We start from the raw sequence: 57671 nt of genomic DNA, 5'->3' as shown, positions 1-57671 counted from the left end.
CGCGTGACGAAGCGTCGGAAAGGGGGTTGGTCATTCGACCATCATAGTGGCCCAAGCCTTCCGTTACGCCGTTTGCGGCCACCAGGCATTACCGGCAGTCAGGGTTCCATGCCCTGACTGGGATATATTACAGAGCATGCTTTCCTTCAGCGTCCCCCTCGGCAAGCTGGTCCGCACACTGTCCCGGCTCCGGGGTGGAGGCTCAGCTTTCCCCGGCTTGGTAGTCGAGAAAATCGACCCCGGCTTCATGCAGCGAACGCTGGCGTCGCTCCCCCTTGGCGTAGCCGTGGTCAGCGGCACCAACGGTAAAACCACTACCACCAAGATGGTGGTTGAACTCCTTGAGAGCCAAGGCTTGAAGGTCTTCACCAACCGCAGCGGCAGCAACTTCACCCGGGGCGTAGCCGCCTCACTCTTAGGCGACGTGGATTGGCGTGGACGCCTCGACGCGGACATCGCCATTCTGGAACTTGACGAGGCCCACGCCGTGCACTTCGTCAATAAAGTGGAGCCCCGCTTCAGCCTCCTGTTGAATGTCCTGCGCGACCAATTGGACCGCTTCGGTGAAATCGACAAGACCGCCCGTTTGCTGGAGCACATCGCCTCCAAGACCAATGACACGGTGGTCCTCAACCGGGAGGACCCCCGTGTCGCCCGGATTGCCAACGCCCTCAACACCTTGGACGCCGTACACCACCCCGAGATCAGGTACTTCGGTCTCGACGAATCGTTGCGCAGCACTTTTCCCAACGACGACGAGATGCGCACCACGGCGATCGGCCCTTCCCCGTCAGGAACCTCGGTTGCCGCAGAAACCGGTGACGACGTAGACCTGCCGGCTGCCGACGTCGTACTTCGCCGGGTAGGTGCCCAGGACGCTGACTTTGAGTTCGACGGCGAAACCGTCACCACAACCATGAAACTGCGCGGCGTCTACAACATCTTCAATGCTGCGGCGGCATTGTCGCTGGCGCGGGCCATCCTGGGAACCGGCCCCGTTGACACGCCCAAACTCGTGAAATCTTTGGGAGAAGTTGCTCCCGCGTTCGGCCGCGGTGAAAGCCTCACGGTGGATGGACAGCCCTTGGAGCTGGTTCTCGTGAAGAACCCCAGCGGGTTCCGTCTCGGACTGAAGTCCTTCCCTGCCGGTGGGTACGCCACCATGATTGCCATCAACGACAACTACGCCGACGGCAGGGACATGTCCTGGCTTTGGGACGTTGAGTTCGATTCCCTGCGGGAAGACGGCGTTGAGGTCCTCACCGGTGTCCGCGCCTACGATATGGCGCTGCGCCTCCAGTACGACGACGTGCACTTCGGAGTCGTGGAACCTGACATCACCGCAGCTCTTCGGGCTTTCATAGACGGCTCGCGGGGCAAGCCCAAACGCATCTTCTGCACGTACACCTCCATGCTCGCCATTCGCCGTGAACTGGCCAAAATCACCATAGTTGAGGTGGTCTCATGACCTCGGAAGCACAACCCACGCCTGACTCACAGCCCAGCAAGGGCACCATCCGCGTTCTCCAGCTCTACCCGCGGGAAATGAACATCTACGGTGACTGGGGCAACGCCCTGGTCCTTAAGCAACGGATTAAGTGGCATGGCTACACCCCGGAGTTGCTTGAGTACAACGTGGGCGACGACTTCCCCGACGACGTGGACATCATTGTGGGCGGCGGCGGGCAGGACAGCGGCCAATTGGTCATCCAGGACGACCTCCAGGCGCGCGCCGGACAGCTGAAGCAGCTCGCCGACGAAGGTGCCCCCATGCTGGTGATTTGTGGGCTGTATCAACTTTTCGGCAAGTTCTTCAAGACCAGCACAGGGCCCGTCATTCCCGGTATTGGCATCCTTGACGTCGAAACCCACGGAACCGACGAGCGACTCATCGGCAACGTGACCATGAAGTCTGCCGAATTTGGCGACATCCTGGGCTACGAGAACCACAGCGGGCAAACTACCCTGGGTCCCGGCGTCGAGCCTCTCGGCACTGTCACCAAGGGCGCGGGCAACAACAGCAAAGACGGGCATGAGGGCGCCCGCTACAACAACGTTGTAGCGAGCTACCTTCACGGTTCATTGCTGCCGAAGAACCCGGCCATTGCGGACTTCCTGATCCGCACGGCGGCCGAACGTAAATTCGGTACTTTCGTGCCTGGAAGGCCCGACGACGGTTACGCGCGCCTTGCGCGGGAACACGCCGCCCGCCGGCCGAGGTAGAAGTTACTTTTCCTTGGTGATCAGTAGTTCGTGTGCGCCTGCAGTTGCTGCGCCCATGGACTCAACCACCGCTTTGGTTCGCTGGTAGGTCTCAGCGTCGGCCGCAGGTGTAGCGCAGACTCCCTGGGGTGCGTCGCTGGCTACCGAGCACCAGCGATAGGGATCGCGAACGATGACTGATGGAGCCCAGGCGAGATCCGAAGCAGCCCAAGTACCTGCAGCGTTTTGGCTGAACTGTGCCCTGACGAGCAGCCCTTCGTTATTGGCGACGTACCACGGTGACAATTCAGTGACGCCGTTGCCCAGCCCATACACGATCCACGTGCCTTTGTAATTCTCGATAGGCAGCACCGAGTGGGTGTGGTGTCCGTAGATCATGGTGAACTGTCCGCTGTCCACCAACGCGTGAGCAACCTCCTGCTGCTGGGCATTGGCTTCGCTGGCGTACTCGTCCCCGGCATGCATGACGCCAAGGACAATGTCAGCCCCAAGTGCCTTCGCCTGGGTCGCCTTCGCGATCATGGCCGCCGGGTCCAGCTCGTCCACCAGCCACGGGTATTCCGGGATTTGCCCATTGTGGCCATACGTTCCAATGATGACGGCCACCTTGGCCGCGTCCGTTTGGAGCATCAGTATTTCCTTGGACTCCGCTTCCGTGCGGTAGGACCCCGTGTGCTTCAGGCCCGCTGCATCCAAAGCATCCAGTGTCCGGAGCAAACCTTCGGTCCCGCGGTCAATGGTGTGGTTGCTCGCTGTAGTGCAGGCCTGGTAGCCGACGTCCTTGGAAGCAGTGATGATTTGCGGCGGCACGTTGAAGGACGGGTAGGCAGAGAACGGCCCTTCCGGAGAAGCAACGGGCGTTTCTTGGTGGCAAATGGCGAGGTCGCTGTTGCGAATGTAGCGACGCTGTCCTTCAAGAAGTGGGACGAATGTGTAGCCGGGAAGACCTGCCGCCGCGGCGTCAGCTCTAGCTTGTTGCCAGAGCTGGGTGTGAACCAGCATGTCGCCTGTCACCGTGATGGAGGTGCAGCGTAATTCCGGGCAAGCGGGCCCCTTGCCCGGAGTCGGGTTTGGCGCAGGTGTACGCGTTGGAGCCGGGGTTTCCGTTACCGGGGCCGAAGCGGCGCTGCTGCGGTTCGAGTTTTCAGTTTCGGAAATGACACCGCAGGCGTTCAAGGACAGGGTGAGCGCCATCGCGCCCAGCACGAGTGCCGCCTTCTGAGGACGGTACCAGGCCGCGGAAAATGTGATTTTGCCCATGACTTTCATCCTACGGCGGAAGCCCGGAGGAACAGGGCGTGCCGCTCTTGAGGACACGATTCTTACGTGAAAGAGTCGCTTCATGACCAATCCACTCTTGAGTTCCAGCCCGCTGCCTTACGGGCTTCCGCCCTTCGCCGGCATTTCAGCAGAGCACTACGCCGAGGCCGTAGAGGTGGGCTTGGCTTCGCATCTCCAGGAAATTTCGCGGATCGCGGACAACCCGGAGCCCGCCACCTTGGAGAACACAGCCTTGGCCATGGAGCGGTCCGGACTTCTCCTCAACAGGGCTGCGGCAGCGTTCTTCACTCTCGTTTCCGCGGATGCTTCAGAGGCCATCAAAGCGCTTGAGACAAAGTTGTCACCCAAGTTCTCAGCACATCAGGATGCTGTCTATATGAACCGCGCGCTCTTCGAGCGGTTTGCCGCCATAGAAACCATCGGCCTGGATGCGGAAGCCTCCCGATTGGTGGAGGAGTACCTCAAGGAGTTCCGACAGTCCGGAATTCAGCTCGATGACGCCGGGCAGCACCGCTTGCGTGAAGTCAACGCGGAGCTGTCCCGCTTGGGCACCGAGTTTGGCCAGCGCGTCAAGGAAGGCATGAAGTCCGCCGCCCTGCTCCTTGACGACGCCGAAGATCTGACCGGGCTGCAGCCCGAAATGGTTTCCGCCGCTGCAGAAGCTGCAAAGCTTGCCGGGCATGATGGCAAGTACCTACTGACGCTGATCCTACCCAGCAACCAACCCGCCTTGGCGTCACTGGAGAACCGAACCATCCGCCGTCGCCTGTATGAAGCGTCCCTGGCTCGCGGCGCCGATGGCGGCACCTTGGATGTCCGCGACCTGGTGAAAGCTACTGCACGTTTGCGGGCCGAGAAAGCCACACTTTTGGGGTTTGCCAACTTCGCTGAGCTGGTAGTGGACCAGCAGACTGCGCCAGGTTTCAGCGAAGTACAGGCGATGCTGGGCCGGCTCGCTCCGGCTGCCCTGAGCAACGCTGAGTCGGAAGCACAAGCCTTGGCCGAATCCGCCGGCCACCAACTTGAGCCGTGGGATTGGGCGTACTACTCAGCCCGGGTCCGCCAGGAGAAGTTTGAGGTGGACGAGCAAGCACTCCGGCCTTACTTCAGCCTTGAAACCGTACTCAACGACGGGGTCTTCCATGCGGCGACCAAGCTGTACGGGGTTACCTTCAGTGAGCGGGAAGACCTTGACGGCTATCACCCGGATGTCCGTGTCTGGGAAGTCCGTGATCAAGACGGCAGCGGCCTCGGCCTCTTCTTGGGCGACTACTACACCCGGGAGTCAAAGCGCGGAGGTGCCTGGATGAATTCCCTCGTGGAACAGTCCAGCCTGCTGGGAACCCAGTCCGTGGTCATCAACAACCTCAACATCACCAAGCCGGCTCCCGGCGAGCCTACATTGCTGTCCTTGGACGAGGTCCGTACCGTTTTCCACGAATTCGGCCACGCGTTGCACGGGCTCTTTTCCGATGTCACCTATCCACGGTTCTCCGGAACGTCCGTACCGCGCGACTTCGTGGAATATCCGTCCCAGGTCAACGAAATGTGGATCATGTGGCCCGAGGTCCTGGCCAACTATGCACGCCATTACTCCACGGGGGAGGCACTCCCCCAGGACACCGTGGACAAACTCAATGAGTCATTGTTGTGGGGAGAAGGGTTCGCAACTACCGAATATCTCGGGGCGGCGCTCCTTGACGTGGCGTGGCACGTGCTGTCCGAGTCCGAAGTCCCGGAGGACGTTCTCGCGTTCGAAGCCAAGGCGCTGGCTGATGCGGCAATCACGCACCCGCTGATCCCGCCGAGGTACCGCACGGGGTATTTCCAACACATCTTCGCCGGTTCGGGTTACGCAGCGGGCTACTACTCCTATATCTGGAGCGAGGTGCTGGACGCCGACACTGTGGAATGGTTCAAGCACAACGGTGGCCTCACACGGGCGAACGGCGATCACTTCCGCTCGGAGCTGCTCTCACGAGGTAACAGCCGCGATCCGCTGGAATCCTTCCGCTCATTCCGAGGCCATGACGCCGACCTGGCCCCCCTGCTAAAGCGCCGCGGCCTCAACTAAACACAACGACGCCGGACGCTCACCTCATAAGGCGACCGTCCGGCGTCGTTCATAACCTCAAGCACCTCAAGCTGAGGGCAGGGGCGATCCGGCAGTGTGCGTAAAAGGGGCCCCGCGCCCTGAGCAGCTACTTAGCTGCCAACGGGGCGCGGGGAATAGCACGCAGAGGATTGCCGCTGTCCGAGACTTAAGTGCGGCTTACCAGCCGCGCTCTGCGAGGCGGTGGGGCTGCGGGATGTCGTCGACGTTGATGCCCACCATGGCTTCGCCCAGGCCGCGGGAGACCTTGGCAATGACATCGGGATCGTCGTGGAACGTGGTGGCCTTCACGACGGCGGCGGCGCGCTCTGCCGGGTTACCGGACTTGAAGATACCGGAACCAACGAATACGCCGTCGGCGCCGAGCTGCATCATCATGGCAGCATCAGCCGGGGTAGCGATGCCACCGGCGGTGAACAGGACCACGGGGAGCTTGCCGGTGGCGGCAACTTCCTTGACCAGCTCGTACGGGGCCTGCAGCTCCTTCGCCGCGACGTAGAGCTCGTCCTCGGGCAGGGCGGCGAGCTTGGCGATCTCGGAGCGGATCTTGCGCATGTGACCGGTGGCGTTGGAAACATCGCCGGTACCGGCTTCGCCCTTGGAACGGATCATCGCCGCGCCTTCGTTGATGCGGCGCAAAGCCTCACCGAGGTTGGTGGCACCACAGACGAACGGGACGGTGAAGTTCCACTTGTCGATGTGGTTGATGTAGTCCGCCGGCGTCAGGACCTCGGACTCGTCGATGTAGTCAACACCGAGGGACTGCAGGACCTGGGCTTCGACGAAGTGGCCGATGCGGGCCTTGGCCATGACCGGGATGGACACGGCGGCGATGATCGCATCGATCATGTCGGGATCGGACATGCGGGACACGCCGCCCTGGGCGCGGATATCGGCCGGGACACGCTCGAGTGCCATGACAGCCACGGCACCGGCATCCTCGGCGATGCGGGCCTGCTCGACGTTAACGACGTCCATGATGACGCCGCCCTTGAGCATCTCCGCCATGCCCCGCTTAACGCGGTTGCTGCCCGTGACGCTGTTCGCGGACGAACCGGCTTCGTTGCTTACATCTGGTGTAGACACAAAAACCCCTATGGGTAGATAAACGACCGTTTTGCCGGAGGCGCGCGCAGCCACACGACCGCAATCAGCGCACACCGGGTTTCAGGTCAAGGTGACCAAGTACTAGTAATAGTAGTCGCACCTTGCATGGTGGCAGTACATTCATTACTGCCTCGAAGGGCAATAAAGCGGGCTCTGGTAGGACAGGTGCACAACCGGAGAGGAACGATTTTGGTTTGCCAACCAGTTCCCCCGGCAAGCGTTGACCCACGGCGTTTATGCTGCAGCAGTTCCATCGGCTTCGGCCATGGCCTGTCGGCGAACGGCGGTCATCCGTTGGACGATCGTCACCACACTTGCCAAGGCAAGGAGGATCAGGGTCCCGAACAATACAACCGGCGGCAGACCCAATCCCGTGAGCCCCGTGACGAGCAGCACGGACGCCAAGCGCTCTGCACGCTCTGCGATCCCGACGCTCGCTTGGTAGCCCAAGGACTCCGCTTTGGCCCGGGCGTAGGAAACAACCATTCCAAGAACCAGGCAGATGACTGCTGCAGAACCTATCGCCGGATCCTCACCTCCGGTGAAAAACCAGATAGTCAGGCCGGCAAATATCGCACCATCGGCAAGCCGGTCCAAAGTGGAATCCAGAAAATTGCCCCAGCCGCCGCTCCGCCCCTGAAGCCTCGCCATGATTCCGTCTACGACATCTGAAAATGCGAAGAAGGCGACCACAACCGAACCCCACCACAAAAAGCCCAACGGGTAGAGGACGAGTCCGCCCAATATCACGCCTGCGGTCCCTGCAATGGTCACGGCGTCAGGAGACACACCGATCCTCAGGAGCCATCGCGCTAGAGGAGTAAAGAGTGAAGTGAAAAAGCCGCGCGCATGCCTATTGAGCATTCGACTCCCCCGGCCAGGCTTCGGCCACAAGCTTGCGGACCTCATCGAGTGTCTGCGTGATGGCCTTGGTCTGGGCGATGATCGGGAAGAAGTTTCCATCCCCGCCCCAGCGCGGAACCACGTGCTGATGGAGATGCGCTGCAATACCGGCACCACCGGTCACGCCTTGGTTCATGCCCAGATTAAAGCCGCTCGGATTGGAAACTTTCCGCAGCACCCGCATTGCCGTCTGGGTGAGGTCGGCGAACTCGGCCGTTTCCTCCACTGTGATGTCCGTGTAGTCGGGTACGTGCCGGTAGGGGCAGATCAACAAATGACCGGGGTTGTACGGGAACAGGTTAAGGACCACATAGCAGGTCCGTCCCCGATAGACGATGAGGGATTCCTCATCTGAGCGTGTGGGTCCTACACAGAACGGGCAGTCGTCCTTGTTCTTGAATTGATCCTGCCCGCCCTTGATGTAGGCCATACGGTGCGGAGTCCACAGGCGCTGAAACGCGTCCGGTACGCCTGCCAATCCGAAGTCATCGGTGACGTCGGCATCGCTCGGAAGGTCAGCTGCCGCGCCTGTGTTCTCCTGCACCGTCTCTGTGTCCGTTCCGTCAGCTCTCGCGGTTCTTGACGGCGTCAACGATCCTGCGGACCGCCTCGGCCACGGGCACTCCATTGTCCTGGCTGCCGTCCCGGAAACGGAACGACACCGCACCGGCTTCCGCATCCTCGCCGCCGGCAATCAGGACGAACGGGATCTTGTCCTTGCTGGCTGTGCGGATCTTCTTGGGGAACCTGTCCGAGGAGATATCCACCTCGGCACGGATTCCGGCAGCCTTGAGCTGGCCGACGACGTCGAACATGTAGTCGTTGAACGTCTCGGCGACGGGGATGCCCACTACCTGTACAGGAGCGAGCCATGCAGGGAATGCCCCGGCGTAGTGCTCGGTGAGAACACCCATGAAGCGTTCCACGGAACCGAAAAGGGCCCGGTGGATCATGACGGGGCGTTGGCGCGTGCCGTCGGCAGCCTGGTATTCCAATTCGAAACGCTCGGGCAGGTTGAAGTCCAGCTGAATGGTGGACATTTGCCAGGTCCTGCCCAGAGCATCTTTTGCCTGAACGGAGATCTTGGGGCCGTAAAATGCTGCTCCACCCGGGTCCGGTACCAAGTGCAGACCGGAAGCCTCTGCGACCTCGGACAAAGTGCGTGTAGCTTCCTCCCAGGCGGCATCGTCACCAACGAACTTCTCTTCGTTCTTGGTGGAGAGCTCCAAGTAGAAGTCGTCCAGGCCGTAGTCCTTGAGCAGGCCAAGGACGAAGTTCAGGGTGGTGGTGAGCTCGTCCTTCATCTGCTCGCGGGTGCAGTAGATGTGGGCGTCATCCTGTGTCATGCCACGGACACGGGTCAGCCCGTGCACAACCCCGGACTTCTCGTACCGGTACACCGAACCGAATTCAAAAAGGCGCAGCGGAAGTTCGCGGTAAGATCGGCCCCGGGAGCGGAAGATCAGGTTGTGCATGGGGCAGTTCATCGGCTTCAGGTAGTAATCCTGCGCAGGCTTCCGCACGCTGCCGTCTTCGTTGAATTCGGCGTCCACCTGCATCGCCGGGAACATGCCGTCCTTGTACCAGTCAAGGTGGCCTGAAACCTCGTAGAGGTGTCCCTTGGTGATGTGCGGGGTGTAGACGAACTCATAACCGGCGTCCACATGGCGTTGACGGGAGTAATCTTCCATTGCCTTGCGGATGATGCCGCCCTTGGGGTGGAACACAGGGAGGCCGGAGCCCAGCTCATCCGGGAAGGAGAAGAGGTCCAGTTCGACGCCGAGCTTGCGGTGATCGCGGCGCTCAGCTTCAGCTATGCGTTCCTGATATGCCTTGAGGGCTTCCTTGGTGGGCCACGCGGTGCCGTAAATGCGCTGCAACTGCTGGTTGTTCTGGTTGCCGAGCCAATATGCCGCAGATGAACGGGTCAACGCGAAAGCGTTGGAGATGATTTTGGTGTTCTGCAGGTGCGGTCCGCGGCAAAGATCGCACCAGATGCTCTCGCCGCTCTTGCGATCCACATTGTCGTAGATCGTGATGTCGCCCGCGCCGACCTCGACATTGACGCCTTCGGCCGCGTCGCTTGCGTCGTTCTTCTTGCCCAACAGCTCCAGCTTGTAGGGCTCGTTGGCCATCGCTTCGCGGGCTTCTTCTTCGGTGACTACACGGCGAACGAACTTCTGGTTCTGGTTGATGATCTTTTGCATCATCTTTTCCAGCGTGCGCAGGTCTTCCGGGGTGAACGGATCAGCGACGTCGAAGTCGAAGTAGAAGCCGTCAGTGATGTACGGGCCGATGCCGAGCTTGGCCTCGGGGCGCAACTGCTGGACGGCCTGCGCCATGACGTGCGCTGTGGAGTGGCGGAGAACGTTGAGTCCATCAGGGGAATCGATGGTGACGCCCTCGACGTCTGCACCCTCGGTGAGGACTTGGTCAAGGTCCTTGAGTACACCATTGACACGGGCTACAACGACGTCGCGGCGCTCGAAGAAGAGTTCCGCGCCGGTAGTCCCTTCCGTCACCTTGGTCTCTTCGCCATCGACGATGAGGGTGATCTGTTGGGCATCTGACACGGGTGTCTCCTATTCATAGTTAAGGCTTCATAGCTTGTGGCGTACGGGGACCACAGCCAGCCACCGTCAATCGTATCCGCTTCAGCGAAGGCGGCCAAAGCAGCGCGCCGGCGCCGGATTCGGCTGCCCGAGGAAGGATTCTGCTGCGCGTTCAGCTTCCCAGGCCAGTGATGGCGAGGTTCCTGGAGATGCCATGAAGGGGCCCGTGGTGGGTGTATTCATCCGGTAGACCAACTTCGGCAGGCAAGAGTTCGGAATATGGCAATGCTTCGGGCCGGCTGAGGTCCCATGCCTTGCTGGCACTCAGACTGATTCCCTTGGGACCGGTCCTTCTGGTGGTTCCACGAATCAACAGCATGCGGGTACCAAACAAGAGGGGCCCCGATTCTTCCTGGGCTTCATGGAAGAAGACAGAGTCAACACAACCTGTGCCGTCATCGATGCTGATGAAGACAACGCGCCGCCCGCCCCGCATGGGCGGGGTTTGTGTCGCTATCCGGACCCCCGCCACCAGGACTTCGGTCCCATTGCGCAGGCTGAGGAGTTTGTCAGCCGTAGTGACTCCCAACTTCTCCAACAGTGGCCGGTGGCTTTCCATCAAGTGCTCGCTGACATCCACAGCCATGAGATCGAGTTCCGCCCTGACGTTGTCCACCATTGTGGGCGCAGGCAGTTCCGGAGCCAGGTTCCGCAGTTCCACATCGCCCAAGGCAAACGCCAGTTGTCCCTCAATGACATCGGTGGCTTTTTTGGAAGGGTTGCTTTGGAGTGCTTGCAAGTGTTGTACGAGGTCGGCCCGGTTCGCTTTTCCACCGGAGTCTTTGTGCAAGGCATCAAAGGCGCCAAGTTGGGCCAGTCTTTTAATGTTTGGTTTACTCACCCTCGCCCGCGCCCGGAGGTCTGCCAGGGAATCGTACGGTTGCCCGGCCACGATCCGCTTCAGTTCTGCGCCTGATAGCCCATAGATCCCAGTGAGGCTCAAGCGGATTCCGAGCTTTCCATGATTGGTGCCTTGCTGGATTTTCTCCACCCGGTATTCAGCCTGGCTCCTGTTGATATCCAAAGGCAGGATGGGAATGCCTAGCCGGCGGGCTTCAGCAACGAGCAGTCGCTTGGGATACATCCCGGGATCGTGTTCCCACAGCCCGGCGAGGAAGGCCTCGGGGTGATGGGCCTTGAGCCAGGCAGACTGATATGTGGGCACAGCAAAGGCAGCACCGTGGGCTTTGCAAAAACCAAAACTGCCGAAGGCTTTCAGGGTTCCCCAGACCTTGTCCACCACTTCGGGACTGTATTTCTTGATCGCTTCCTTTCGGAAGTACTTCTCCACTCCCGGTTCCTGCACTTCGTCGCCCAGGGCCCGACGAAACTCGTCGGCCCTGTCCAAACCGCAATCGGTCATGACGTGGAAGGTCTTCAGGATCTGCTCATGGAAAACAGTCACCCCGTGTGTTTCCTGCAGGACTGGCTTGAGGTCCTGGTGGGGATATATCTCAGGAGCAAAGCCGTGCCGGTGTTCCAGGAAGGGTCGCACCATGTCGGATTTCATGGGTCCGGGCCTGAAAAGCGAGATGTCGATGATGAGGTCGTTGAATTCCCGGGGAGCCATCTTTCCAATGAGTTCCCGTTGTCCCGGCGATTCGATCTGGAAGCAACCAAGCGTGTGGGTACTGCGTATCAGCTCATAGGTGGGTTCGTCGTCGAAAGGTACGGCATTGAGGTCGATCCTGCCGTCAGGGGCAATGTAGTCAGGACCATCCCCGCCCGGCTCGATTGGATGCCTGCCTGCTGCCACCACTTCAGCTTTGGAAGGATGCAGCCGAATCACTTCCCGAACCGCAAAGGCCATGGCACTCTGCATGCGCACTCCCAGGACATCGAGTTTGAGCATGCCCATGGGATCCATGTCATGTTTGTCGAATTGACTCATGGGCAGGCCCAAGCCACTGGGCTGGACGGGTGTTCGATCCAGCAGTGTGGCATCTCCCAGAATCACTCCACAAGGATGCATGGAGATGTGCCGGGGAAGGCGATCCAGCCTTTCGGTAAGGTCAACCAACAGGTCCAGCTGTTGGTTCTCCTCCAAGGCTCCCCTTTCCACCCGCCCGGCAAAATCACGCAGCTCGGGCTTCTCAACCAAGGCCTCACGGAATTTGCGTGCAGAGAATCTCCACAGTTGCTTGGCGATCTCACCGACTTCATCGTCCGGCATCCCCAAGGCCATGCCGGCATCACGAACTGCACCACGTGCCCTGTAGCCGTTTTGCATGCTCATCAGGGTGACCCGTTCGGCCCCAAAGCGGTCAAAGATCTTTCGGTAGACGTTGTGCCTTTCAGCACTTTCCACATCAATATCAATGTCTGGAAGGGTGGACCGCCGGCCGGATAGGAAGCGTTCAAAGATGAGGTCATGGCGGATCGGATCAACCTGGCTGATATCGATCAAGTAGTTGACCAGGCTTGAGGCACCGGATCCCCTCGCGGCAACCCGGACCCCCATATCCAGGATCATCCGTGAAACTTCTGCCACGGTAAGGAAGTAGGAGGCAAAGCCAAGCCTGCCGATGATCCCGAGTTCGTGCTCCAACCGCGAGCGCAGGTGTTTTTCAGCATCTCCGTTGATGCCCGGGAACCTTCTGGTGATTCCGGCTTCGCAGCGTTGGGTGAGTTCAAGCATGGGGTCTGCGTCGATGCCGATGATGGAGGCCTCGGGGACTACGGGTTTTTTCCATCCCATATCGAGGACAGGATTGATGCGGCATTTATCTGCGAGCGCTTCGGTGTTTGCGAGGAGTTTGGTGAGGTCGGCTTTTCCTTGGCCTGCGGCGTTCATGATTTCTTTACCGAGTTGGAGCATTTGCTGCGGTGTCTTCAGCCAGCCCTGCCCGGTTGGTTGGAGCATCCCGGTTGGTTGCAGCGGGGGTGCTGTTGAGAGTTCCGGGAGGGATTTGAGGGTGCGTGCGGAGTCGAGGACGTCTGCGGTGGCGGCGCCGTCCTGGGCGCAGTAGCGGACTGCGTTGCTGAGGATTGCGGGGATGTTGTATTCGAGGGCGAGTTTGAGCATGCGCACTGCGTGGGCTGTGCTGAGCGGCTCTCCCGGGGCGCTGAGGTGGGATACAACTTCGGCGACCATGGTGCCGGGGGGCATGGCGTCGATCCACTGTTTGAAGAGGGTTCTGGGCCTGAGGTATTTGCGGCCCCCCATGGCAAGGCCGACGTCGGAGTCGGGTCCTATCAGCACTGTCAGGACTGGTTTGAGGGTTTTGGGGTCAAGGGTTCTTGAGGCGAGTTCTCCCCGTGTGACTGCAGCAGGGACTGCTCCCCCGGCTTTTCCTGAGGTGCGTGCATGGGCGTCGGATATGAGGCGGCAGAGTGCCCTGTACCCGGCGCCGTTGTTGTTGCCGTGGGCGAGTACGACGACGCGGCCCCCGACTTGGGTGCGGTGGTCGCCGTCGTCGTCGAATACTGCCAGGTCCACCCCTACGATGGGGTCAATGCTTGCGTCCATGCATGCTTTGAGGTGTTTGATGGTGCCGTATAGGCCGTCCCTGTCTGTGCAGGCGAGCGCTGTGGCTCCGTTTGCTGCAGCTGTTTGGGCAAGTTCATCGGGCCAGGAGACGCCGTAGTGTGCGCTGAAGGCTGTGGAGACGTGCAGGTGGGTAAAGCTCAAGGTTCACGCTGCTTCTTCGGGTTCTTCGGCGCGTGCTGGTGCGGCGTCGTGGATGCGCAGGAGTCTCCAGCGTCCGCTGCCCACGTGCCGGACGAGGTCAAGGGTGATGGAATGGTTGGTTTCGGCGTCGGCTGCGGTGGGTAGGAGCTGTACACGCCAGATTTCGTGGTCGACCAATCCGGCGCCGGTCCCCAGTGGTGCGCGGTTCTCTTCAAGCCACCATTGGCGCCTTTCGTACCATCGGACCGGTTCATTGGTGACTGTGTACCGGGTGCCTTTCCAGCGGACTTCCTGTGGCTGGCCTGTGTCGGTGCAGATGACTCCGACAGACTCGCTGAACAGCCCCATATCCACACCTCTTTACGCCGGAAACCTTATTCGAAAGTATGTTCGAATAAATCCAGTTTACGCCGACGCCCACACAAAACCTACTTCGAAGTTCCGGTCCTTTCCCGGGTTCGCGCTACGCTCTTGCCCACCTGCTTCAGCAGAGCGTCGCGCCATGGTTGTGCGCCCTGTGCGAGTGCCACGCTCCCCATGAGGGAAGAAGCCAGCCTGAGAAGTTGTGTTCGCATAACCCGCTTCCTGCCAAAGGCGGCGAGCGCTTCCTCCGTGGGCAGTTCATTCAGCAGGCCCCCCAGGGTCACAGCGTCGATGAGCGCTTCGCAGGCGCCCCTGCCCAGGTTGGGGGTCATTGCGTGAGCGGCATCCCCTACCAGCACGACGTTCCTACGTGCGTAGCGGCCGAGGGCCGGGGTGGTCCAGATGCGTTGCGCAAGCGATGTTTCGGGGCTGGCCAGGGCGAGGAGTTCCTTCACTGCGGGTGCGTGGTTGGCATAGCGGTCCCGGGTCACTTCAAGCGCCTCTGCGACGTCCACCTTGTCCGGGCCCAGGTCTGAGCGGAAGGAGGCGTACCAGTTGGTTCCACCTCCGGCAGGTGCCAGGCCGAAAATCTGACCGCGCCCCCAGTATTCACCTACGTCTTGAGGGGATGGGATTCCTGGAACGACGCCCCTGACGGCAAGGAACGGCGTTGGCCTGGCCGTACTTCGCCGGCCCCAAAAGTCCCGCCGAACAATGCTGTTGACTCCGTCGGCACCCACGGTCAACCCGGAATGGCCCGGCAGGCGATCCACTCTCTGCACTACCCGGCGCACGGTAGCTGGTACCGCCGTGTCCAGCAGTCTCAGCAGTTCGGGGCGGGACACTCCTACCAGCCCTTCACCTTCCATGGACAGCAGGGCCTCTCCCGAGGGGCGGCGAAGTGCGCCGGCTTTGATAATGGCTCCGCGACTCCGCACGGCCCCGAGTATCCCCAACTCAGCCAACGCCTGCTGGGCTTCCGGCCACATGGCCAAGGTAGTTCCAACGGACGGGAGTTCGGTCCGCTGCTCATACACGGTGACGTCGAACCGGCCGGGGTCGAGTCGTCCTGCGAGCGCCAACCCGGCGATTCCTCCACCAATGATGTCCACTTTTTCCATGGCCACACTGTACTACTACATTTGTAGTAGTGATAGGGGTTGAAGCTAGACTTTCGCCATGCCGGACCGCCGAACAGAACTTGCCGACGCCGCCCTTGCCGTGGTTGCTGCCAAAGGCCTCAAGGGACTCACCCACCGGGCCGTAGACGCCCACGCGGGCGTCGCCGTCGGAACCACCTCGAACTATTTCCGCAACCGGGCAGCACTGATGGGGGCCGCCGTCGACCGCGTTGAAGAACGGGACCGCCTCCTGCTCCAGCGCGGTGGAACGGAAATCCCGACGTCGGTAGCCGCCTTGGCGGAGCAGATCGCCGGAGCGGTCATGGGACTCGCGCATGAGAACGCCGAACTGACCCGAGCCAGGTTCGCCTTTGCCCTCGACCAGCCCGATGTTGTGGCAGCCGGGCATGAGCGGCTGGTATCGGCGTTGGCGCAACTGCTTGAAGCCATGGGCATAACTGAAGCAAGAGCCCGGGCCGAAGCAGTGTCCGACTACGGCGACGGCCTGGCCATGCACCTGCTGACCGCCCGCAAAGGCCAGGACATTGACGGCGCCACCGTAGCCAGAAGCCTCCGGCGCCTCCTGGAGGGATAAGGGTGAGGATGACACCCAAGGGGTGGACGGCAGCCGGTCCACAGAGCAGGATTGTGGAATGAGCACCAATGACGCACTCCTGAAGCAGGTCAACATCTCCGCCGAAGACGACAACCTCGTGGCACGGTTCGAAATCGATGGCAACATACCAGGCTCCGGCGCTTACGTCGTGGGCCTTGTTGCTGCAAGCGAGGACTATTCCTCACAGCGCAGGCTCGGCATCGAGTTCATGAACGGCGAGGCGATCTCGTTCTATTCCTTCAACCACTCCCTCAGTGCCGAGGAAAACTACGACATCAAGGGCGTGGAGCACTCCGGCAACGTCATCACGGGGAACTTCCCGATGTCTGCCATCCACGGGCTCAGCAAAGGCCACGTCATGACAGGCTTCAGCGAAGCCGACGGCCGGGAATTCCAATCCGGCGTGCCGGTTACCGAAGCCCTCTGACTCCTAGAAGAGACCTTCCACCGGTTCAATAAGTTCCGGCGAGTTGTTACGGACATTTCCGACGGCGGCCCCTACCGCGTCCAGCGTCCAACCGGCCGCCGCGTCGTGTGCCCTGGAACGGACCATGTCCACCAAGCCTTGGGCGTCCTTCTCCCTAGGATCCAACCACGCTTCCATCGTCTCAGTGCTCATGGGCAACGGAACCCGGTCATGGAGTGACGTAAGTTCGTCAAACACTGAGGCACTGCGCCTTGTTCGCGCCTCATCTGCTGTTGGGGTGTCGGCAGTCAGAATGGACATGGACAGCAACCAACGGCCCGGATCATCAGGGGATGCTGACTGGTCCCGCCACCACTCGTACAAGCCCGCGAAGACCAAACCCTGGCCGTCCCCCGGGTGCACATAGTACGGTTGCTTGTTCTTGCCCTCGCCCTTCTTCCATTCGTAGTAGCCATCCGCCGGAACCGCACAACGCCTGGCCACAGCGGCTTTCTTGAAGGACGGCTTCTCCAGCAACGTTTCACTGCGCGCGTTGATGAGCCTGGCACCACCTTTGGGGTCCTTGGCCCATGAGGGCACCAAACCCCACTTGGCTACGTGGAGCTGGCGTTTCACGTCCTCATCGATGAGCCTCTCCAACACGATGGGAACGGCATCCGTCGGGGCCACATTCCACGATTTTTCAAGGGCAATCTCGTTCTCAAGCTCAGCGTCGAAATCGGCGAGCAGGTCTCCCACCGCACGGGCCATCACATAACGTCCACACATGGCAACAGTCTGCCCTCTCCTCCAAGAACGCACCAGCGCACCATGTGACGTAACCCGGGTTCGCGGCCGAACGGGAATTATTCCGACGCGGGTTACCGTTGATAGCAACGAACCATCCCGCGCAAACGACCAACACTGAGGAGAGCTCTGTGGACTTCACTCCCGACTCCGGCACCATCACCATGTTCTCGACCACCTGGTGCGGCTACTGCAACCGCCTTAAGAAGCAGCTGGACGCCAAGGGCATCGGCTACACCGAGATCAACATCGAAGAAGTGGATGGCACCGCCGAACTCGTCGAGCAGCTCAACGGAGGCAACCGCACCGTCCCCACCGTGCTCTTCCCTGACGGAACTGCGGCCACCAACCCCTCAGCCGCCGAGGTCGAGAACCGCTTGGCCGCATAGCCTCCCACACTGCCGCTGTTGGGCCCGCACGGAACAATCCACGCACTGTCTGCCACCTGTGATAGACAGAATGGGAATCCGTAGCGGGCCCTGCTTCATTAAGGGGCCTGCTCTCCTAGAGCCCGAAGGGAACATCTCCATGGTCCACGCAGTCAAAGGTGTCGTCGTCCGCTCCAAAGGCGCACCCGCAACCCTAGAAACCATCCTGGTTCCCGAACCCGGACCCGGCGAAGCCCTGGTGGACATTCTCACCAGCGGCGTATGCCACACCGACCTCCACTACAAACTCGGCGGAATCAGCGACGACTTCCCGTTCCTGCTCGGCCACGAAGCCACCGGCGTCGTCAGCGCAGTCGGCCCTGACGTTACCGACGTCGCCCCCGGCGACCGCGTCGTCCTCAACTGGCGCGCAGTGTGCGGCAACTGTCGCGCCTGCAACCGCGGCCAAGCCCAGTACTGCTTCAACACCCACAACGCCACCCAAAAAATGACGCTCGAAGACGGCACGGAATTGTCACCTGCCCTTGGAATCGGCGCGTTCATCGAAAAGACCCTGGTGGCCGCGGGGCAATGCACCAAGGTAGACCCCGACGCCGATGCCGCCGCCGTCGGACTGCTCGGCTGCGGCGTCATGGCAGGTTTGGGAGCCGCGCTCAACACCGGCGGGGTCAAACGAGGAGACTCTGTTGCCGTCATCGGCTGTGGCGGCGTGGGCGTAGCAGCCATCGCCGGTGCCGCGCTCGCCGGCGCCACCACCATCATCGCCGTCGACATCGACGCAAAGAAGCTCGAGCGCGCCAAAGAACTCGGCGCGACACACACCGTGGATTCATCCGCTGGCGACCCCGTCGAAGAAATCCGGGCCCTGACAGGCGGCTTCGGCGCAGACGTGGTGATTGACGCCGTCGGACGTCCCGAAACATACAAGCAGGCCTTCTACGCCCGCGACCTCGCAGGAACCGTTGTCCTGGTGGGCGTACCCACCCCGGAGATGACCCTGGAACTGCCACTGCTGGACGTCTTCGGCCGCGGGGGTTCCCTCAAGTCCTCCTGGTACGGCGACTGCCTGCCCTCCCGTGACTTCCCCATGCTGGTGGACCTCTACAAACAGGGCAAGCTGGACCTGGACGCGTTCGTGACGGAGCGCATCACCATCAACCAGGTAGAAGAAGCCTTCGACAAAATGCACCAGGGCGCCGTCCTGCGATCGGTGGTAGAGCTGTGAGCACCGGCAACATCACCATCGACCGCGTCGTCACCTCAGGGACATTCTCCCTCGACGGCGGAACCTGGGACGTGGACAACAACGTCTGGATCATCGGCGACGACTCCGAATGCATCGTCATCGACCCCGCCCACGACCCCGAAGCCATTCGCGAGGCAGTTGCCGGCCGTACGGTCAAAGCCATCTTGCTAACCCACGGCCATGACGACCACATCAGTTCCGCGGGCGCGTTTTGCGAGCTCGTCAAAGCTCCCATCCATCTGCACCAGGACGACTGGATGCTGTGGCGGGCAGTGTTCCCCGAAATCGACCCCGATGTGGCAATCGTTGACGGAGACGAGTTCACCGTCGCCGACGCAACACTGAAAGCGATCCACACTCCCGGTCACTCACCAGGGTCCGTCTCATTCCACTTGCCTAGCAAAGAAACACTGTTCAGCGGGGACACGCTCTTCCAGGGCGGACCCGGCGCGACGGGCCGCTCGTACAGCGACTTCCCCACCATCATCGAGTCCATCAGGACCAAGCTCCTCCCACTGCCTGAGGAAACCGTGGTCCTCACCGGACACGGTGATTCAACCACCATCAGCGCAGAGAAGCCGCATCTGGATGAATGGATTGCACGGGGCCACTAAGTACCCATCGCAGCCAGGTCCGCGGCATCACCCGCGATGGCCGGCTGCCGTTTCGTACACCGGGGCGGCAGCCGGCTCAAGCCGGATCATGACAGACTTCGAGGCCGGAGTGTTGCTCTCCTCGGCCGTAGAATCCAACGGCACAAGGACGTTCGCCTCCGGGTAGTACGCAGCGGCGCAGCCCCGTGCACTGGGATAGGAGACCAAACGCAACTGGGGCAAGACACGGTCCACACCGTCGTCGGCCTCGCTGTGAACGTCCACGTAACCGCCGTCCTCGAAACCCAACTCGGCCAGGTCCGATGGATTCACCAGGAGGACCATGCGGCCTTTCTTTATGCCCCGGTAGCGATCATTCAAGGTGTACGTGGTGGTGTTGAACTGATCATGTGACCGGATCGTCTGGAGAAGCAGTCGGCCCCGCGGAATCACAATGGTTTCAAGCTCGTTGACGGAGAACATGGCCTTGCCCGTTGCTGTGGGGAATGTCCTGCTGTCCCTTGGCCCGTGAGGCAAGACGAAGCCATCCTCCTCGCGGATGCGGGCATTGAAATCCTCAAACCCCGGCACGACGCGGGATATGTGATCCCGGATGGCGTCATAGTTGCGTCCCAGCCCGGCCCAGTCAACCGGCACTTTATCGCCCAGGACAGCTTGGGCCATGCGGCTGACGATGGCCACCTCGGACAAGACGTTCGGGGCTATGGGTTCCAGCGGACCCATCGAGCGATGCACCGCACAAACGGTGTCCTCCACGGTGACAAACTGCTTTACGCCGCCCTGTCTGTCGATCTCCGTCCGCCCCAACGTTGGCAGGATCAGGGCCTGCTCACCAACCACCACATGAGACCGGTTCAGTTTCGTTGAGATTTGGACTGATAATCGGGTTTTCCTTAATGCCGCTTCAGCCACCGTGGTGTCTGAAATCGCGTGCACCAAGTTGCCGCCCAACGCGATCAGGACTTTGATCCCGCCATCCCGCATGCCCTTGATGCTGTCCACAGCGTCGACGCCAGGATTCCGTGGCGGATCAAATCCGAACTCCCGCTGGATTGCCTCCAGGAACCGTGGCGGCATCTTCTCCCAAATGCCCATGGTCCGGTCACCTTGAACGTTGCTGTGTCCACGGATGGGGCACGGCCCTGCACCGGGTTTGCCGATGTTGCCGCGCAACAGAAGCAGGTTGATGATCTCCTTGATGGTGGGGACAGCCTTCTTATGCTGCGTGATGCCCATGGCCCACGTGATGATGACTTTTTCAGCGCGGAGGTACCTGGCGGCCAAATCATCGATGTCCGCGCTGGTGAGCCCTGTCGCGGTAAGGACATCGCGTTCGTTCAGCGTGGCCAGATGGGCCGCGAACCCGACGAAGCCTTGGCAATGCTCATCAATGAACGTGCGGTCCAGCACTGTTCCGGGGGCAGCCCTCTCGGCGTCCAGGACACGCTTGGACAGAGCCTGCAACAGTGCCATGTCCCCGGCAAGGCGGATCTGCAGGTACTGGTCCGCCAGGTCGGTGCCTTTGCCCACCAAACCACGGGGACGTTGTGGGTTCCGAAAATTAATCAGCCCGGCTTCAGGCAAGGGATTCACGGCCACGATCCCGGCGCCTGCTTCCTTCGCTTCCTCCAGGGCTGTGAGCATCCGGGGATGGCACGTTCCCGGGTTCTGACCCATGATGATGATCAGGTCAGCCTGGGCAAAGTCCGCATAGGTGATGGCTGACTTTCCGACTCCGACGGTCGCTCCCATGGCGACACCCGTGGATTCGTGGCACATGTTGGAACAGTCGGGAAGGTTATTGGTTCCGTACGCCCGCACGAAAAGTTGATAAAGGAACGCGGCCTCGTTGCTTGTTCTTCCGCTCGTATAGAACGTCGCGTGGTCCGGGTTCTCAAGACCGTTCAGCTCGCGGGCCACTACTTCGAATGCCCGGTCCCAACTGACAGGAACATAATGATCGGACCCTGCAGCCTTAAAGACCGGCTCCACCAGCCTGCCTTGCTGACCAAGCCAATACTCAGACTTGGACTCCAAGGCACTCAAGGTGTTTTCGGCCCAGAACTGCGTGGGAATTTTGAGTGGTTCAGCTTCCCAGCCGATGGCCTTGGCACCGTTCTCGCAAAATTCAGCCGCTTTACGTTCCGGCGGGTCAGGCCAGGCGCAACTCATGCAATCGAAACCGTCTTTTTGATTGACGGCCCGCAGTGTCTTCCATGCCCGGGAGGGGCCCATGTCAGCCATGGCATGCGGGAGTGTTTCGCTCAGACTTGGCAATCCCGCGGCGGATCTCTTGGGCGCGCTGACGCTGATGTCTACGTCAGAGTCCTCAATAGGGCGCTTTCTCCGGCTCATTGTTCTACCGCGATCCGCGTGCTCGGGATACCTGTCTACCTCAGACTAAACCCGGGCACCTACACGCTCAACGGAGCTGTGGCGACTAGCCCAGCAGAGTCCGGAAGTCGCCGTCGACGATGTCTGCGTAGCCACGGTAAGCCTCAATCACGGCATCCTCCACAGTAGTGACATCCAAATGCGGCAGCAGGTCATTCGCGGCACCGGCAGTCGCGGTGTCCCACTCGAGACCGAGCGCGGCATAACTCGCCGTCAGGACGTCGCGGATGGGCTTGGAGTCCTCCACCACGATCACTGAGCTGAAAAGCCACCCTCCGGAGACCACACGCTGGGCCGTGCCGATGAGCTTTATGCTGTGGGCAGGGAAATCGGGGTCTTCGCCGTGGACACTGAACTCCCCCGGGCAGTACTCCCCTGGAATTTCGCCTACTGCGGCGTGGACGCCGACGCTGCGAAGCGCGCCGGCCAGGAGCTCACCAAATTCCGCGAAACGGGCTTTGGCGCGTACTATCGCGTCCGGGTGCGGCTCAATATGATCGATCACCAAGGTTCCTTGGTGATATGCCGCGGCGCGGCCCCCGGCCTTCCGGATGAGTGGCTCGAAACCGAGCTCCCGGCACGCTTCCTCGGCTGCGTGAAAACCAGGCAAATTCGCGTCGCGTTGACCGAAAGCAACCGTAGGCTGGGGACGGTACAGGCGCAGACACGGGCCGAGATTTCCGTTGCGGGCACGCTGGAGAAGCTCCAAAGCGAAATCAAGGTCTCCCGCCGCGCCCATGGTTTCTTTCTGGCGGTAAACCGTTAGCCGGCGCGGCCCTGCTTCCGAGTCGCTCATCAACTCTTCCTCAACGTCAGGATCTGTTCAGCCCGGCCGAAGGGTCCGTGGACATCATGAAGCACGGTGGATGTCAGGCCTATGCCGTCGGCTCCGAAGGAGACCTTATTGTCCAGCCCCAACCATTCACCCGACGGAGCGCGATACATGTGGATCTGAAGATCGACGTTAGGAAAAATGTAGCTGTTTTCACCCGGGGGAACGCGGGCCGCTATGCCGTTCGCGGTATCCACCAAGCCCATCAGGCGGGCAAGCTCAGTGCTGTCGTCCTGGTCGGTCAGCGGGTGGGACGTCCGTATCCACACCTTCCCTGATCCGGGGCGGTGTCCCTCCGCGAGTCGCATCTCCAAGGAGCGAATGTAACCCCCGGGCCACACACTTGCGCCATCCCACGGCTTGCATTCGTCCGGGGCCGGCATGGGCTCGTCTTCCACTGCGGATACGGCGCTGGTGTCACTGGTGACCATGCGCCAGGCGGCAGCACGGATGGCCACACGGCCTCCCGCTGAAAGCTCTGCCTGGATAAGTTCAATGGTTCGTCCCGGCCTGAGTGTCGAGGTGGTGACCTGGAAATCCCCGCCGGGAATCAGCCCGAGGATTTCGTAGCTGATCCGCGCCAGGCGGACATCGTTCCGTGGTTCATGGCGGACCAGGGCATCGGCGATGATGCCCGAGGCTGGAGCCATGTGTTGTTCGTGGGGATTCCACGCGCCTTGGGCGTGGATGGTGGACCGGTAGCGGCCCTCGCCCAGGGATTCGTAGTAAAAATCGCCGTCTGCCAGTTCCGGTAATGCAGTAGTCAACCCAGGCCTTTCGCCGATCCAGCTGTAGAACTCAGACCACTGTATCCGCTGATTTGGCCTTCGCCCGACGCCGTTGGAACACGACAACCCAGACAACGACGGCCACCAGGGCCGCGACTCCCACCGCAGCCCCGATCGGTGATGCCGCTGCTACCGCCAACCACGCCTCCAGAGCAGCCAGACCAATGGTGGCGTAGAGCAATGCCCAGATGACAGAACCCGCCACCGCCGCGGGCAAGTAACGTCGGAGCGGCATGCGGGCAGCGCCGGCCGCAAGGTTGATGGCCGTTTGGAGGCCAATGGTCAGGAAGGCGAGAACGACGGCGTACGGTCCCCAGCGCTGAATCAAGGCCTGGGCCCGGGCTGCTTTGGGTCGTTCCAAAGAACCACCGAAGCGGGTGTGCGCGAATCCGGCAACGGCTCCCCGCCCGATCCAGTAGGTGACATTGACGCGGATCATGACAATCGCGAAGAGCGCCGCGAGTGCGACGCCGAAAGGCAAACTCATGATCTGATCCACTCGACTTAGGCTACCCTAAGCATCACGCCGGTGAAGACTCGGTCTCCTCGACGGCCATGGCGAACCCCGAGCCAGTGGAAACCCTAGGATAAGTCCATGGACCTCCGCGACGCCGCCCAGGAGCTGTACGCCGTAACACCTCGTGATTTCACGGCAGAACGAGCCGCGCAGGTCCGCAAAGCGAAGGATGCCGGCCACAAAGACCTGGCCAAAGAGATCGGCAGCCTGCCCAAGCCGGCCGCCGGTGCATGGGCCATCAACATGCTGGCCGTTCACAAGCCCGAGGTGATTGACGGCGTCGTACGCTTTGGCGTTTCGCTTCGGACCGCCCAAGAGCAGGGCGACGCGGCGGCGTTCCGTGAACTCGGGCAGCAACGCCAAGGCCAACTGACAACCGCCGTGAATGCAGCCAAGGACCTCGCTTCCGAAATGGGAGCTCCAATCAGTGCAGCCGCGGCGGCCGACGTTGAGCAGACACTCAGGGCAGCCATGGCCGACGCCGGGGCCGCTGCCGCCGTAGGAACGGGCAGGCTGGTGCGGGGGCTCAGTGGCAGCGGCTTCGAGGCAGTGGACCTTACAGCTGCCATCGCTGCGGCAGGTCCTGACGACGAGGCGGGCCCCGAAGAAACGGCGAACTCAAGCGAAAAGGCCGCCCAACCAACGCCTGGGAGGACCACAAAGAAGGCGACCTCTGCAACGGCCCGGGAATCGTCCCCGCCGAAAACGAAGACACCCAAGGATGAAGCCACGTCCCTGGCGGACCGACGCGCAGCCAAGCAACAGGCCGCACTGAAAGAGGCCCGCAGCGAATTCGAGTCAGCCGAGCAAGCGGCCAAGGAAGCAGACGAAGCAGCGTCCAAAGCGTGGGGCGCCGTCAAAGAACTGGCCGAACGCCGAACAAACCTCACATCAGAGATCGAGGAAGCAAAGAAGCATCTGGCCGCCCTTGAAGCCGAACTCATCGGTATTACCCGTGACGTGGAGTCCGCCGAATCGGCCAAGAAGCTCGCGGTCAGGGCAGCCACACAGGAGCGCCGCGCCGCGGACCAAGCCCAAAGGCGCGTCGATCGGCTCAGCTAATCCTTCTTCTTGACCGGCGACTTTTGCAGGTGATGCGTCGCGGGTCCCTCAAGGTACTTTCCCTCCGGCGTGAAACGCGAACCGTGCAAGGGACAGTCCCACGACTTTTCGGCGTCGTTCCAGCTCACAATTCCACCCAGGTGCGCGCAGCTCGCCGAAACCATGCAGACGTTGCCGTCCACAGTGGACACTGCCGCTGGTTCACCCTTATACAGCCCCACCACGCCGGCTCCTTCTGCGGGACGGGTCTGATCTGTGATTTCAGGGTTTGCCTTGATTCTCGCCCTGTCCTCGACCATCCGTTTGGTGGCACCCGCGTTGAGGCGAACAGCCTGGAGCGCGCCCAAGGGAGAAGTAACCCGGTGATGAATGACGCTCGCCCAGTCGGACTGGCCGCCCAGGATATCCGAGGTGACGGACAGGGCGGCCGCCACGCCGTTGCTCATCCCCCACTTGTTGTAGCCCGTGCCGAAGAAGATCCGTCCGTGGCCGCGGGGAAGCTTGCCGAAGAACGGCATCAGGTTGGTGGCCTGGTAGTCCTGCGCTGACCACGTGTGGGTGACCTCTGCTCCGGGGTAATGCTGGGTTGCCCATCCGAGCAGGTCATCGAGGTGCGACTTCGGCGAGGTTGCGCGGCCGGCCGTATGCCCGTAACCGCCCACCAAGAGCAGCTCGCCGTCCGTGGTGGGATGGGTCCGCTGGGAGCGGGTAGGCGCGTCAATGGACAGGTACATGCCTTGCGGAATGCTGCCCGGAACGCGCAGGGCCGCCGCATACGAACGGTTGGGTTCCAACTTGGCGAAGTACAGCCCACGGTCCAAAATCGGTGTTCCCGTGGCAAGCACTACGGTGTCTGCCGTGAACGTGCCTTTGCGGGTGGAGACCTCCAAGGGCTGCTCCGAGCCCACATTCTGAACCTGCACCCCCTCCACAATCAGCCCGCCGTGTTCCCGGATATCGCTGGCCAGGGTCTCAAGGACATCCATGGGGTGGATCTGCGCTTGGTCTTCCAGCTCCAGCGCCTCCACTACCGGGAACGGCAATCCGGGATCACGGCTGAAATGGACATCCAAACCCGCGTCCCGCGAAACTGCGGCCTCTTTCCGGAGCCGCTGGCCGCCGTCGTCGGTGGTTGCGAAGGTGACCGCGGTCCTGCGCTGAAAGGGGACGCCTTGCTGCTCCATATACTGCGTGAGCCAGGCTTGTCCCGTCTTGTTGGCTTCCACGTAGGCCTGCACCACCTTAAGGGGATACTGGCCGCGCAAGGCCGAAAGCGCTCCACCTTGGAGGAGGCTGAGCTTCCCGGTGGTGTTGCCGGTGGTCACCGCACCGAGAGTCCGTGCTTCAAAGACCACCACGCGCTGCCCGGACCGGGACAAGAGCAACGCTGCCACCATTCCGGTGAGGCCGGCGCCCACCACAATCGTGTCAAAGTGCTTCTCATCGGGGATTGCGTCGGGCGTGAAATGAGATGTGCGGTCCAACCATAGCGACTTCATCGAACAATCTGCCTCTCAATTCACTGGCATGTGTTGAGGGAAACGCTAGGCGGGTCGCTGGTGCTTATCAAGGGGTGTCGGTGCTTGTCGCCAGCGCCGCTGCATACCGAAGTTCGGGGTCAGGATCGTCAGCCCAGCGCTCCAGGACGCGTTCAGCGCGTTCCTTCGCGAGCCCCGCCAGTTGCGCCATGAGCGGGCGAACGACATCTTTGGCGAGCGGGTCTACCAGCTCCCGGGTGCCGGCCTGCCTCATGAAGCCTTCAATACGGGTGAGGTCAGTGTTAAGCAGGACGCTTACTTTGCTCTGCAGCAGAACCACCGCCGCAAGCCGCCGTTCAAAGATCGGCTCGGCCCACAGCTCCGAGCTCAAGGCAGTAACGTCGTCGTGGTCCAGATTCTTGTACCGCTTCAGTGCGTCCCGCACCGTTCCCCGCACGGCCCCCACCGATGCCCCATACACCTTCAGGCCCCCGCCCAGGCGCTCACTGGCCTCCGCAGCTTTCTCCCACGTGGATTCCATCTGCAAGGTGTGGTCCACGAATTCACCGGCTTCACTCACCCGTCTATTTTGTCAGTGACTCCCCCTAGCGTGATGACAACAGCAACCGACAGGAGCAACATGCCGTCCCAAGAGCTCGCCACCGAGGCCTCATTTCCTGGCGTCCCCGCTGCTTCGTCCATGCCCGACTGGTATCCCACCTTGCTCAACACGGTGGCTCAGGAGGTCCGCGTCGGCAGGACCCGGGCGCTGGCAGCCGCAAACAGCGAGCTGTTGAATTCCTACTGGAGCATCGGCCGGCAGCTCGCCGACCGTGAATCCGAGCAAGGTTGGGGCGCCAAAGTAGTCACCCGATTGTCCGCCGACATCCGGACACGGTTCCCGGAAGCGAAGGGTTTCTCCCCCAGAAACCTGAGGTACATGAAGAGCTTCGCCCAAGCATGGCCGGACTTCCCCATGTTGCAAGCGCCGCTTGCAACATTGCCTTGGTACCACCAGATCGCACTGCTGGAAAAGCTCGACGACGCCGCCACGCGACTTTGGTACGCCGCGGCGGCTGCCCAGCACGGATGGTCGCGCAACGTGCTGACGCACCAGATTTCAACGCGCTTGCACGAGCGATCAGGGCAGGCCATCACCAACTTTGCCTCCACAATGGTCGCTGCGGATTCGGACCTCGCGCAGCAGGCAACCAAGGACCCCTACGTCTTTGACTTTCTGTCCATGAGTGATCGGCACACAGAACGGGACCTGGAGTTGCAGCTGGTGAAGCATGTGGAGAAATTCCTGTTGGAGCTGGGCCAAGGTTTCGCCTTTGTTGGTGAGCAAGTGCGGTTGGAGATTGCGGGGGACGAGTTCTTCGCGGACCTGCTCTTCTACCACCTGAAATTGCGCTGCTACATGGTGATTGAGCTCAAGGCCGTCAAGTTCGAGCCTGGATTCCTCGGGCAACTTGGCATGTACATGGCCGCCGTGGACGACCTCATGGCCCACCCTGACGACAAACCCACCATCGGCCTGCTGTTGTGCAAGGAGAAGAACAGCGTGGTAGCGGAGTATGCACTGCGCGGGTTTAACGCTCCCGTGGGCATCGCGGAGTGGAAAACTTCCCTTGCCGACTCCTTGCCCGATGAGCTGGTGGCGAGCCTGCCGAGTATCGAGACCTTGGAAGCGGAGTTGGCAACTGAGGCTGCGCGGCTACAGGGCTAGGGGAGTTTAGACGTTGTCCTTGAACCACGTCAGGGTGTCGTTCCACGCTGCTGTTGCCTGGGCCTCCACGTAGCGCTCACCTGTGTCGTTGTGGAACGCGTGGTCCACGCCCGGGTACACCTTGAGCTGGTGCTTGACCGTTGAAGCGTCCAATGCTTCCTGAAGTTGGGGCATCGCTCCGGTGATGCGTGCGTCGTTTTCGGCGTACACACCAAATACTGCCGGCTTGATTCCGGACACCTTGGCCAAGTCCGGTGCGGGACCGTAAAAGGCCGAGGTTGCTTTGAGTCCCGGGATTTCCGTGGAAGCCTGCCATGTGATCCCACCGCCGAAGCAGAAGCCAACCATCGCGATCCGGCCTTCTTCGACGAATTCCTGGCCGTTGAGGTACTCGAAGGCGGCTTTGAAATCGTCCACGTGCCTTTGGGCGCCTGCCTGCGTAAGAGCGCCGGGGACAGCGTCCGGATCCATATTCGTTGTGCCGCCTTCCCTGCTCAGCAGATCCAGTGCCAGCGCCACGTACCCTTCCTTGGCGAAGCGCCGGGCGACGTCCTGGATGTGCGGTGTGAGCCCTCGGTTTTCGTGGCAGACCAGGGCTCCGGGGCCCCTCTGGCTTTCCTCAGGCCGGGCAAGGTAACCGCTGATTTCCGTCCCCCCGGAGTCGAACTTCACTGTGGCAGTAACCAGACCCGCCGCGCCTTCTGGAACGGACAAAGGACTCTTGGCATTGGGAACCGCCGTGGTGGCCGTCCCCGGAGATGCTGCAGCAGAAGTGGTCGAGGGTATGGGCATCGGATCGGTGGTCCGTGGTACTTCGTCAGGAGTACAGCCCACCAAAGTCATGGCTGCCGCAGCCGCGGTCATACTGCCCATGATGAACGCCACCCGTCTGGTGAATGTCTTGTGCGACATATCCCCCGACCGGTAGTCATCGTAGAACTCTTCGATCAAGTACTTTTCGAACTTACCCAGCTGAGTCACGGTCAACCTCCCGAAGATGGCACTTATGCTCCCCTCAAATGAAGACGCGGACAAGGGTGAGACGGTTCAGAGCCACGAGCCCCCCGGTTGAAACCGCCTAACGAAGAGTTGGCGCTTGTCACGGAGATGCCCCGTCACGAAAATCCCCTATATGAGCTGTGTTTACCCTCCCCACGTCCCGGCATCTGCTGTTCATGCAGCGGTCACCATTTGGTCGCCCGAAAGTATCGAAACAAATCACGCCAGGAACGGAATAGGGCTTGATGAGACGTCCTGTTGACAGAGGATCATGCAGCTGATCGATTGCGGAACCGTTCCTGGAGCCGGTTTTCACCTCATAAGGCGCATCTTAAGGCTGCGATTATGACGTCTTCGGTCCCGTCCATTGCACCGCATGACCGAGCACTTTCAGAGCCCTTCCAACCCGCGCCCGATCGGCCTTAGTCGTGGACGCATATTCTCAGCAGCTAACCGTATGAAATGGTGAATCCTAATTGCAAAGTCCTGCTTCTAAATATTTTCACTGATTGTCATGCAATTGACTGATCGGAGCCTACGCTTCTCAGTAGTTTGATTGAGATCTCGCCTCACACCGCAACCAGAAATTAATTGGATGGCACCACTGCATGGCATCCGTAAGCGCTGAGCCAATGATGACCCGCGCAGGCACGGTGACCATCTCCCTGCATAGGCCGCTTGATGCGCGCCTGGAACCTGCCATACGGAGGGTTTCCCCAACCGAATACAGCAGCAGATGACATCCGCTAATGCACAAACATGTCGATAACACAGAATTGGTCTTTTCCGTGTCATTTTCTGGAAATCCGTAGTTGGAAGATGCAACGCGAGCGGAGTGCCTGTGGAACTACGCGCCCTTAGCTCATTTGCACTAAACAACTAGTTCCGGCTCTATGACCCGCGCGCAGGGCAGCGGACTGGAGGCGCTCACGAACCGCGGATGACTCGATCCGATAGCCACAATGCTCCGGTTTGCAGGGTGCGAATCCATCGGGTACGTTGTGGTTACTTTGTCGAATGGGGACGACATTTGTTGCCCCGCAGACCTGTTTCAAGGCACACAGTGGGGGCTATGCGTGACCAGTAACGTCATTAAAATCAGAGACCTTAACAAGAGATACGGCTCCTTACATGCCGTTCAGGATTTGTCGCTGGAAGTAGAGCGCGCATCAATTTTCGCTTTCCTGGGAACCAACGGTGCCGGCAAATCCACAACCATCGGTTGCATCACCACCACTCTCGGATTCGACAGCGGAAGCATTCAGGTCGCTGGTCTCACGGTCGGTAAGAACGACGACGAGATCCGACGGAAAATTGGCGTCGTTTTCCAGCAGTCGCTGCTCGATCCGACACTCTCGGTCCGGCAAAACCTCGACATCCGAGCAGGTTTCTATGGGCTCTCGAGGTCCGAACGAACTCAGCGCATCGGTGAACTCGCCAGCCTCATCGGCCTCGAATCATTCCTTGAGAAGCCCTACTACGGGCGCCTATCCGGCGGCCAGAAGCGCCGGGCTGACATCGCCCGGGCTCTCATCCACCGGCCTGAGATCCTTTTCCTTGACGAGCCGACAGCCGGCTTGGACCCGCAGAGCCGGGAGCAAGTCTGGCAGACCATTCACAAGCTTCGCGACGACGACGGTCTGACCGTTTTCCTCACGACCCACTACATGGAAGAAACCGAGGTGGCGGACCAGGTCTCCATCATCGACTCCGGAAAGCTGGTCGCCCAGGGCACACCGTCGCAGTTGCGTGAACAACACAGCAACAGCATCCTGACCGTCACCACGGATGACCACGCATTCCTCACGGAGTACTGCAAGACCGCCGATCTGAACTGGACACTCGATAACGATGTCTATCGAGTTGAAGTAGACAACTCGAAGCAGGCCCGGCACCTGCTCAATGTGGGCGCAGAACGAGTCCACGACTTCGAGTTCCGCCACGGACGCATGGATGACGTATTCCTTGCCCTGACATCCAAGAGGAGCGAACCGTGAACAGCGTCATGATTCTCAGTGGCCGTAACCTGATGATCTTCTTCCGCGACAGAGCCGGCGTATTCTTCTCCCTGCTCTCCGCGCTGATTCTCATCGCCCTTTACGCCCTGTTCCTCGGCAACCTGCAAGTAGACAACCTGCAGGCAAAATTCCCTGATGCAAGCAGCGCGGAAATCAACGCATTCGTCAATGCGTGGGTCTTTGCGGGCATCACTATGATTACCACGCTCACCACCGGGCTGGCCGCCCTCAACGTCTTCGTTGACGATGCGTCAACGGGCCGTTTCCGAGACTTCCTCGTCTCCCCCATCAGGCGGACGAACATGATCCTCGGATACTTGATCGCCAGCTTCGTCATCTCCGTGATCATGACGGCGATAGTGATCCTCGTGGGTCAGCTGTACATCCTCTTCCGCGGTGAACCGTTGATGACCTGGGCCCAGCTCGGACAGTGCGCCGCCGTGGTCCTGGTGTCGTCTGCTGCGTTTGCGGCGCTGTCCAGCTTCGTGGTCACCTTCATCAAGTCCAGCACCGCCTTCTCAGCTTTGAGCACGATCGTGGGAACCATTATCGGATTCCTTGCCGGCGCTTACATCCCGGCCGGAACCCTGCCTTCCGGGGTGGTTAATGTTCTGAACTCACTCCCCTTCGCGCAATCAGCCATGTTGATCAGGCAGCCGTACACATCGCAGGCACTTGAAGCGCTGACAGACAACCAGGACCAGGCCGTTGACGCAGTCCAGACTTTTTACGGCATCACAGCTTCGGTCGGGGATCTCGCCGTGACGAACACGCTGGCGATCTCTGTTCTGCTTGGAATGGTTGCCGTCTTCATCGCTCTGGGTTCCTGGCGAATCGGTCGGCGCATACGGTGACCGGCAACGAGGACCCGTGGGGAGGCCTCGAGTCCACCGTCGCAATGTTTCCGGGCCAAGGCAGCCAGCGCCCGGGAATGGGCAGGACCCTGACAAGGAACTACGCGGAGGCCGACGAAGTCTTTGATGAATGCTCCGATGCGCTCGGTCTGGATGTCCGGGAGCTCGCCTGGGATTCGTCACCGGAGCAACTGGGGAAGACCGAGAACACCCAAGTGGCGCTCGTCGCAGCCAGCATCGCCGCTTGGAGGGTGTGGACCCAAGTGGGCGGCAACCTGGCCCACGCCGTAGCCGGACACAGCATCGGGGCGCTCTCAGCGGCCATTGCCGGTGGATACATACCATTGGCGGACGGCATCAAACTGGCCAGGCGGCGTGGTCATTTGATGGCTTCGGCACCGGGGCACGGTTCGATGTTGGCAGTCGCTGTCCGTGGAGAAGACCAACGACATGGGCTCATCACCTCCGCGGCTACGTTCGGTCTGGACGTAGCCGCAGTCAACGGCGAACGTCAGGTAGTTCTCTCCGGTCCCGTCGATGACATTGAGGACGCCCGGAAACACTTCGGCGGCAAATCAACCCAGCTCAACGTCAGCCACGCTTTCCACTCCCGCCTGATGGAACCGGTGATGGCCGAATGGCAGGAACTATTGAGCCGCGCGCCCTTCCGTGCTGGAGACATACCCATGCTGGGCTGCACCTCACCCGGCCGGCTGGACACCGCCATGGAAGTCTCCAACGAACTCTACTTCGGCATCAGGCAAACGGTCCGGTGGGACCAGGTCCTTGAAGCTGCGGACAGCTTCGGGACCTGGGTTTACCTGGGCACAGCCAAATCACTTTCCCGTCTCAGACGGAACCAAACTCAAACAGTTCAGATCGTGGAGGACACGTATGTTGGACGTCGAACATAGCCCCATCACATTGGTGGTGGGCGCATCCCGAGGCATCGGCAAAGCCTGTGCCCTGGAACTTGCCGCATCCGGTCACGACATCGTGATCTTTTACCGGCAAGACGACGAGGGCGCTGCAAGAACAGTTGAAGCCATACAGGAATTGGGACGTAAGGCCCTGGCCGTCCGTGTCGACGTTTCGGTCGAAGCCGACGTCCGGGCGGCCTTCCGTGCGGTTCTCAAGGACTTCGGACGCATCCGCTCCGTTGTTTACAGTTCCGGGATCACCGCCGACGGTCTCCTGGCAACGATGTCATTGAACAACTGGGACCGCGTCATCAGCACAAACCTGACCGGCGCATTCCTTGTCTGCCGTGAGAGCGTCAAGGCGTTGAGGAAAACAGGCGGCTCAATCGTGCTGATCAGCTCCACGTCGGGTATCAGCGGACAGCCCGGTCAAGCCAACTACAGCGCCACCAAAGGCGGAATCAACGCCCTGACCCAATCCATGGCCAAGGAAATGGCTTCCTTCGGCATCAGGGTCAACGCTGTGGCACCCGGATTCACGAATACCGACATGCTCAAACAGATGGATGCCAAAGCACGCCGCGAATACACGCAGCACATCCCGCTGCAACGAATCGGCGAACCCCACGAGATCGCTGCGGCAGTGGCATTTCTCATAGGACACCAAAGCTCGTACATCACCGGCCAGGTCCTCGCAGTCGACGGCGGCCTGACCTCCTGAAGGAGAACTCCCAATGAACGACATTCACGAAGCCACTCTGTCCTCCGCGCGGAAGAGGACCGAACTCAACGCCCGCCTGAAAAACCTCCTGTCCGAAGGTTTGGAACTACCCATTACTGGTGACCAGATCGAAGACGACCAACCGCTCTTTGGGCGAGGACTCGAACTCGACAGTCTGGACACCCTCGAAATCGTGAGCTTGGTTGAAGAAGAGTTTGGTGTCTACATCACCGACGAAGACCGGACAGTTTTCGGGTCAATCAACAAGATTGCCGATTTCATCGCTGCCAACAGCGACGACGACTAGGGGCGGGGCAATGTCCACCACCCTGCAGGCCGGTGACATCCTGTCCCGGCTCCCGCACCGCCACCCCATGGTTCTCTTGGACAGGGTTGAAGATCTCAACTACGGCAAGTCCGCCACCGGAATCAAGAACATCACGATCTCGGACCCGGTCTTCCAAGGCCACTTCCCCAACAACCCCGTCTACCCTGGCGTCTACATGATTGAAGCGTCGGCGCAACTTTGCGGGCTCCTGCTGGGCTCCCCCGCAGGGGAAGACGGCCCCGTCCTTGGCTACCTGGCGTCCGTACGCAAATTCAAGTTCGTCACCCCGGTCCATCCAGGTGACGTGCTGAACATCCAAGCCCGGGCCGGCGTAAGCCACGCCAATCTTGCGGATTTCAGCGTCGACATTAAAGTCAGTGGCAAGATCGTGGCCTCCGGGTCGCTGGCGCTGGCCCGGATAGACCCGGACCCATCAACGTGAAACCGATAGTAAGGCTCTACGACCCGGAACGGGACGCGGCACGAGTCGCGGAGCTATACAACCGAAACAACTACGGAACCATCCGTAGCGGCTCGCCACTTACCGGCGACGACGTCAATGCGGTGCTGCAGGAACGCTGCGCAGCATTATTCATGGTGGGGGAAGACCGCGGAAACATCGTGGGCACCATTGGCTATCTGAAGGTATCGGGCAGGCGGGTCGCCGGCGACGACGAACTCTTTTCCGGAATGTTCCTCATCGACCCGGGCTACCGGATGGGTTTCCTGGCCGGCGAGCTGTTCATGCAGTCTTTTATCAAGCTGGTCGAACGCGGTGTCCGGACCCTCCGCCTTGAAGTGGATCCAGCCAACCAAAAAGCTTTCCCGCTCTACGGACGGGTCGGCTTCAGGACAGCAGGCATCGTCAGTCCTGACGAGGACGGCTACATAGAACTCATCAGCTTCCTTCCCGGCGTCGTGTCAGATCTGCTTCGAACATCATTTGCCGACGCCTCCCCGCAGGACATGTTTTCGAAGTACTCCTGGCGCAGCATGGGCTCAGCCCGCGGCAAAGACCTCATGGACGGCGTCTCTGTCCAGGACGGCGCCCCACTGCTGACGTACACCTTCCCCGTGAAGAAGGACATCATTGACGTCCAGGTCGATATGTCGTCGGGAGCCATCGTCCACGCGCGACACAACGGCCACCTCTTCGACTGGCCGGAAACCCCCCAACGTTCCGCTCCAAACCGCCCCGAGAGGCCTTCGCTCGGCTCCCGGCGGCTGGGCGAGTTCACTATCTCACTCGACTCGGGAGGGACGTTGACAATTGACCACCCACGGCATCCGGGTCCGGTTCTGACGGATCACTTCCCCGTCGGAGAGGATGGGGCACCTTACTGGCGCCGGCCCGCCGCCCTGAACGTCACCTGCCAAGAACTCCCCGACGGCTGGAGGACCTGGCTGGGGCCGATCACCCGTGAGATCCGCCTGCTCGGCGACAAGGTCAGCGTCGTAGTGAACCATCAAAGTGAGCAGAGGGTAACGGCCTTTCCATGGGTGAACCTGCGCTCGGGCGAGTTCCACCTCACCACGGAAGGCCGCCAACGCACTTTAGGTGGACCGATCGTCCGAGGACTCTGGCCGCCTGACCGGACAGACTTCGAAGCCGCCGAAAGCGTCTTCGACGATCAAAGCTACGGCGCATCAGCCCTCTGGACAGACACGGCCTCCGGGATTGCTTTGGCCGCCACCTGGCACTCGGAAGGGAAGTTGCGCGTCGAAGGTGCGCACCTTCCCGCGGCTTCCTCCGAGGCCGGTTCCATCCTGTACGACGTGGACTTGTTCGACGGTGCGGAGGCCTTACCGGTGCCTGACAATGTGGAACTTCCCCCGTCATTAACGCCTGTATTTCACGCCGTCCCCTCCGGACCCCACCAGGGCTGGAACCCAATCACCTGGGCTGCTGCGGAAACGTCGCGTACCGACGTGCTCGAGGCCGTGGGGAGCAACGGGTCGTTGCTCGTCTCGCCCGACCAAGGGATCGTTTCGTGGACTGCCGGCCAAACGAAGGTCCTTGCGGCGCCGTTTCCGAAACTAAGAGCCCTTGGGCCCTTGACGGCGTGGAACTCCGGTCTGTGGGTGACGGGCCAAGGAGCGCGCGAAGATCCGGAGCAAGGCATCGAATGGGGAAGCGGGGGCCGAGCGCCACACCTCATCGGCAGCCCAGCAGATTGTTCCGGATGGGAAATCCAGCAGCGAGGAAACGATCTGACAGCGCTGCGCATCGTCGTTGACGGCGTCAAAGGTGCTGAACAGGTCACGCACGTCACACCGAACGCCCAAATACAGGCCAAGAACCGGGCGCCCATACTTTTTCAAACCGATACCAACACCGACCTCTGGTGGGCGGCGGCCCGGGACCGTTTTCCGTTGCGGGCGTCAGTGCGGAGAGCGGCTATCGGCCTGGGTGGAACCACGTGGCTTGTCGTCGAAAACGATCAAGGCACCCATCCCGAAATTCTGATCAGGTCCACAGGCGAATACCTTCTGCTGTCCCTCCTCGCCAGGGCCGGGGACACCACCACCACATCATGGCTTCTTTCCGTTCAGGAAATGGGAAGCCCCACCACGAACATCAAGGAGAATCCGTCATGACAGCTATCACTGACTACGAGGCAATTCGTTCCACCGCCGCCGTCTACCCCACCGGTGAGTTTGTTCTCGAAATCGCCGGAGAGCAGCGGGCGGAACTCGTTTCCTTCCTGCTCGCCAAGCGCACCGAATTCGCCCAACCCGGGAGCGTCGTCGAATCCTTGGTGCTCAGGGAAGACGCTTCAGTTGCGGGCCACGTTGCGGCCTACGTCGAAGAGGAACGCGTCCTGCTGATCGCAGACCAGCCCATCGACGTCGACATCACCATCATTGCCAAGCAACGCGGCCTGGAGTCCGTCCGCGTCACCGACCTGTCCGACTCCACGGCCGTCGTAGCCGTGGAAGGACCCGTGGCATGGAAAATTGTCCAAAACTTCGCCGACGAAGAAATCGCGGGCGTCCTCCTTGGCGAAAGCTGCACGGCGACTTTACCGGTTTCAGCGCAGCCAGCCACCATTATCCGTACCGGCACCACCGCCGAATACGGCTACCTGGTTCTCGCCCCGAACACGGACCGTGGCACGTTGCTGGAGTTCCTGTTGACCACCGCCACGGAGTTCGGGGGCCAACGCGTCGGCACCGAAGCACTACAGCGTGCCCAGGCCGAGGTCAGTCACCCTCTCTACCCGGAACAATTCGACGGTTTGACGGTCCGAGAAGCGGCCGCCCTCTGGATGCTCTCAGCGGACCGTGACGACGAATTCCTCGGCAGCGACCAGCTCAATAAGGAGACTGCCGTACGCTCACTGGTCGCCGTGAACGCCGTAACCTCAATTCCCGCAGCAGGAACGAGCGTTACCTCCGGGGATACCGAAGTCGGCCGAATCCACCACGTGCTTCCCTCCGCCGGGCAACCTCAAGGGTTCGCCCTTGCCCTCCTGAATGCCCCCTTCAACGTGCCGGGCCTGGAGCTGCTAGCGGACGGAGTCACCTTGACCACAATCTCCCGTCCCTCAGTTGATCCGGTCTCCTGGACCGAACCGATCGGTTAAGCCATGAAAATAGTTGTTACCGGATTCGGCCTCAGGGCGGCAGTGGGCTCGAACGCAGAACAAAGCTGGGAATCCATTTCCAACGGAAAGTCAGGGATCGTCCGAACGACCGTAGTCCCCACCGAGGGCCTGGTCAGTTCAATGGGCGGCCAGGTCGAGTCCGAAATGGAAACAGAGCCGCCGTCGTCCCGGACCACCTACGTTGACCGCTGCCATAGGCTGGCTTCAGCCGCTGCAACCGAGGCACTGACCCATGCCGGGGCCAACCAGGCCCCTGTTGACCGGACCAGAATTGCTTTGTCATTGGGTACGTCCTTGGGCGGGGCGCGAAGCGGGGAAGAGTTTCATCGCCAGTGGATCCAGGACGGCTTGCGTAAAGCCAACACGGGCCTGCTGCGCCAGTATCCTCTCCACAGCGTTGCGGACCATCTGGCCTCCGAATTCCAGTTGTTCGGACCACGCAGTGTCCAGTCCAACGCGTGCGCTGCCGGTGCTGTCGCCATCGCCTACGGGATCGAGCTCCTCGAATCGGATGCCGCTGACATGGTTCTCGCCGGCGGCGTTGACCCTCTCGCGCTGTTGTCCTTCGGTGGTTTCTCCAGCCTGAAGGCACTCGATCCCCTTCACTGCGCACCGTATACCCGCAGTTCGGGACTCAACCTGGGTGAAGGAGCCGGCTTCCTCGTCCTTGAGAGCGAGGCTTCAGCTGTGGGCCGGGGCGCTGCGATCTACGCCGAAATCGCCGGGTATGGGCTCAGTGCCGACGCCTACCACGCCACAGCACCGGATCCCATGGGTCGCGGTGCCCTGCGGGCAATGCATGCAGCCCTGCACATGGCCGGGAATACGGTGGAAGATGTGGACTATGTCAACGGTCACGGAACCGGGACGGCGGCCAACGACAGCGTTGAAGCCAAAGCCATAACCCATCTCCGCGAAGGTGCTGCTCCCCCGGCCAGCTCCACGAAGTCCATGATCGGGCACACCCTTGGTGCTGCCGGAGCCATCGAAGCCGTGACATCCGTGCTCGCTATCCAAAACCAGGAGATGCCACCCACCGTCACACCCGACGGTTTGCGCTCACCTACAGGGCTGGACATTGTGGCTGAAACGGCACAGAGGGCGCGATTGAAAACCGTGCTGTCCAACTCCTTTGCGTTCGGCGGCAACAATGCTTCACTCGCCATCCGGGAATACACTAAGGACGCTTCCCCGCGCGCCCCTAAGACCGTTCGGCCAGTGGTGATCACCGGCATTGGCGCCCTGGCCGGGGATGCGGTCACTACTGAGGAAGTGAAGACTGCCCTTTTCGAGGGCCGGCCCGTTTACGGTGACGGCACCGTCGAGGTGGACGGCTTCGGTTCCTTCCCGTTTGGCGATATTCCGGCCGACAAACTCAAGAAAGGGATTGACCCGAAGTACCTGCGTCACATGGACACCTTGGGACGGAGGTCGGCGCTGGCCGTCAGCCAACTCTTGAAGCAGCGCGGTCTTTCACGCGCTGAGTCGACCAGCACCGGGCTGTTGTTCGCTACGGGCACGGGACCGATCTCCACCGTTGAGGCTTTCGAGCGTGAGCTCCTGACCACGGGCAGCGGCAACGCCTTGCTGTTCCCGAACACGGTCATGAACGCCGCTCCCGGGCATGTCGCTTTGCTGAACAAACTGCAAGGACCCACGGCCACCATTTGTGCCGGCAACACAGGGGCCATCACTGCGCTCCACTTCGCCCAGAACCTCATCTCGAACGGCGTTGTGGACCGGATGATCGTCCTCGCCGCGGACGAAGCCCCTCACGCGATGCTCGCCGCCTACGCTCCGATCCCCGGTTACCTTGCACGTTCTGCCTGCCTCCCCTATTCGAACACGGGTCGAATCATCTCCGGCGCAGCCGTAGCCATCCTCTTGGAAAGCGAAGACAGCGTTGACCCCGGGAGAGTGCTTGGCCGCATCGAACACTTTGGCATGACCGGTGACGGAAGCGGCCCCAGTCGTCTTCGCCGCGGGTCCGAGGCCTGGGTGCGATCCTTCCGGCTGGCCCTCGGCAGCAATCCTCCTGAAACAGTTGACGCGGTGGTGGCCGCAGCGTGCGGGAGGGATGCAGTGGATTCATTGGAAGTAGAGGCGTTGGCGGCCATGGGTCTGGGCGGTCGACCTGTCTCAACACCCAAGGCCATCTTCGGCGATGCGGGCGCCTCAGGAGGCCTGTTGGGTGTGGCACAAGCAGTGTGGATGAGCCAGGAGAAGTTCATCCCGGGCACCGCCGGCGTCGTTGCGTCCGGCCCTGAAGGACTGGTACCACCCAGCGGCAAGGCCGGAGAGGTCAACCGGACGCTGGTTTCCACTTGTGAGGCCGGAGGTAGCTTCCAGTCCGTCACCATCGCGACCTGACCAGTGGTGGATGTTTGGATTCATTGGACAGGCCGATCACCTACGGACGACTTTGGGCGGTACAGGTCCCGTTCCGGCGCCCGCTTTCTCGCTGAGGCGGCGAAGTCGACCCGATGCCCGGATGATGTGTCGCTACCCTGCCACGTCATCCGGGCTATGGACGGGCGTTGGTTCTGCGCCGACTGCAAGTCAGGCTGGTCAGTTTCGCACACACAGAACGTTGTTGTCGCGGCACGGGCAAGAAGTTGGGTTGGCGTGGATGTGGAAACGCCCAAGAGACGGAACGCAGCCTTCAGATGGCTGGGCCGCGTCACCGGGGTACCCACTATCGGCATCGAGCAATGGACCCAGGCTGAAGCCCTGTGGAAAGCAATGGGCAACGCTGCACGGCGCCCTGCAACCGGCGAACTCCAGCTCAGCCCTCACTGGGCCTATGGCTGGCAAAGATCGGCAGACCTCGCTTGGCACATCCACACAGCCACCTTTCAAGGAGCTGTGTGGAGCCTTGCCGCCAAGGACAGGGAACCGGTGACTCTGCACTCAGACCCTGTTGTTGATTAAGCACCGTTAAATGGTGCTGCCCCCGACGCAGGACGGCGGAGGCAGCATGCAATTCACAAGGAGGAGGTGTGAGATGCCAAGCTAGTTGGCCAGTGGCCATCTATTTGTCCCCCGTTTTTCCGGGCATCTGCGTCCCCGTGCAGAGACCCGATGTGCCAACTTAGTTGTCATCTTTTCGGAAGCTACATGCCATCACCGCATCGCCTGGGAGCGGACAATGGGTGCATGTCTCCGGACCCGCCGAGAGGGATCCAGATCACCACCACTGACACGAGAATGTCGGCCCCCGTCCCCTGCGTTAAAGGGGCGACGTTGCCCAGCCGCGGCTGAGCAATCGATCTCGTGAATGCAACTCGTATACTGGACTCTGGAGAAAGGCTTCCAATGATCCAGATGACGCCAGTTGCTCAGTCCCAGCCCGAAGTTGCTTACCAATGGATGAAGAGCTACATCACTGCCCTGCCGAGGGAGGAAGAGGCCTTTCTCAACGAAGGGGTCCTTGCAACTTCCACTGGTACTTCACGCACGCCAGTGCGAGAAGCGCTCCTGCGCCTTGAGGCGGAAGGGTTCGTAAAGCGCATACCGCATAAGGGCGCGTATGTTCCTCCGATTTCAGACCCGGACGTCCGAGCGCTCCTCCAGGCCCGGTCTGTCGTTGAAAAGTGGGCGGTCATGACCCTGGAGGCAACGCCTGAAACCCAGATTGACTCCTTTCAGCGCATCATCGAGTTGCAGCGGGAAGCCAAAGATGACCCGGCGCGGTTTATTGAATTGGACACCGAGTTCCACACACTCATGGTGCGCGCCGGCGGCAACCCCGTCCTGGCGGATTTCTACACCTCACTCCGGCAGCGGCAACTCAGGATTGGCGTCCGCGCAGTAACCCAGGGAACCGATCGGGCCCTGGCCGTTCTGCGTGAACACCAATTGATCGTCGATGCACTCAGAAGCCGCAGCATCGAAGCCGCGCACGAGGCGATTGACGCACACCTCGACTCAACACGTCACGCCGTGATCGGCTACTAACGGACCTGAGGCCTTGCTTGGGGTTGCCGGCATCCGGCGATGCGAACCAGCTCAGGGCGTCGAATTGTCCTGCACCCGTTAGCGAAGACTCGCTCCCCCTAGGGCTCACGCGGACGTTGCGGACCGCAGCCAGGACGGCGAAGTGGGCTCTAGATGCCCGGTTGAGGCGGTCCGGCCATGGCCGAACAGTGCTGCCCGAATATGGCGGCGCGCCCGATTCCACTGCCTGCCCCATGCCGCATATAGATTTTGGGGCTTTTGGCGCGCCCCGATTCGTCCCGGAGTACGCTTGCTAGCCCTTCGTGCGCTTAGCAAAAGCCACGTCATTAAGTCGTTGGTGACAAGCCTCACATGTCGGTATATAGTCTGTATACAACTCGTGGACTGAATGAATTTCGGCCACTCGAGTGACCGAATCTCTGATTGCCTACACGCCCAGATTGCACTTCCTTTAAGGTGCTCGGCGGGAATTGGAACAACTATGAAAACTTCGACATGGAGCGCGCCTAAACGCTGGACGCAAACTCTGGCCGCCGGTTGCGCCCTCGCTCTGATGGTTACCGTGTCCGCATGTAGCGGCACAACGGGGCAGCCGGCAGTAGATAAGACTCTCACCGTTGTAAGCGCCGCTGATGCCGCACCCAACCAGGTCTTCGGACAAAGCCAGTGGTTCGTACCGGTTCTCGAACCTTTAGTTCGCGCAGCCGCGAATTCCAGGGAACCGCAGGCAGTACTCGCGGATACGTGGCAGGTCAGCGAGGACATGACCAAGGTTGAGTTCAAGCTCAAACAGAATGTGAAATTTCATGACGGTCGACCACTCACCGCAGAGGACGTCGTCTTCTCGCTCAAGCAGGCTGCCCTGCCCCAGAACAATTCCAAGGCATTCGCTGTCGCCGCAAAAGTCACCGAGGTGACGGCAGCAGATGCTTTAACGGTTTCCGTAACTTTCGCCAGCCCTACGGCGAACATGTGGGATCTCTTCTTCCAAACTTTCATCTTCGACACGAACACGTACAGCGGAATCGCTGACGGCTCCGTCGTAAACGGCACAGGACCGTACAAATGGGAATCTTGGAAGCCTGGCAACGAACTCAAACTCAAGAAGAACAGCGAATACCGGGACGCAGCCAGCGTGTCGTACGAAGACATCGACGTCGTCGTGGTCTCCGATGCCACTGCTCAGCAGTCTGCGCTTCGTAGTGGACGGGCGGACATGGCCTTTGGCATGGCAACCCAGGATGCCACCCTGCTCGGTAAGGATCCCAAGTTCGACACCGTCGAGGTCGCTTCCATGAGCGTCGGCATGGGAATGAACGTCACGGCTTACCCGTTCGATAACAAGCTCGCGCGGCAAGCAGTGGGCTATGCCATCGACCGTAAACGGCTCATCGAACAGGCCGGATCCGGATCAGGGGAAGCGGCCGCCACATGGTGGGACAAAGACGAGCCAGGCTGGGATGAAGCCCTCAACAGCCACTACAGCTACGACCCGGAGAAGGCCAAGAGGCTCGTCCAGGAAGCCGGTGTCGCCGGAGCGGAAGTTCCGTTGATCTTCCCCACCAGCGCCCTCTATATGAGCTTCTACGAGATCATTGCCAGTGGCTTGGAGCAGGCCGGCTTCAAACCGAAAGCCGTGCAGATTGAAGGGAACGACGCAGTCTCCCGCCTGCTTCGCGGTGATCTGGGCCCCTCGTACCTCTTCTATGATGCGACCGATGTCTCCACACCTGCCACTTTGATGGCCTCCACTCCCGTTTTCAGCTCGACGCCCACGTCGCCTCAGCACTTCAGCGATCCCAAGTATGACGAGCTCCGCCTCGCCGTCGAGCAGGCATCACCGGACGCGGCTCCAAAAGCACTCCAGGAGATCACCAAATACCTGCTGGACGTCTCGTTCAACCACTCCCTGGTCAAGGTACCCGTGCTGGTAGTAAAAGACTCGAAAATCGATACCAGCGGCACTGGAAACAGCCAAGTATTCACGAACTCCGGCTGGCTGACCGGTCTTGGATTGAAACCGGGTAAGTAAACTCATGCGCTATTTCTTCTCACATCGATTGCCACTTGCGCTGTTGGTCATCTTTGTCGGCTCGATTCTCGCCTTTCTCGTTCCCCGGCTCGCCCCAGGGGATCCGGCCGCGGCCATGGTCGGTCAGAACGCTCCCCCGGACGTATATGAGGCAGTTCGTGCACAAATGGGCCTTGACCTGCCCGTCTGGGAACAGTACGGGGCATGGATCGGGAACCTGGCCCAAGGCGATCTCGGCGTGTCCTACTTCTCCAAACAAGACGTATCCGCACTTCTGATTGAACGACTCCCGTCCACAGTGGAACTGGCAGTTGCCGGCCTGGTCATCACCCTGCTGGTAGGTTTCGCGACAGCGTCGCTGGGCGCAACCACGACTAGACCGTGGGTAAGGAACGCGATCGATGGAATCTCCAGTACTCTGCTCGCCGTTCCTGCCTTCCTCATTGGTCTGGCGCTGATCATTGTCTTCGGCATCGTGTTACCTGTTCTGCCGGTCAGCGGATCAGTGGCGGTCATCGAAGACCCCGTCAGAGGTTTCCAGTACCTGGTCCTCCCCGCCCTCACCGTAGCCATAGTTCCCACAGTGGTTTTCGTCCGCCTCGTGCAACGCCAAATGCTCGATGTTAAGCGTGAAGAATTCGTGGAAACGGCGATTGCGAAAGGCATCTCGGCGAGGCAGGTCAACGCGCGGCATATCCGCCGGAACTCGCTCGGTCCGGCAATTGTCGTCGCAGGTGTCATCTTCGGCGAACTGCTGGGCGGAGCGGTCATCGTTGAAAACATCTTCAGCAGACAGGGCTTGGGTTCCCTGGCCGTCACCAGCGTTGCCAACAGGGATTACATGGTGACGCAGGTACTCATTCTTGGAGCCGTCGTCGTCGCGGTAACCATTCAGCTCATCTCAGAACTTCTGCAGACAGCCGTGGACCCCCGGGTCCGGCTAGAAAGCCCGGCCTAGCATGAACGCAACAATCGAGAAACAGCACGTATCTCCCACCGAACCTGTATCCCGGGCAAAGCGCAGGGCCCCTCTGGGCCGGCGCGGGGTGACAGGACTTGTCCTCCTCCTACTGATGTTCATAGCGGCGTTTACTGTTCCACTCATAACCGGCGCCGGCGTGAACGACCAAGCCCACGAAGCCCTGCTCTCCCCATCGCTGCAGCATCCGTTCGGAACTGACGAAGTGGGCCGGGACATCTTTACCCGCACCTTTTACGGGCTTCAGTTGGACTTTGCACTGATCTTCCTGGCTGTGCCGTTGAGCCTTATCATCGGTTGCACGCTTGGCATGCTCAGGGTCTTGAACCGTGGGCTTGGGGAACTCGGCCAACGAATCATCGACATCATTCTTGGATTCCCCTCCATCATTCTGGGCCTCAGTGTCGTCGCCATAACCGGTCCGGGCTTCACTGCGCTGTTCATAGCCATAGTCATCGCCGGCGTTCCTGCTTTTGGCCGACTTACGCGCAGTTCCCTCCTTACTCTGGAACACCGCGACTACATTCAGGCAGCAAGGGGGTTTGGCGTATCCCGTCTGCGCCTGATCACCAGGCACTACCTGCCAAACTCGTCGGGTCCTTTACTCGCACAGCTGACAATCTCCCTGATCAGTGCGGTCATCCTTGAGGCCAGCCTCAGCGTGGTGGGTCTGGGCATCCAGCCGCCAACACCGAGTCTTGGAGGGCTCATCAGCACCGGTTTGCGGTACGTATACGCCCAGCTTGGGTACGTCATCGGACCGGCCCTCGTCTTCGTTGTTCTCGCCATTGCTTTGAACCTGATCGCGGATGGCCTGAGCGAAAGGAATAGCCGATGAACCTTTCATCGAAAACCATGGAAAGTCACGTCTCAACGCCCCCGGCGGAGGCAGTCCTGACTGTCCAAAGCCTCAACGTAGTTCTCGAAAAAGCAGATCAGACCGCGCACGTACTGAAGGACGTCTCCTTTTCCGTTGGGCGCGGAAGGATAGTTGGGCTGATCGGTGAGTCCGGTTCCGGAAAATCCATGACAGCAAAGTCGGTGCTTCGGATGCTTCCCGAGGCGGCCAGAATATCTTCGGGATCCATCAGCCTCAACGGTCAGGATCTTTTGGCTATGCCGGCGTCGGCCATGAGGAACGTCCGCGGGGCACAGATGGGCGCCGTTTTCCAAGACCCGCTTTCCTCCCTGAACCCGGTCCTACGAATTGGCGAACAGGTCATCGAAGCCATTCGTGCGCATGGTGCGCCAGCAGCATCGGCGAGGGACAGGGCAGTCGCTCTTCTCCAGAGCGTAGGGATACCCAACCCTCAACTGCGGATGACTCAGTATCCTCATGAGTTCTCCGGCGGGATGCGGCAACGGGTCTGCATAGCGATGGCGATTGCCAACAACCCGTCTCTGTTGATCGCCGACGAGCCCACGACCGCAGTAGACGTAACGGTTCAAGCGCAGATCTTGCAGACGCTCAACGACCTCCGCGACACTCTGGGACTCGCGGTGCTCCTCATCACCCACGACATGGGTGTTGTCTCCCAAACCTGTGACGACGTCATCGTCATGTACCAAGGCGAGGTAGTCGAGCAGGGCCCCGCACAGACGGTGCTTAGAGCGCCTCAGCATGCCTACACAAAAGCCCTTCTTGCCGCCGCACCCTCCATCGATGACCCCCTTCTAAAAAGGGAACCGGTCACCAAGAAGCCGCCGATCCTCGAAATGGACGACATCTCGACAACCGTAGGACCCACTGGCGGCTGGCTTCGAAAAGACCGCTCAGTTAAGGCTGTCGATGCGGTGACCTTGCGCATACATCCAGGGGAAACCGTGGGGCTGGTCGGTGAGTCCGGGTCCGGCAAGACCACCCTGGCCCGCACGGCCGTAGGATTCATCAGTCCCTCCGCCGGAAGCGTCGCTGTGGCAGGAAAGACCACCGCGGGATCCTCCCGGCAGGAACGAGAGGATCAGCGCCGCATCGTTCAGTATGTTTTCCAAGATCCTTTCGCGTCTCTGGACCCGAAGATGACAATCCGACAGAGCCTGGACGAAGCTCTTGCTTTCGCCGGAGTACCTGCACCCGAGCGGAAACAACGCGCGAGAGAGCTGCTTAACCTCGTACAGCTCGACCACACCTTCCTTGATCGGCTACCGAAAGAGTTCTCCGGGGGCCAACGTCAACGCGTGGTCATCGCCCGAGCGCTGGCGGTTAATCCCCGCTTAGTCGTGGCTGACGAAGCCGTCTCGGCCTTGGACGTGTCGGTCCAAGCCCAAGTCCTCACGGTTTTACGAACCTTGCAAGAGGAAACGGGCATCGGGATGCTCTTCATCTCCCATGACCTTGCTGTCGTGCGCTCAATCAGCGACAGAGTCGCTGTGATGTATCTGGGAAGAATCGTCGAAGTCGGTCCAGTGGCTGACATCTACCACTCGCCTCAGCACCCCTACACCACAGTCCTGCTGGCCAGCTCACCGTCGCTGAAGAACAATGGCCGCTCACAGCCGAAACTCCTCGGCGAAACTCCCAGCCCGAATCTCGCGCCCTCGGGTTGCCGCTTCCGGAACAGGTGCCCGATCGGGCCTCTGGTGAATACCGATCGAAAGATCTGCATGGAACAGGATCCACAGCTGGCCGGGGATGAAGCTGGCCACATGGCCGCCTGCCACTTCCCGGGAGAGCTGCGGACGGCATACCGGCAACCGACACCTGCCTGAGCGTTTAGTTCCCTAAGACTCCCAGCACCACCATCAACAGAAAGGTATATGGCATGCAAACCATATCCGTGCCCACATCCCAGCTAGTGAAGTTCACCACCGCTGACGAAACCGACCTTGCACTGGACGTCTACTTCCCCGACGAAACTGAGCGCACTCCCCGCCCGGTAGTTCTTCTCATGACTCCGTATCAGAAGCCGAACCTGATGCCAACAGAACTCCCTATTGCCGACCTGACCGCGAACGGGTACCTTTGCGTCGTCGCCGACATCCGAGGCACCGGGGAATCCTCAGGCATTTTCGAAGGCCCACTGAGCCCTCGCGAAATCCAGGACGGAGCTGAGCTCATCGAATGGCTCGCCGATCAGGACTTCAGCGACGGTCAGGTCGCTTTGGCTGGGGGCTCTTACTGCGGCGCAATCCAGATGCTCGTGGCAGCAAAACGGCCGCGCGGGCTCGTCTGTATTGCACCATCCGTGGGCCCCATCGACTTTTACCGCGACTGGACACACCGCGGAGGAATCCCTTCACACACCAACTGGGCCGCCGGCACGTTCCTCCAAGCCAACCAGCCCAACTGCTCCATCGCACCTGCCTTGGAGTTTTACTACAAAGTTGCCCAAGCCACACCCCTCGATGGTGAAGTCTTCTGGGAGCGATCCGCATACCGTGTCCTGTCCTCAATAGAGGTTCCGGCCCTGTTCATGGGCGGGCTCTTTGACTACTTCGGACGGGGCACCCTCCGCGGTTTCGACAACTTGAAAGCGCCCAAGCGTCTCGTTTTCGGACCATGGGGTCATCAGTATCCCGAGGACTCCTCCGAACTGCTGAACTGGCTCGCCTACTGGCTCAAGGGCGAAGGCGAGAACCCCACAGAACGTGACAACGTCAAATTCTGGATGATCGGCGCCGAAGACTGGCATTCCTCCAGAGGACGCCGCCTACCCGGCTCCCACCTTGCCGTTCCCCTGGGAGCCGAGATCCCCACCATTCCCGTCACTGAGACCTTCCGGGGATGGCCGATGAGTGCTCCGCCTTCACCTGTGCCCGTCTTCATGGACACAGGCACAAACTCGGGCATGCACCTATGGGGCGAGACGGTGACCCGTGACTTGGACATCCCGGAGGGTACGGAAATCCAGGGCGCGCCGATCTTGAAGTTGGACGTGGCGTCGCCGGAATGCCGTGACATTGACCTCCACGCCAGGCTTAGCCTTGTCGACCCGAACGGGGACGTCACGCAGCTCACCGAAGCCCGTCTCCGCCTGTCACACAGAACGATCGACGAGCACGCATCCCGGTATCTTGCCAACGGCGAGATCGAGTACGTCCACCACAAACACACACAAGAGCAGCCGCTGAGCCTGGAGACCACCAACGAAGTGTTGTTGCAATTCCAGCCCACGGGTGTGGTCCTACGGCCGGGATACCGTCTGCGCTTGGGCTTCTCCGCTTGCAGGGCCGATGGCGTCCTCCGCCCCAGCGAGATATACCTGGCGGGCCAAAGTTCCCTCTTTCTGCCCACCCTGCATCAATAGCCGCCCCCGAACGCCGAGGGCCGGTCAATGTTCCACCCAAACCCGTCCCTTGGCGTTCGGACTTCGGCAGAGCGTGCGCCGAGGCCCGTCTCAAAGGGGCCCATTCAGGGTGCTCACCCCGCATACAGGGAACGCTTGTCGAGCCCGTGTGCGTCCTGCTCCAATGCTTTGTTCAACCTCTGCCGCAGGAGGGGGCTGACTCGCCTCCTCCTGCGGCAGGCAACCTGACAGGCTGGCGATCTCGGTTGTAAAGCGAGGATCCAACTTTGTCCTGAAACACAAACTCATCATCAGCTGGTGCATCTGCGTCGACTTATAGGAAGGAACAAGCATGCCGCCCCGTGCCAAACCGAGACCCACGGAAGACTCCCCCGCCTGGAGCCAACTACAAGAAGGAGACCAGGTGGCTCTTCATACTCGGGAAGGACGAACAGTGACAGGCACTGTCGACACTTACAGCGGGGATGGTTCCCTCCTTTGGTTGCAACTATCTGGAGGAAAAGGCAGGAAGCTATTCGAACGAACAGAGATCACGAAATACAAGCGCTTGACCTGAATGTCCGCAATGACGCGAAGATCCTGGCCCGGCCACCGAGAAGACCGACAGCTTTATGAAGCAGGAACTTGAATGAGAGTCGAAATACCAGCCATTACAAAGTCGGCAGAAGGACCGAGGCCTGCAGCGGCACAACGGTCAGCCGATGCCGCATCCAACGTGCGACCGCCAGCACCCGGCGTCCTGGAAATCAGCGTCGACGCCGCAGATCAATTGGACCAGGAACTTAATCAAGCCATCAACATCGTGGCTGTCGCGGCCACTGCCTACCGGATCGGCATCATGGTCACGCGGCTCGCCGCTGGTCGGTACATAGTCCGGGCCCACCCCGAAGTTCCATTTGGCCTCATTCGCCAGCGCCACAGGTAAATAATCGCACGCCTGGACGGAGGTGGCGCGGCCACTGACCAGAGCCTCAAGTCCACCATTTCACATTTGTTGCGGTCAGTGGTGGTCAACTGCAGCAAGCCGTAACGCCGCGTGGGCTGCCCCGAAAGCAGCCAGCGCCCCCGTACTCGTCTTCATCAACTTCCCAGTGCCGCCAGCACAGACTGAGGACCGAAAACCAACAGGCCGACGGCAACGGACAGCAGCACGATCCCCAGGCCAGCAAGGGTGATGATCGGAAGCACGGAACGGAGCGGCTGAAGCCGCCCCGCAATGGAATTGCTTTGACGCGAGATCGCCCTCCTCATCCGTGCGGCAGGCTCGCTCTGAAGGGTTGATGGGGCAGCTATGTTTCTAAGTTTCATCAACCGTCGCGCCTGTGCGCGCACCGCGGCGTCCATGACAGCACCGCGTGGCCCTTGCCGCCTCAATGGGACACATATCCAGGCCCCGAGGTAGAAGGGCAGCAGTGTCATCAGTACATAGAAAGCAATGAAACGAAAAAGTCTTTCGAGGACAATGCCGGGGTCGTGGCCCATGTAACCCTTCGCAGCCAACTCCAGACCTGCGACCAAAAAGGCCAGCCCCACCAGAGCCCACATCAGAACTCCAGTCGAGCCGCATCGGGGAACGACTCGCTAAGCTGGAAACCACCTGAAACCCGCCAGAGCACTGGCTCGTCCCGGCTCCGACGATATTGTCCATCTTCGCGGCTAGACTCAGCATGGCGAAAGCGGCTTCCGGAAAGGCACCCACGCCAATGGCATCACAAACGACCACGCCTGAAATCCCCTTCCATTTCAGGGTAGGACCTCAGTACACCGACTACTGGGCCCACATTTTCACCCACTGGGAATCCAGCGAAGCCCAGCAGCACACGGTGACCGACCTGGAAGAATCACTAAAGAACCTGCTTCAGAAGAGAGACAAACTGCAGGCCGCCCGGGGCCCGTTCGGACCGGTGAGCATCTACTATCCGAATACCCCCCGCTACACCGCGGCAAATGGAAGCGCTCTTCAACGCCACGCAGGACTTTTTCCAAACGTACTACTCCGCAGTATCCGCATTGTTGTCGCTGGTTCGACGACACTCCGGAACATTCGGTGAAGGTCCAACACACTCTGTTGCCAAATTCCTGAAGTGGTGGAAACCGAAGGGCCTCTTCATGGAAGATGCCTATCCGCTATCTTCATGGAAGATGCCTATCCGCTATTGGAGAGGGCCAGGGCGTTCCGGGCCATGCTGGACCACAAAGAATCGCATCACCCATACACATGGCATACGGCCAACGACCACCCCACCTTGACCAAAATCCTTCTCGCGGGCTCGCCCAACGCTAAGGGTGGGATTCCTGAAGGAACGATGCCGTTCCAGGGAGGCTGGGGCCTCATCGCACCGGACGAGGAACTGGTGGTGTCTGCACTGGCTGTCCAATTAATCGCCGCAATCCCTTCCATAGGGGAAAACGCCGACCATTCGAAGGCCCTGCATTGCACTTGGGAGCCTCAGCCCACTGTGGACGACTCAGGCAAGGGCTACCCCTCTTCGCTCACCGCGAGGGAAAGGTCAGCGAAGCCTACACACGCACCGTGGCCACACAGGTCACGGTCACGCACCACAAGTAAAAACTGCAGCGCGTCCGACATAGCCTTGGAGTCATGTCCGCCCTCCAGCCTTCAGAAACAGACGAGTCACTCAGGCAAGTCACCGGCGGCGATCCGCTCAGCGGTGCGCACGTACGCTTCGGCGATGTAGTCCTCGACGTCGCTGGCACCTATGCGCCATACGTTCCGGCCGCCGACTTGGAGCCCCCGGAGGTCGCCGGTCTTCAGCAGCGCCCGCACCTGGGCTATGGAAACGTTCAGTTCTTCGGCGACCTGCTCAATGGTCATGAAGCGGTGCTTTTTCTTATCTTCGGACACCGCTCCATCCTAGAACCGGCTGGCGCCCAAGACGTCCAGGGATGGGCCAGCGGGTCTCTGATGCTCCGCACTCCTTCAATCCCTCGGCGCGGGGGCTATTGGAAGCCTTAGGGCACCACGATTCCTGTGAACTGTTCGATGATTTTCTTGATGCCTTCGATGGCCACGGGTTTGGCTGCCTCTCCACCAACTTGGACAATCCCGGAACCGAGCTTGGCGAGGAAGGCTTTGACGGCGCTTCCAGGGCGATTGCCATCCTCCTGCACAGCGGTCTGCAGTGCAGCCCGGTCGTGGCTGCCGAGTCCGAGTTCTTTGAGTGCCGCGAGCAGGGACTGAACATCGCCCTGGCTCACGTGGACTCTCAGGGCAACCTGATGACCCATCCCGAGGTTGTTGGTTCCGCCGTGGATATGGGTCTCGAAGTGGAGGTTCACGGCACGGGCAACGTCCTCATCACTCGTCGTAGGACCACCCGCTTGGCCGGCCTCCGGGAGATCGCTTTGAAGATCGAGCGCCATCATCAGCGCCGTATTTCGAATGGCGTCGATAACGCCGTGAAGTTGCGGCTTCGTGACGACCTGACGGGCGGAGTGAATCTCGTGGTCCTCCAGCCGAGCCACCTCGCCCTGCCGGGACCAGTCCCGGAGCATACTCACAGCGCTGATGGGCCAAGGCATCTGCAATTCCTCTTGGGCGTGAGCTAGCTGCTCAAGCTCCGCGAGGGACTGACCGAAGTGAGTCGTGAAGAAGGTCTTCCGGAAGGTTTCGAAGTCGGGTACCTCGTAGCTCTGCAAGGGATGCGGTTGGGAGCGGTTCATGGGACCAACAAACACGATGATCACTGGAGTGGTGAGTGGCCCTCTGTAGAGCGGGTAATCCCGCTTTGGCGTATTCGTTTGGGCATAGCCGTTCAGCTCGCTGGTTGCCCACAGCTTCAGCGGCACTGACTGGAGTCGGCTGCCGACCACCAGGAACTTGCGTAGCGCGCTGGAGGTGGAAACTTTATCGTCTGCCAGTCCGTCAATGAGCTGATCCAGAATGGTCATGAATCATCATACGTTCGGTCAGCGACGCCTCTGCCCATGACATCGAAAGTTGCTACGGACGGAGTGATCGCGTCCAGTCCCGGACCATGTCCGCCGTTTCTGCCGGTCCGATAAGGGTGATCCAGAGGGTTACCAAGGCCACGATCGCTGACCCTACGGCTATCCAGATGGCGAAGCGCTGCACCTTGTAGGAATCGATGGAGGCACCCAGCGAAGCGACAGTTCCAAGGACCTCCCTGTAGCTCCGATCAAAGGCAACGAGCTCGGTCACGGTTTGGATCTGCTTGGTTCGCAGGTCGTCATTGAGCAGTATGGGTTCAAAGGGTTTCATCGCGGTTGCCGCGGCCTTCTCGCGAAACCACGGGGTGCGATCCAGGGTGAAACGGACCTCCCGGCGATCTTTCCGCGGACGGGCATTGTGCTGACGAATGTCCCGTTCGATGCTTGCGAAGTCAAGGCCGGCAGTCAAGAATCGCTGGCGTAGGCGGTTTAAGTCGCGGCTCCCGAACTTGCCATGATGCATTCGGGCCGTATCGCGCATGGTGGCACTTCCAGCCCTTAGCAGCTCAAGAAACTCTGTCAGGCCGAGGCGAACGAAAAAGTCACTGACCCTTCGGTCTGCATAGGTTGCAAGGGCACGGTCGTGGGTGCCCCTGTGTTCCCGGATGTCCGGATCTTTGGAGATGAGGACATCACGATTTCCCCAGAGCGCCCACGTCCGGTCTTTGATGGCAGTGGTGCGGTCTTGCGGTGCCTGCTCCAGAAGCAGCCCTTTTAGGCTCTGGGATGTGAGGCAGGTGGTCGGCGAAGCGCTCTGCCCGAGCGCCCACATGCAGTCCTCGGTATCCTTGTCCGCTTTTGCTCCAGCCGACGGGTCGAATTTGCTCAATAGCAGGAGGTCCAGCAGCGGTTGGTGCTGTCCTTCCTGGCCGAAGGCTCCCGGACACTTTGACTCCATCCAATCCCTGGCCAGCGCGTGGAGGCGCTGCCGGGACTCTTGGGTGACCCGGATGGCAGTCCAGCGGTGATCCTCCGCAAACGAAAGTCGTCCGTCCCGTCGGGGAATCGATGGCCCGTGGTCGGCATGCCACACATGGTCCAATTGCGCTGCGCCGGCCGGGCTGAGTTGAAAGAAGGCGACGACAGCGGTTAGTCCCTCACCAATTGGGAAGCCCTTCAGCATGACGGTGTCGAATTCTTCCGGCAGCTCGTCGCGATGCTGCTTGGCGAAGAAACCTATGCTTCGCGGGTCAGGGACGTCTGCTATCTTCCACCAGGAAGGTCCCGAGCCGCGTCGTGAGTCCCGGATGGTGTCCATGTTGGGCTCACCCCCGCTATGGGGGCGGTTGTCCCAGTGGTTCCGTCGGAGGGCATGGTCCAACGAATCAATCAGGCTTGGCGGGAAAAAATCTACAACCCAGATTCCCGGAACGGATACGTGCTCATCTTCAGGGACAAAGAGCGGCGCATCATCTGGCCCCATGACCTGCATTCGATCAATCTCGTTCAGTTGCATCAGATGATGAAGCGGCCGATGAAGGCTGCGAGACCAACTTTCAGGAAGAGCTCTTGCGGCCCAAGAGAACGCGAGAAAACGAAGCATTTTGAAGGCGACGTCGTACCACCGCCTGCCGTGCCCGATACGCTGGAACTCGCCCTCAGCCGTGAGATGACGTTGGTGCACGGCAGGTGGGGGGCTCAATGAGTCTTTAGCCTTGGGTCCCCCATGTGATTTTTCCCCAGTCGCCAATGTCGATACCTGTCCCTCAGCTTGTGATCCCATCGAATGTACCTGATTCAGGCCCGATGAATCTCAGCCGTTTCCGGTTCCACCTAGCCAACAAGCCGGACTCGACACGACACTTTCTGTGCGGACCCGCATCGCAGCCAGTTGGATCTGCGTTCGGGTCAACCCGTCAGCTATTTGGCCGGCAGAGGGGAAGTCCTCTGGTACCTGGAAATTGAGGAACTCCAGCCCCGTGAGGCAGCCCCCTTATTGGGGTTGTCACCGAATGCCACCGTCGCCCTGCACCGCCGCGCGAAAGACGGTCTACGGCTGGGATATTTGCAGCAACGCCTTGTCGCCAACGGGGCACAAGAATGCCGGACGATGACCCGCACATTCCGGCCTACGTGTTGGACACACTCCGCCCAAAGTACGTCACTGAACTTGAAGACCATCTCAAGTCCTGCGAAAAGTGCCAATCAGTCCTCTACCAGATCCGGGATGTTGGCAAACTACGTGCCGCGATACTGCCGCTTCTGGCCACCACCCCCCCTTGCAGCCATTTATCCTCGGGACGAAGACAGACAGGAACCCCCAGGCATCCGCCGTGACAGCCCGGTCGATGCATTGTTCTCTTCATTCGTCGGGATGATGCTGGTCATAGCCACCGCTTTCGGAATCGCAGGGTTCAGTGGATCAGGAAATTCAGGCACCACGTCCTCACCGGTTTACGTCCCTCAGTCCCGGGTCCTCCGCACAACCCGCGTCCTCAGCGCCCGCACCCCTGCTCGACTTTTACGTGACCAACCACTCCGGCACGACGGTTACAGGGAGAATAACCGCACACTTTGCCGACAGCCGTATCACCGATGTCCGAATGCAGCTCACAACGGGCACCACCATGTTCAGCATCACTGCTCTCCCGGGCCCGCCCTGGATCTGCAACACAGCCGAACCTGCCACCGCAACGTGCACTGCCCAGACATTGAACGACAGCGCTCTCTCCCTACAGCTGGAGATGACCCGGCTGCCTTGTCCGGCCAACGGCCCCCTGGCTCTGGTGATCTCCGCCGGGGGGATGGACACGTGCGGCAAACCTGGCCGACCCCGTGCAGCGCCGAATAAAGCGCCGTTTGTCGCGGGAACACCTTCACTGCAGGGCAAGCGTCACTTCCCTGACTGTGGAGGCTACTCATGTGTAGATCCAACTCCCCTTCCCAACAAGACGAGTAGGAAGAATATGTCCGTTGTCCTTGCCCTCCACGAAAGCACCGGTGCCGAAGACACGAACGACGTCCCCCAACGATTGACCGACCATGAGGAAGACCAGCTGATACGCGAAAAGTTTCTGGCGTCTGTAGCCGCAGGTCTCAGCCCGGCCACCACCGCCGTTCGCCTCGGTGTCCCCGTGGCAACGGTTCGGGTGTGGCTCAACAGGCTCGCCGGGCTCGCTGCTGATCTGAGGCTCGTCAAAGGACGCAGCCCGAGGGACATTTCCAAACGACCGCTGGTCACGGGTATCACCCTCGTGCACACCTGTGATGTTCTCGAGGCATCAGTTGGCCAGATCGTCACGTTCACTTCGTGGGTCATGAACGACTCCCTGGAACCTCTGAAGCGGGTGACGCTTGTTCCCAGATCCTTCACGAACGCTGGCTTGGAAAACTTGAGTTACGTGCACGAGCCATCTCCATCGGCCCGGAACCTAGGCACGCTCATGGCGGGGAACTGTGCAGTGCCATGGGAGTACTTGCGATGAGCCAGGAAGGTCATAGCTTGTGGGATGAATGTGACGCCGAAGTGCTACTGAAGACCCATCGAGGCAACGCGACCATACGTCGGACGGGTCACCCCGCCTACAGGCAAGCCAGCTGACGGCAAATTCACCGTGCCTTTCATGGCCCGGAAGCAAATAGTGGGAATCATCGCTCAGCCATCCCCGAGCAGCGCACATGTGATACAGGCGCAACGCTTTTGGGGGCTTCACCTCGGCCCGTCAGAGCAGCGTTCGCGCGGGCCTTCCCGTATGCTCTGCCAGCTGATTTACAGTGATGAAGCAGTCCTGTTTCGGGAACACTTGGCACTGTTCTCCCTTGCTTTAAATGGCGCGATTTCGCCGGATCTGGGCGGTCGAGCCACTCTGAGGAGTTCTTGCTTCGTCTGGTGTGTGTGTGTGTGTGCTCACCCTGTGATCACTAACGGTCGTCTGGCGACAGGCTTCGGACAGCCTCAACGCCTTTCTCGACGGACTTTTTGATCTCCTTCAGCTCCTTCGCGACTTGCCCGATGTGGCCAGGATCTCGCAGGGCTGAGAACTTCATATCGTCGTAGGAGAGTGTGTAAACATAGGGCTCTACGGGTCCGAAGGGGCCGTCGAACGCAATCTTTACCTCGTGGCGCGTGAGCACACCTTGGTCGTATATGTCGGTGTGGGAACCTAGGCTCCACCGCATCTCCCTGCCTGGCGGTAAAGCAGAAAACCCGTCAACAAAGCCGGGAAGCCCGGCAAGGTCCATGTCCGCGAGGTTCTTGGCTCTCCCCACCATTGGATCGAGAGTGATCTTGACGTTGCGCGCCGTGGTTGGACCCTCATTCTTAATGACAAGATCCACCAGCCAGTACGAAATGGGGTCAACTCGATAGTCCACCCACACATATGGTTGCTGCTGATCTTTATACAGCTGCTCCTGCATCTCCGTCTGGCGTTGCCCTATCTTCACCTGGTCCTTCGCGGCTTGAGCCTGTTCCTTGGCAGAGTTGGCTTGCCTGGCCGAGAAAATCAAAGCCATGACGGCAATAACCGCCGCTGCTACAGCTACCCAATCTCCCGCATCCAAAGCACCAGCCCTACTTTGCGGCCAGCTTGGATAACACGTAGTCCAACAACTCGAGGCCGTCCGTTCGGCCTTCCAGTCGTTTGCCGCTAACCTCGATGCTTGGCTCATCGTCCAAATGGATGGAGAAATGCACAGCTTCTGTCTGGCTGGCTGTCTTGCCGGCCGGCTGGTATCGGTTAAGGGTGACACCCTTTAGAGCCGTCCACGGAATGACTCGAGTGACTCCTTCGGACGTCTCTCCGCTTGGCACCTTTTCGGAGGTATCTAAGACTATGTACGGCTCCGCGAATGCGACGATCGA

General features: G+C 60.5%; 52 protein-coding genes (2 of these 52 only partly in view). 29 read left to right on the top strand and 23 right to left on the bottom strand.

Features of this window, described 5'->3' with window-relative positions:
* A protein-coding gene (gene pdxT, locus AC1RJY_RS10030) for a pyridoxal 5'-phosphate synthase glutaminase subunit PdxT (RefSeq protein ID WP_014921990.1) crosses the window boundary here: on the bottom strand, nt 1–34 show its beginning. It extends 668 nt beyond the left edge of the window; only the first 34 of its 702 coding nucleotides appear in the window; the start codon lies at nt 32–34; the stop codon falls past the left edge of the window.
* Nucleotides 35–136: 102 nt separating this feature from the next.
* Here pdxT and AC1RJY_RS10025 point away from each other — a divergent pair, with 102 nt between their 5' ends.
* Both AC1RJY_RS10025 and AC1RJY_RS10020 read left to right on the top strand, forming a co-directional pair.
* Nucleotides 137–1468: a Mur ligase family protein gene (locus AC1RJY_RS10025; RefSeq protein ID WP_498602237.1), complete on the top strand. Its 1332-nt coding sequence runs from the start codon at nt 137–139 to the stop codon at nt 1466–1468.
* Nucleotides 1465–2223 carry a type 1 glutamine amidotransferase gene (locus AC1RJY_RS10020; protein ID WP_011774986.1) on the top strand — a complete coding sequence of 253 codons (759 nt, stop codon included), beginning with the start codon at nt 1465–1467 and terminating at the stop codon, nt 2221–2223. Before AC1RJY_RS10025 ends, AC1RJY_RS10020 begins: the two co-directional genes overlap by 4 nt.
* A gap of 3 nt (nt 2224–2226) precedes the next feature.
* Here AC1RJY_RS10020 and AC1RJY_RS10015 read toward each other — a convergent pair whose 3' ends face one another.
* A complete protein-coding gene (locus AC1RJY_RS10015) occupies nt 2227–3492 on the bottom strand; it encodes a CapA family protein (protein ID WP_498602294.1) in 1266 nt (421 codons plus the stop codon).
* Between the two features lie 73 nt (nt 3493–3565).
* Here AC1RJY_RS10015 and AC1RJY_RS10010 point away from each other — a divergent pair, with 73 nt between their 5' ends.
* The gene (locus AC1RJY_RS10010) at nt 3566–5578 is read left to right on the top strand and encodes a M3 family metallopeptidase (RefSeq protein WP_498602236.1); all 2013 of its coding nucleotides are present in this window, start codon (nt 3566–3568) and stop codon (nt 5576–5578) included.
* 198 nt (nt 5579–5776) lie between these two features.
* Here the strand turns inward: AC1RJY_RS10010 and pdxS are convergent, their stop codons facing one another.
* From pdxS to AC1RJY_RS09975, 7 genes are all read right to left on the bottom strand, one after another.
* Nucleotides 5777–6703, bottom strand: coding sequence for a pyridoxal 5'-phosphate synthase lyase subunit PdxS (gene pdxS / locus AC1RJY_RS10005; protein WP_014921993.1), 927 nt, complete (start codon nt 6701–6703; stop codon nt 5777–5779).
* A 255-nt stretch (nt 6704–6958) separates the two neighbouring features.
* Nucleotides 6959–7588, bottom strand: coding sequence for a phosphatidylinositol phosphate synthase (gene pgsA, locus AC1RJY_RS10000; RefSeq protein WP_043470332.1), 630 nt, complete (start codon nt 7586–7588; stop codon nt 6959–6961).
* Nucleotides 7578–8171: an HIT family protein gene (locus AC1RJY_RS09995; RefSeq protein ID WP_011774990.1), complete on the bottom strand. Its 594-nt coding sequence runs from the start codon at nt 8169–8171 to the stop codon at nt 7578–7580. Before AC1RJY_RS09995 ends, pgsA begins: the two co-directional genes overlap by 11 nt.
* 19 nt (nt 8172–8190) lie before the next feature.
* The gene (thrS, locus tag AC1RJY_RS09990) at nt 8191–10200 is read right to left on the bottom strand and encodes a threonine--tRNA ligase (protein WP_011774991.1); all 2010 of its coding nucleotides are present in this window, start codon (nt 10198–10200) and stop codon (nt 8191–8193) included.
* A gap of 151 nt (nt 10201–10351) precedes the next feature.
* Nucleotides 10352–13870 carry a DNA polymerase III subunit alpha gene (locus tag AC1RJY_RS09985; RefSeq protein ID WP_210063753.1) on the bottom strand — a complete coding sequence of 1173 codons (3519 nt, stop codon included), beginning with the start codon at nt 13868–13870 and terminating at the stop codon, nt 10352–10354.
* Nucleotides 13871–13873: 3 nt separating this feature from the next.
* On the bottom strand, nt 13874–14218 hold the full coding sequence (locus AC1RJY_RS09980) for a DUF6504 family protein (protein ID WP_014921996.1): 345 nt from the start codon (nt 14216–14218) through the stop codon (nt 13874–13876).
* An 80-nt stretch (nt 14219–14298) separates the two neighbouring features.
* Entirely contained in the window at nt 14299–15360 is a 1062-nt protein-coding gene (locus AC1RJY_RS09975) for an FAD-dependent monooxygenase (protein WP_498602235.1), read from the bottom strand.
* Between the two features lie 52 nt (nt 15361–15412).
* Between AC1RJY_RS09975 and AC1RJY_RS09970 the strand changes: the two genes are divergently transcribed.
* Both AC1RJY_RS09970 and AC1RJY_RS09965 read left to right on the top strand, forming a co-directional pair.
* Nucleotides 15413–15949: a TetR/AcrR family transcriptional regulator gene (locus AC1RJY_RS09970; protein WP_014921998.1), complete on the top strand. Its 537-nt coding sequence runs from the start codon at nt 15413–15415 to the stop codon at nt 15947–15949.
* Between the two features lie 58 nt (nt 15950–16007).
* On the top strand, nt 16008–16397 hold the full coding sequence (locus tag AC1RJY_RS09965) for a hypothetical protein (RefSeq protein WP_014921999.1): 390 nt from the start codon (nt 16008–16010) through the stop codon (nt 16395–16397).
* A gap of 3 nt (nt 16398–16400) precedes the next feature.
* Here AC1RJY_RS09965 and AC1RJY_RS09960 read toward each other — a convergent pair whose 3' ends face one another.
* The gene (locus tag AC1RJY_RS09960) at nt 16401–17165 is read right to left on the bottom strand and encodes an SOS response-associated peptidase (protein ID WP_187329879.1); all 765 of its coding nucleotides are present in this window, start codon (nt 17163–17165) and stop codon (nt 16401–16403) included.
* 149 nt (nt 17166–17314) lie between these two features.
* On the opposite strand from AC1RJY_RS09960, the gene AC1RJY_RS09955 reads away from it, so the two are divergent.
* The 3 genes from AC1RJY_RS09955 to AC1RJY_RS09945 all read left to right on the top strand — a co-directional run bounded on the left by AC1RJY_RS09955 (nt 17315) and on the right by AC1RJY_RS09945 (nt 19432).
* The gene (locus AC1RJY_RS09955; RefSeq protein ID WP_014922000.1) at nt 17315–17572 is read left to right on the top strand and encodes a mycoredoxin; all 258 of its coding nucleotides are present in this window, start codon (nt 17315–17317) and stop codon (nt 17570–17572) included.
* A gap of 139 nt (nt 17573–17711) precedes the next feature.
* Nucleotides 17712–18797, top strand: coding sequence for an S-(hydroxymethyl)mycothiol dehydrogenase (locus AC1RJY_RS09950; protein WP_159703023.1), 1086 nt, complete (start codon nt 17712–17714; stop codon nt 18795–18797).
* Nucleotides 18794–19432 (top strand): MBL fold metallo-hydrolase, encoded by a 639-nt coding sequence (locus tag AC1RJY_RS09945; protein WP_498602234.1) that lies wholly within the window; start codon nt 18794–18796, stop codon nt 19430–19432. Before AC1RJY_RS09950 ends, AC1RJY_RS09945 begins: the two co-directional genes overlap by 4 nt.
* 27 nt (nt 19433–19459) lie before the next feature.
* On the opposite strand, the gene AC1RJY_RS09940 is transcribed toward AC1RJY_RS09945, so the two are convergent.
* The 4 genes from AC1RJY_RS09940 to AC1RJY_RS09925 all read right to left on the bottom strand — a co-directional run bounded on the left by AC1RJY_RS09940 (nt 19460) and on the right by AC1RJY_RS09925 (nt 23945).
* Nucleotides 19460–21787: an FdhF/YdeP family oxidoreductase gene (locus tag AC1RJY_RS09940; protein WP_014922001.1), complete on the bottom strand. Its 2328-nt coding sequence runs from the start codon at nt 21785–21787 to the stop codon at nt 19460–19462.
* 85 nt (nt 21788–21872) lie between these two features.
* Complete coding sequence (locus AC1RJY_RS09935; protein WP_043806123.1) at nt 21873–22622, bottom strand: lipoate--protein ligase family protein; 750 nt, start codon at nt 22620–22622, stop codon at nt 21873–21875.
* A complete protein-coding gene (locus tag AC1RJY_RS09930) occupies nt 22622–23425 on the bottom strand; it encodes a thioesterase family protein (protein ID WP_014922003.1) in 804 nt (267 codons plus the stop codon). Before AC1RJY_RS09930 ends, AC1RJY_RS09935 begins: the two co-directional genes overlap by 1 nt.
* Before the next feature lie 31 nt (nt 23426–23456).
* Nucleotides 23457–23945 (bottom strand): DedA family protein, encoded by a 489-nt coding sequence (locus tag AC1RJY_RS09925; protein ID WP_011775003.1) that lies wholly within the window; start codon nt 23943–23945, stop codon nt 23457–23459.
* 96 nt (nt 23946–24041) lie between these two features.
* Here AC1RJY_RS09925 and AC1RJY_RS09920 point away from each other — a divergent pair, with 96 nt between their 5' ends.
* Nucleotides 24042–25025 (top strand): hypothetical protein, encoded by a 984-nt coding sequence (locus AC1RJY_RS09920; RefSeq protein WP_210063748.1) that lies wholly within the window; start codon nt 24042–24044, stop codon nt 25023–25025.
* Here AC1RJY_RS09920 and AC1RJY_RS09915 read toward each other — a convergent pair.
* Nucleotides 25022–26524, bottom strand: a complete 1503-nt coding sequence (locus AC1RJY_RS09915) for an FAD-dependent oxidoreductase (RefSeq protein ID WP_498602233.1) — start codon at nt 26522–26524, stop codon at nt 25022–25024. The two genes, AC1RJY_RS09920 and AC1RJY_RS09915, sit on opposite strands and share 4 nt — an antisense overlap.
* Before the next feature lie 67 nt (nt 26525–26591).
* Nucleotides 26592–27083: a DNA alkylation repair protein gene (locus AC1RJY_RS09910; protein ID WP_498602232.1), complete on the bottom strand. Its 492-nt coding sequence runs from the start codon at nt 27081–27083 to the stop codon at nt 26592–26594.
* A 60-nt stretch (nt 27084–27143) separates the two neighbouring features.
* Here AC1RJY_RS09910 and AC1RJY_RS09905 point away from each other — a divergent pair, with 60 nt between their 5' ends.
* Nucleotides 27144–28232 carry a PDDEXK nuclease domain-containing protein gene (locus tag AC1RJY_RS09905; protein ID WP_210066063.1) on the top strand — a complete coding sequence of 363 codons (1089 nt, stop codon included), beginning with the start codon at nt 27144–27146 and terminating at the stop codon, nt 28230–28232.
* Nucleotides 28233–28238: 6 nt separating this feature from the next.
* Here the strand turns inward: AC1RJY_RS09905 and AC1RJY_RS09900 are convergent, their stop codons facing one another.
* Nucleotides 28239–29213 (bottom strand): dienelactone hydrolase family protein, encoded by a 975-nt coding sequence (locus AC1RJY_RS09900; RefSeq protein WP_043470344.1) that lies wholly within the window; start codon nt 29211–29213, stop codon nt 28239–28241.
* Nucleotides 29214–30376: 1163 nt separating this feature from the next.
* Between AC1RJY_RS09900 and AC1RJY_RS09895 the strand changes: the two genes are divergently transcribed.
* From AC1RJY_RS09895 to AC1RJY_RS09815, 17 genes are all read left to right on the top strand, one after another.
* Entirely contained in the window at nt 30377–31228 is an 852-nt protein-coding gene (locus tag AC1RJY_RS09895) for an ABC transporter ATP-binding protein (protein WP_238324311.1), read from the top strand.
* Nucleotides 31225–32103: an ABC transporter permease gene (locus tag AC1RJY_RS09890; RefSeq protein ID WP_011775010.1), complete on the top strand. Its 879-nt coding sequence runs from the start codon at nt 31225–31227 to the stop codon at nt 32101–32103. The genes AC1RJY_RS09895 and AC1RJY_RS09890 overlap by 4 nt, the downstream gene beginning before the upstream one ends.
* Entirely contained in the window at nt 32100–33017 is a 918-nt protein-coding gene (locus AC1RJY_RS09885; RefSeq protein ID WP_498602231.1) for an ACP S-malonyltransferase, read from the top strand. The genes AC1RJY_RS09890 and AC1RJY_RS09885 overlap by 4 nt, the downstream gene beginning before the upstream one ends.
* The gene (gene fabG / locus AC1RJY_RS09880) at nt 32998–33744 is read left to right on the top strand and encodes a 3-oxoacyl-ACP reductase FabG (protein ID WP_014922011.1); all 747 of its coding nucleotides are present in this window, start codon (nt 32998–33000) and stop codon (nt 33742–33744) included. The genes AC1RJY_RS09885 and fabG overlap by 20 nt, the downstream gene beginning before the upstream one ends.
* A gap of 13 nt (nt 33745–33757) precedes the next feature.
* Nucleotides 33758–34051, top strand: a complete 294-nt coding sequence (locus tag AC1RJY_RS09875) for an acyl carrier protein (protein WP_011775013.1) — start codon at nt 33758–33760, stop codon at nt 34049–34051.
* A 10-nt stretch (nt 34052–34061) separates the two neighbouring features.
* Complete coding sequence (fabZ, locus tag AC1RJY_RS09870) at nt 34062–34514, top strand: 3-hydroxyacyl-ACP dehydratase FabZ (RefSeq protein ID WP_210063744.1); 453 nt, start codon at nt 34062–34064, stop codon at nt 34512–34514.
* Entirely contained in the window at nt 34511–36670 is a 2160-nt protein-coding gene (locus AC1RJY_RS09865; RefSeq protein ID WP_498602230.1) for a GNAT family N-acetyltransferase, read from the top strand. Before fabZ ends, AC1RJY_RS09865 begins: the two co-directional genes overlap by 4 nt.
* Nucleotides 36667–37659 carry an aminomethyltransferase family protein gene (locus AC1RJY_RS09860; protein ID WP_011775016.1) on the top strand — a complete coding sequence of 331 codons (993 nt, stop codon included), beginning with the start codon at nt 36667–36669 and terminating at the stop codon, nt 37657–37659. Before AC1RJY_RS09865 ends, AC1RJY_RS09860 begins: the two co-directional genes overlap by 4 nt.
* Nucleotides 37660–37662: 3 nt before the next feature.
* Nucleotides 37663–40050, top strand: coding sequence for a beta-ketoacyl synthase N-terminal-like domain-containing protein (locus AC1RJY_RS09855; RefSeq protein WP_498602229.1), 2388 nt, complete (start codon nt 37663–37665; stop codon nt 40048–40050).
* Between the two features lie 255 nt (nt 40051–40305).
* Nucleotides 40306–40611, top strand: a complete 306-nt coding sequence (locus AC1RJY_RS09850) for a hypothetical protein (protein WP_238324312.1) — start codon at nt 40306–40308, stop codon at nt 40609–40611.
* A gap of 393 nt (nt 40612–41004) precedes the next feature.
* A complete protein-coding gene (locus AC1RJY_RS09845; protein WP_498602228.1) occupies nt 41005–41637 on the top strand; it encodes a GntR family transcriptional regulator in 633 nt (210 codons plus the stop codon).
* A 481-nt stretch (nt 41638–42118) separates the two neighbouring features.
* Nucleotides 42119–43669 carry an ABC transporter substrate-binding protein gene (locus tag AC1RJY_RS09840; RefSeq protein ID WP_498602227.1) on the top strand — a complete coding sequence of 517 codons (1551 nt, stop codon included), beginning with the start codon at nt 42119–42121 and terminating at the stop codon, nt 43667–43669.
* Nucleotides 43670–43673: 4 nt separating this feature from the next.
* Entirely contained in the window at nt 43674–44627 is a 954-nt protein-coding gene (locus AC1RJY_RS09835) for an ABC transporter permease (protein ID WP_498602226.1), read from the top strand.
* Nucleotide 44628: 1 nt separating this feature from the next.
* The gene (locus AC1RJY_RS09830) at nt 44629–45486 is read left to right on the top strand and encodes an ABC transporter permease (protein ID WP_498602225.1); all 858 of its coding nucleotides are present in this window, start codon (nt 44629–44631) and stop codon (nt 45484–45486) included.
* Nucleotides 45483–47357, top strand: a complete 1875-nt coding sequence (locus AC1RJY_RS09825) for a dipeptide ABC transporter ATP-binding protein (protein ID WP_498602224.1) — start codon at nt 45483–45485, stop codon at nt 47355–47357. Before AC1RJY_RS09830 ends, AC1RJY_RS09825 begins: the two co-directional genes overlap by 4 nt.
* A 53-nt stretch (nt 47358–47410) precedes the next feature.
* Nucleotides 47411–48895 (top strand): CocE/NonD family hydrolase, encoded by a 1485-nt coding sequence (locus AC1RJY_RS09820; protein ID WP_498602223.1) that lies wholly within the window; start codon nt 47411–47413, stop codon nt 48893–48895.
* A gap of 628 nt (nt 48896–49523) precedes the next feature.
* Entirely contained in the window at nt 49524–49820 is a 297-nt protein-coding gene (locus AC1RJY_RS09815) for a hypothetical protein (RefSeq protein WP_498602222.1), read from the top strand.
* Nucleotides 49821–49975: 155 nt separating this feature from the next.
* Here the strand turns inward: AC1RJY_RS09815 and AC1RJY_RS09810 are convergent, their stop codons facing one another.
* Complete coding sequence (locus AC1RJY_RS09810; protein WP_498602221.1) at nt 49976–50440, bottom strand: hypothetical protein; 465 nt, start codon at nt 50438–50440, stop codon at nt 49976–49978.
* A 158-nt stretch (nt 50441–50598) separates the two neighbouring features.
* Here AC1RJY_RS09810 and AC1RJY_RS09805 point away from each other — a divergent pair, with 158 nt between their 5' ends.
* Nucleotides 50599–50946 (top strand): hypothetical protein, encoded by a 348-nt coding sequence (locus AC1RJY_RS09805; protein WP_498602220.1) that lies wholly within the window; start codon nt 50599–50601, stop codon nt 50944–50946.
* Nucleotides 50947–51530: 584 nt separating this feature from the next.
* Here the strand turns inward: AC1RJY_RS09805 and AC1RJY_RS09800 are convergent.
* The 3 genes from AC1RJY_RS09800 to AC1RJY_RS09790 all read right to left on the bottom strand — a co-directional run bounded on the left by AC1RJY_RS09800 (nt 51531) and on the right by AC1RJY_RS09790 (nt 54290).
* Nucleotides 51531–51761, bottom strand: coding sequence for a helix-turn-helix domain-containing protein (locus tag AC1RJY_RS09800; protein WP_498602219.1), 231 nt, complete (start codon nt 51759–51761; stop codon nt 51531–51533).
* A 107-nt stretch (nt 51762–51868) separates the two neighbouring features.
* On the bottom strand, nt 51869–52807 hold the full coding sequence (locus AC1RJY_RS09795) for an AbiTii domain-containing protein (protein ID WP_498602218.1): 939 nt from the start codon (nt 52805–52807) through the stop codon (nt 51869–51871).
* Between the two features lie 52 nt (nt 52808–52859).
* The gene (locus tag AC1RJY_RS09790) at nt 52860–54290 is read right to left on the bottom strand and encodes a hypothetical protein (protein ID WP_498602217.1); all 1431 of its coding nucleotides are present in this window, start codon (nt 54288–54290) and stop codon (nt 52860–52862) included.
* A 1483-nt stretch (nt 54291–55773) separates the two neighbouring features.
* On the opposite strand from AC1RJY_RS09790, the gene AC1RJY_RS09785 reads away from it, so the two are divergent.
* Nucleotides 55774–56292: a hypothetical protein gene (locus AC1RJY_RS09785; RefSeq protein WP_498602216.1), complete on the top strand. Its 519-nt coding sequence runs from the start codon at nt 55774–55776 to the stop codon at nt 56290–56292.
* Between the two features lie 436 nt (nt 56293–56728).
* Here the strand turns inward: AC1RJY_RS09785 and AC1RJY_RS09780 are convergent, their stop codons facing one another.
* Both AC1RJY_RS09780 and AC1RJY_RS09775 read right to left on the bottom strand, forming a co-directional pair.
* On the bottom strand, nt 56729–57478 hold the full coding sequence (locus AC1RJY_RS09780; protein ID WP_498602215.1) for a DUF8453 domain-containing protein: 750 nt from the start codon (nt 57476–57478) through the stop codon (nt 56729–56731).
* Nucleotides 57381–57671, bottom strand: partial view of a hypothetical protein gene (locus AC1RJY_RS09775; RefSeq protein WP_498602296.1) — the 3' portion only. 177 nt of this gene lie beyond the right edge of the window; only the last 291 of its 468 coding nucleotides appear in the window; its start codon lies off the right edge, out of view; it ends in the stop codon at nt 57381–57383. The genes AC1RJY_RS09780 and AC1RJY_RS09775 overlap by 98 nt, the downstream gene beginning before the upstream one ends.

This window comes from Arthrobacter sp. GW822-FHT05G07 (assembly GCF_058799755.1).
This window is presented reverse-complemented; position numbering and strand designations above follow the sequence as displayed.

Bases quoted from the DNA above. Each gene is read 5' to 3' on its own strand.
- AC1RJY_RS10025 (WP_498602237.1), top strand. From the start codon at position 137: ATGCTTTCCTTCAGCGTCCCCCTCGGCAAGCTGGTCCGCACACTGTCC.
- AC1RJY_RS10020 (WP_011774986.1), top strand. From the start codon at position 1,465: ATGACCTCGGAAGCACAACCCACGCCTGACTCACAGCCCAGCAAGGGC.
- AC1RJY_RS10015 (WP_498602294.1), bottom strand. From the start codon at position 3,492: ATGAAAGTCATGGGCAAAATCACATTTTCCGCGGCCTGGTACCGTCCT.
- AC1RJY_RS10010 (WP_498602236.1), top strand. From the start codon at position 3,566: ATGACCAATCCACTCTTGAGTTCCAGCCCGCTGCCTTACGGGCTTCCG.
- pgsA (WP_043470332.1), bottom strand. From the start codon at position 7,588: ATGCTCAATAGGCATGCGCGCGGCTTTTTCACTTCACTCTTTACTCCT.
- AC1RJY_RS09980 (WP_014921996.1), bottom strand. From the start codon at position 14,218: ATGGGGCTGTTCAGCGAGTCTGTCGGAGTCATCTGCACCGACACAGGC.
- AC1RJY_RS09970 (WP_014921998.1), top strand. From the start codon at position 15,413: ATGCCGGACCGCCGAACAGAACTTGCCGACGCCGCCCTTGCCGTGGTT.
- AC1RJY_RS09965 (WP_014921999.1), top strand. From the start codon at position 16,008: ATGAGCACCAATGACGCACTCCTGAAGCAGGTCAACATCTCCGCCGAA.
- AC1RJY_RS09960 (WP_187329879.1), bottom strand. From the start codon at position 17,165: ATGTGTGGACGTTATGTGATGGCCCGTGCGGTGGGAGACCTGCTCGCC.
- AC1RJY_RS09950 (WP_159703023.1), top strand. From the start codon at position 17,712: ATGGTCCACGCAGTCAAAGGTGTCGTCGTCCGCTCCAAAGGCGCACCC.
- AC1RJY_RS09940 (WP_014922001.1), bottom strand. From the start codon at position 21,787: ATGAGCCGGAGAAAGCGCCCTATTGAGGACTCTGACGTAGACATCAGC.
- AC1RJY_RS09935 (WP_043806123.1), bottom strand. From the start codon at position 22,622: ATGAGCGACTCGGAAGCAGGGCCGCGCCGGCTAACGGTTTACCGCCAG.
- AC1RJY_RS09920 (WP_210063748.1), top strand. From the start codon at position 24,042: ATGGACCTCCGCGACGCCGCCCAGGAGCTGTACGCCGTAACACCTCGT.
- AC1RJY_RS09915 (WP_498602233.1), bottom strand. From the start codon at position 26,524: ATGAAGTCGCTATGGTTGGACCGCACATCTCATTTCACGCCCGACGCA.
- AC1RJY_RS09905 (WP_210066063.1), top strand. From the start codon at position 27,144: ATGCCGTCCCAAGAGCTCGCCACCGAGGCCTCATTTCCTGGCGTCCCC.
- fabG (WP_014922011.1), top strand. From the start codon at position 32,998: ATGTTGGACGTCGAACATAGCCCCATCACATTGGTGGTGGGCGCATCC.
- AC1RJY_RS09875 (WP_011775013.1), top strand. From the start codon at position 33,758: ATGAACGACATTCACGAAGCCACTCTGTCCTCCGCGCGGAAGAGGACC.
- fabZ (WP_210063744.1), top strand. From the start codon at position 34,062: ATGTCCACCACCCTGCAGGCCGGTGACATCCTGTCCCGGCTCCCGCAC.
- AC1RJY_RS09860 (WP_011775016.1), top strand. From the start codon at position 36,667: ATGACAGCTATCACTGACTACGAGGCAATTCGTTCCACCGCCGCCGTC.
- AC1RJY_RS09855 (WP_498602229.1), top strand. From the start codon at position 37,663: ATGAAAATAGTTGTTACCGGATTCGGCCTCAGGGCGGCAGTGGGCTCG.
- AC1RJY_RS09845 (WP_498602228.1), top strand. From the start codon at position 41,005: ATGACGCCAGTTGCTCAGTCCCAGCCCGAAGTTGCTTACCAATGGATG.
- AC1RJY_RS09840 (WP_498602227.1), top strand. From the start codon at position 42,119: ATGAAAACTTCGACATGGAGCGCGCCTAAACGCTGGACGCAAACTCTG.
- AC1RJY_RS09835 (WP_498602226.1), top strand. From the start codon at position 43,674: ATGCGCTATTTCTTCTCACATCGATTGCCACTTGCGCTGTTGGTCATC.
- AC1RJY_RS09830 (WP_498602225.1), top strand. From the start codon at position 44,629: ATGAACGCAACAATCGAGAAACAGCACGTATCTCCCACCGAACCTGTA.
- AC1RJY_RS09825 (WP_498602224.1), top strand. From the start codon at position 45,483: ATGAACCTTTCATCGAAAACCATGGAAAGTCACGTCTCAACGCCCCCG.
- AC1RJY_RS09820 (WP_498602223.1), top strand. From the start codon at position 47,411: ATGCAAACCATATCCGTGCCCACATCCCAGCTAGTGAAGTTCACCACC.
- AC1RJY_RS09815 (WP_498602222.1), top strand. From the start codon at position 49,524: ATGAGAGTCGAAATACCAGCCATTACAAAGTCGGCAGAAGGACCGAGG.
- AC1RJY_RS09810 (WP_498602221.1), bottom strand. From the start codon at position 50,440: ATGTGGGCTCTGGTGGGGCTGGCCTTTTTGGTCGCAGGTCTGGAGTTG.
- AC1RJY_RS09805 (WP_498602220.1), top strand. From the start codon at position 50,599: ATGGCATCACAAACGACCACGCCTGAAATCCCCTTCCATTTCAGGGTA.
- AC1RJY_RS09795 (WP_498602218.1), bottom strand. From the start codon at position 52,807: ATGACCATTCTGGATCAGCTCATTGACGGACTGGCAGACGATAAAGTT.
- AC1RJY_RS09790 (WP_498602217.1), bottom strand. From the start codon at position 54,290: ATGGGGCCAGATGATGCGCCGCTCTTTGTCCCTGAAGATGAGCACGTA.
- AC1RJY_RS09785 (WP_498602216.1), top strand. From the start codon at position 55,774: ATGTCCGTTGTCCTTGCCCTCCACGAAAGCACCGGTGCCGAAGACACG.
- AC1RJY_RS09780 (WP_498602215.1), bottom strand. From the start codon at position 57,478: ATGAGCCAAGCATCGAGGTTAGCGGCAAACGACTGGAAGGCCGAACGG.